The sequence below is a fragment of the Streptomyces globisporus genome, assembly GCF_003501885.1.
Taxonomy (GTDB): Bacteria; Actinomycetota; Actinomycetes; order Streptomycetales; family Streptomycetaceae; genus Streptomyces; species Streptomyces globisporus_D.
In genome coordinates this window covers 1-57,671 of sequence record NZ_QWFA01000002.1, presented here as the reverse complement: position 1 = coordinate 57,671, position 57,671 = coordinate 1, and the positions used below count along the sequence as shown (strand labels likewise).

At 72.1% G+C, this 57,671-nt stretch carries 45 protein-coding genes, 1 tRNA gene and 1 pseudogene (1 of these 47 running past the window's edge); 25 read left to right on the top strand and 22 right to left on the bottom strand.

Annotated features, from left to right (window positions below; genetic code table 11):
• A protein-coding gene (locus D3105_RS00755) for an APC family permease (RefSeq protein ID WP_118899068.1) crosses the window boundary here: on the top strand, positions 1-1,027 show its 3' portion. The gene continues 560 nt to the left of window position 1, outside the view; the window shows 1,027 of its 1,587 coding nt (coding positions 561-1,587); its start codon lies beyond the left edge, outside the window; it ends in the stop codon at positions 1,025-1,027.
• Positions 1,028-1,097: 70 nt separating this feature from the next.
• Here D3105_RS00755 and D3105_RS00750 read toward each other — a convergent pair whose 3' ends face one another.
• A complete protein-coding gene (locus D3105_RS00750; protein WP_118899115.1) occupies positions 1,098-1,826 on the bottom strand; it encodes a siderophore-interacting protein in 729 nt (242 codons plus the stop codon).
• A 126-nt stretch (positions 1,827-1,952) separates the two neighbouring features.
• On the opposite strand from D3105_RS00750, the gene D3105_RS00745 reads away from it, so the two are divergent.
• A complete protein-coding gene (locus tag D3105_RS00745; protein WP_118899114.1) occupies positions 1,953-4,835 on the top strand; it encodes a GNAT family N-acetyltransferase in 2,883 nt (960 codons plus the stop codon).
• A gap of 48 nt (positions 4,836-4,883) precedes the next feature.
• On the opposite strand, the gene D3105_RS00740 is transcribed toward D3105_RS00745, so the two are convergent.
• Positions 4,884-5,348 (bottom strand): sel1 repeat family protein, encoded by a 465-nt coding sequence (locus tag D3105_RS00740; protein ID WP_118899067.1) that lies wholly within the window; start codon positions 5,346-5,348, stop codon positions 4,884-4,886.
• 68 nt (positions 5,349-5,416) lie between these two features.
• Entirely contained in the window at positions 5,417-6,961 is a 1,545-nt protein-coding gene (locus D3105_RS00735) for a CehA/McbA family metallohydrolase (protein WP_118899113.1), read from the bottom strand.
• A 123-nt stretch (positions 6,962-7,084) separates the two neighbouring features.
• On the opposite strand from D3105_RS00735, the gene D3105_RS00730 reads away from it, so the two are divergent.
• A complete protein-coding gene (locus D3105_RS00730) occupies positions 7,085-7,930 on the top strand; it encodes an LLM class F420-dependent oxidoreductase (protein ID WP_118899066.1) in 846 nt (281 codons plus the stop codon).
• 108 nt (positions 7,931-8,038) lie between these two features.
• The gene (locus D3105_RS00725; RefSeq protein WP_118899065.1) at positions 8,039-9,523 is read left to right on the top strand and encodes a peptidoglycan D,D-transpeptidase FtsI family protein; all 1,485 of its coding nucleotides are present in this window, start codon (positions 8,039-8,041) and stop codon (positions 9,521-9,523) included.
• A 100-nt stretch (positions 9,524-9,623) separates the two neighbouring features.
• Here D3105_RS00725 and D3105_RS00720 read toward each other — a convergent pair whose 3' ends face one another.
• Entirely contained in the window at positions 9,624-10,223 is a 600-nt protein-coding gene (locus D3105_RS00720) for a TetR/AcrR family transcriptional regulator (RefSeq protein ID WP_118899064.1), read from the bottom strand.
• A gap of 69 nt (positions 10,224-10,292) precedes the next feature.
• On the opposite strand from D3105_RS00720, the gene D3105_RS00715 reads away from it, so the two are divergent.
• Both D3105_RS00715 and D3105_RS00710 read left to right on the top strand, forming a co-directional pair.
• Complete coding sequence (locus D3105_RS00715) at positions 10,293-11,516, top strand: FAD-dependent monooxygenase (protein ID WP_118899063.1); 1,224 nt, start codon at positions 10,293-10,295, stop codon at positions 11,514-11,516.
• A complete protein-coding gene (locus D3105_RS00710) occupies positions 11,516-11,977 on the top strand; it encodes an LIC_13387 family protein (protein WP_118899062.1) in 462 nt (153 codons plus the stop codon). The genes D3105_RS00715 and D3105_RS00710 overlap by 1 nt, the downstream gene beginning before the upstream one ends.
• Before the next feature lie 329 nt (positions 11,978-12,306).
• Here D3105_RS00710 and D3105_RS00700 read toward each other — a convergent pair whose 3' ends face one another.
• A complete protein-coding gene (locus D3105_RS00700) occupies positions 12,307-13,032 on the bottom strand; it encodes an HAD family hydrolase (RefSeq protein ID WP_118899061.1) in 726 nt (241 codons plus the stop codon).
• A gap of 150 nt (positions 13,033-13,182) precedes the next feature.
• Here D3105_RS00700 and D3105_RS00695 point away from each other — a divergent pair, with 150 nt between their 5' ends.
• The 3 genes from D3105_RS00695 to D3105_RS00685 all read left to right on the top strand — a co-directional run bounded on the left by D3105_RS00695 (position 13,183) and on the right by D3105_RS00685 (position 20,676).
• Positions 13,183-15,771 carry a bifunctional FO biosynthesis protein CofGH gene (locus tag D3105_RS00695; protein WP_118899060.1) on the top strand — a complete coding sequence of 863 codons (2,589 nt, stop codon included), beginning with the start codon at positions 13,183-13,185 and terminating at the stop codon, positions 15,769-15,771.
• A gap of 72 nt (positions 15,772-15,843) precedes the next feature.
• Positions 15,844-16,218, top strand: a complete 375-nt coding sequence (locus tag D3105_RS00690) for a CU044_2847 family protein (protein ID WP_118899059.1) — start codon at positions 15,844-15,846, stop codon at positions 16,216-16,218.
• Positions 16,219-16,257: 39 nt separating this feature from the next.
• Positions 16,258-20,676: a S1 family peptidase gene (locus tag D3105_RS00685; RefSeq protein WP_118899058.1), complete on the top strand. Its 4,419-nt coding sequence runs from the start codon at positions 16,258-16,260 to the stop codon at positions 20,674-20,676.
• Positions 20,677-20,698: 22 nt separating this feature from the next.
• Here the strand turns inward: D3105_RS00685 and D3105_RS00680 are convergent, their stop codons facing one another.
• Positions 20,699-21,214: a hypothetical protein gene (locus D3105_RS00680; protein WP_118899057.1), complete on the bottom strand. Its 516-nt coding sequence runs from the start codon at positions 21,212-21,214 to the stop codon at positions 20,699-20,701.
• On the bottom strand, positions 21,211-21,591 hold the full coding sequence (locus D3105_RS35110) for a hypothetical protein (protein WP_240646759.1): 381 nt from the start codon (positions 21,589-21,591) through the stop codon (positions 21,211-21,213). Before D3105_RS35110 ends, D3105_RS00680 begins: the two co-directional genes overlap by 4 nt.
• A gap of 217 nt (positions 21,592-21,808) precedes the next feature.
• Here D3105_RS35110 and D3105_RS00670 point away from each other — a divergent pair, with 217 nt between their 5' ends.
• Positions 21,809-22,480, top strand: a complete 672-nt coding sequence (locus D3105_RS00670) for a class I SAM-dependent methyltransferase (protein WP_118899056.1) — start codon at positions 21,809-21,811, stop codon at positions 22,478-22,480.
• Positions 22,481-22,510: 30 nt separating this feature from the next.
• Here the strand turns inward: D3105_RS00670 and D3105_RS00665 are convergent, their stop codons facing one another.
• Entirely contained in the window at positions 22,511-23,560 is a 1,050-nt protein-coding gene (locus D3105_RS00665; RefSeq protein WP_118899055.1) for an aldo/keto reductase, read from the bottom strand.
• Positions 23,561-23,804: 244 nt separating this feature from the next.
• Here D3105_RS00665 and D3105_RS00660 point away from each other — a divergent pair, with 244 nt between their 5' ends.
• Positions 23,805-24,632, top strand: coding sequence for an NPP1 family protein (locus D3105_RS00660; protein WP_118899112.1), 828 nt, complete (start codon positions 23,805-23,807; stop codon positions 24,630-24,632).
• Positions 24,633-24,646: 14 nt separating this feature from the next.
• Here the strand turns inward: D3105_RS00660 and D3105_RS00655 are convergent, their stop codons facing one another.
• Positions 24,647-25,564 (bottom strand): TetR/AcrR family transcriptional regulator, encoded by a 918-nt coding sequence (locus D3105_RS00655; protein WP_118899054.1) that lies wholly within the window; start codon positions 25,562-25,564, stop codon positions 24,647-24,649.
• Positions 25,565-25,637: 73 nt separating this feature from the next.
• Here D3105_RS00655 and D3105_RS00650 point away from each other — a divergent pair, with 73 nt between their 5' ends.
• Positions 25,638-26,054: a hypothetical protein gene (locus D3105_RS00650; protein ID WP_118899053.1), complete on the top strand. Its 417-nt coding sequence runs from the start codon at positions 25,638-25,640 to the stop codon at positions 26,052-26,054.
• On the opposite strand, the gene D3105_RS00645 is transcribed toward D3105_RS00650, so the two are convergent.
• On the bottom strand, positions 26,041-26,337 hold the full coding sequence (locus D3105_RS00645) for a hypothetical protein (protein WP_240646758.1): 297 nt from the start codon (positions 26,335-26,337) through the stop codon (positions 26,041-26,043). The two genes, D3105_RS00650 and D3105_RS00645, sit on opposite strands and share 14 nt — an antisense overlap.
• 43 nt (positions 26,338-26,380) lie before the next feature.
• A pseudogene (locus D3105_RS35105) lies at positions 26,381-26,509 on the bottom strand (DUF397 domain-containing protein); the annotation flags it as partial.
• Between the two features lie 200 nt (positions 26,510-26,709).
• On the opposite strand from D3105_RS35105, the gene D3105_RS00635 reads away from it, so the two are divergent.
• Positions 26,710-29,193: a tetratricopeptide repeat protein gene (locus tag D3105_RS00635; RefSeq protein ID WP_240646757.1), complete on the top strand. Its 2,484-nt coding sequence runs from the start codon at positions 26,710-26,712 to the stop codon at positions 29,191-29,193.
• A 196-nt stretch (positions 29,194-29,389) separates the two neighbouring features.
• Positions 29,390-30,505, top strand: coding sequence for an ADP-ribosylglycohydrolase family protein (locus D3105_RS00630; protein WP_118899051.1), 1,116 nt, complete (start codon positions 29,390-29,392; stop codon positions 30,503-30,505).
• A gap of 47 nt (positions 30,506-30,552) precedes the next feature.
• On the opposite strand, the gene D3105_RS00625 is transcribed toward D3105_RS00630, so the two are convergent.
• Together D3105_RS00625 and D3105_RS00620 are read right to left on the bottom strand one after the other, a co-directional pair.
• Positions 30,553-32,136: a sodium:solute symporter family protein gene (locus tag D3105_RS00625; protein WP_118899050.1), complete on the bottom strand. Its 1,584-nt coding sequence runs from the start codon at positions 32,134-32,136 to the stop codon at positions 30,553-30,555.
• Positions 32,137-32,512: 376 nt separating this feature from the next.
• Complete coding sequence (locus tag D3105_RS00620; protein WP_118899111.1) at positions 32,513-33,295, bottom strand: SDR family oxidoreductase; 783 nt, start codon at positions 33,293-33,295, stop codon at positions 32,513-32,515.
• A gap of 85 nt (positions 33,296-33,380) precedes the next feature.
• Here D3105_RS00620 and D3105_RS00615 point away from each other — a divergent pair, with 85 nt between their 5' ends.
• Positions 33,381-34,247 carry a hypothetical protein gene (locus tag D3105_RS00615; RefSeq protein WP_118899049.1) on the top strand — a complete coding sequence of 289 codons (867 nt, stop codon included), beginning with the start codon at positions 33,381-33,383 and terminating at the stop codon, positions 34,245-34,247.
• Positions 34,248-34,386: 139 nt separating this feature from the next.
• Here the strand turns inward: D3105_RS00615 and D3105_RS00610 are convergent, their stop codons facing one another.
• From D3105_RS00610 to D3105_RS00600, 3 genes are all read right to left on the bottom strand, one after another.
• Entirely contained in the window at positions 34,387-34,593 is a 207-nt protein-coding gene (locus tag D3105_RS00610) for a DUF397 domain-containing protein (RefSeq protein WP_006125325.1), read from the bottom strand.
• A 189-nt stretch (positions 34,594-34,782) separates the two neighbouring features.
• Positions 34,783-35,640, bottom strand: a complete 858-nt coding sequence (locus tag D3105_RS00605; RefSeq protein WP_010064569.1) for a helix-turn-helix domain-containing protein — start codon at positions 35,638-35,640, stop codon at positions 34,783-34,785.
• Positions 35,641-35,927: 287 nt separating this feature from the next.
• Positions 35,928-36,647: a GOLPH3/VPS74 family protein gene (locus D3105_RS00600; RefSeq protein ID WP_006125323.1), complete on the bottom strand. Its 720-nt coding sequence runs from the start codon at positions 36,645-36,647 to the stop codon at positions 35,928-35,930.
• A gap of 192 nt (positions 36,648-36,839) precedes the next feature.
• On the opposite strand from D3105_RS00600, the gene D3105_RS00595 reads away from it, so the two are divergent.
• From D3105_RS00595 to D3105_RS00585, 3 genes are all read left to right on the top strand, one after another.
• On the top strand, positions 36,840-39,395 hold the full coding sequence (locus tag D3105_RS00595) for a serine hydrolase (protein WP_118899048.1): 2,556 nt from the start codon (positions 36,840-36,842) through the stop codon (positions 39,393-39,395).
• 191 nt (positions 39,396-39,586) lie between these two features.
• Positions 39,587-41,464 (top strand): MFS transporter, encoded by a 1,878-nt coding sequence (locus D3105_RS00590; protein ID WP_118899047.1) that lies wholly within the window; start codon positions 39,587-39,589, stop codon positions 41,462-41,464.
• A gap of 153 nt (positions 41,465-41,617) precedes the next feature.
• Positions 41,618-42,481, top strand: a complete 864-nt coding sequence (locus D3105_RS00585) for an adhesin (protein ID WP_118899046.1) — start codon at positions 41,618-41,620, stop codon at positions 42,479-42,481.
• Positions 42,482-42,486: 5 nt separating this feature from the next.
• On the opposite strand, the gene D3105_RS00580 is transcribed toward D3105_RS00585, so the two are convergent.
• Positions 42,487-43,284 carry an ATP-grasp domain-containing protein gene (locus D3105_RS00580; RefSeq protein WP_118899045.1) on the bottom strand — a complete coding sequence of 266 codons (798 nt, stop codon included), beginning with the start codon at positions 43,282-43,284 and terminating at the stop codon, positions 42,487-42,489.
• A 148-nt stretch (positions 43,285-43,432) separates the two neighbouring features.
• Here D3105_RS00580 and D3105_RS00575 point away from each other — a divergent pair, with 148 nt between their 5' ends.
• Positions 43,433-44,329 (top strand): aminoglycoside phosphotransferase family protein, encoded by an 897-nt coding sequence (locus tag D3105_RS00575; protein ID WP_118899044.1) that lies wholly within the window; start codon positions 43,433-43,435, stop codon positions 44,327-44,329.
• Positions 44,330-44,760: 431 nt separating this feature from the next.
• On the opposite strand, the gene D3105_RS00565 is transcribed toward D3105_RS00575, so the two are convergent.
• Together D3105_RS00565 and D3105_RS00560 are read right to left on the bottom strand one after the other, a co-directional pair.
• Positions 44,761-44,833, bottom strand: a tRNA-Arg gene (locus D3105_RS00565).
• 319 nt (positions 44,834-45,152) lie between these two features.
• The gene (locus tag D3105_RS00560; protein WP_118899042.1) at positions 45,153-46,601 is read right to left on the bottom strand and encodes an alanine/glycine:cation symporter family protein; all 1,449 of its coding nucleotides are present in this window, start codon (positions 46,599-46,601) and stop codon (positions 45,153-45,155) included.
• Between the two features lie 391 nt (positions 46,602-46,992).
• Here D3105_RS00560 and D3105_RS00555 point away from each other — a divergent pair, with 391 nt between their 5' ends.
• On the top strand, positions 46,993-47,202 hold the full coding sequence (locus tag D3105_RS00555) for a hypothetical protein (protein ID WP_425315718.1): 210 nt from the start codon (positions 46,993-46,995) through the stop codon (positions 47,200-47,202).
• 106 nt (positions 47,203-47,308) lie between these two features.
• Positions 47,309-49,135, top strand: a complete 1,827-nt coding sequence (locus tag D3105_RS00550; protein ID WP_118899041.1) for a class I adenylate-forming enzyme family protein — start codon at positions 47,309-47,311, stop codon at positions 49,133-49,135.
• Here the strand turns inward: D3105_RS00550 and D3105_RS00545 are convergent.
• A complete protein-coding gene (locus D3105_RS00545) occupies positions 49,122-50,399 on the bottom strand; it encodes a M6 family metalloprotease domain-containing protein (protein WP_118899040.1) in 1,278 nt (425 codons plus the stop codon). The genes D3105_RS00550 and D3105_RS00545 overlap by 14 nt on opposite strands.
• Before the next feature lie 386 nt (positions 50,400-50,785).
• Between D3105_RS00545 and D3105_RS00540 the strand changes: the two genes are divergently transcribed.
• Together D3105_RS00540 and D3105_RS00535 are read left to right on the top strand one after the other, a co-directional pair.
• Positions 50,786-51,472 carry a TetR/AcrR family transcriptional regulator gene (locus D3105_RS00540; RefSeq protein ID WP_118899110.1) on the top strand — a complete coding sequence of 229 codons (687 nt, stop codon included), beginning with the start codon at positions 50,786-50,788 and terminating at the stop codon, positions 51,470-51,472.
• A 210-nt stretch (positions 51,473-51,682) separates the two neighbouring features.
• A complete protein-coding gene (locus tag D3105_RS00535; protein WP_240646756.1) occupies positions 51,683-53,224 on the top strand; it encodes an MFS transporter in 1,542 nt (513 codons plus the stop codon).
• 77 nt (positions 53,225-53,301) lie between these two features.
• Here the strand turns inward: D3105_RS00535 and D3105_RS00530 are convergent, their stop codons facing one another.
• Positions 53,302-53,814 carry a MarR family winged helix-turn-helix transcriptional regulator gene (locus tag D3105_RS00530; protein ID WP_206272600.1) on the bottom strand — a complete coding sequence of 171 codons (513 nt, stop codon included), beginning with the start codon at positions 53,812-53,814 and terminating at the stop codon, positions 53,302-53,304.
• 266 nt (positions 53,815-54,080) lie between these two features.
• On the opposite strand from D3105_RS00530, the gene D3105_RS00525 reads away from it, so the two are divergent.
• Positions 54,081-54,863, top strand: a complete 783-nt coding sequence (locus D3105_RS00525) for a dioxygenase family protein (RefSeq protein ID WP_118899039.1) — start codon at positions 54,081-54,083, stop codon at positions 54,861-54,863.
• 18 nt (positions 54,864-54,881) lie between these two features.
• Here D3105_RS00525 and D3105_RS00520 read toward each other — a convergent pair whose 3' ends face one another.
• Positions 54,882-56,012: a questin oxidase family protein gene (locus D3105_RS00520; RefSeq protein ID WP_118899038.1), complete on the bottom strand. Its 1,131-nt coding sequence runs from the start codon at positions 56,010-56,012 to the stop codon at positions 54,882-54,884.
• A gap of 495 nt (positions 56,013-56,507) precedes the next feature.
• Between D3105_RS00520 and D3105_RS00515 the strand changes: the two genes are divergently transcribed.
• Positions 56,508-57,509: a sigma-70 family RNA polymerase sigma factor gene (locus tag D3105_RS00515; protein WP_032766835.1), complete on the top strand. Its 1,002-nt coding sequence runs from the start codon at positions 56,508-56,510 to the stop codon at positions 57,507-57,509.
• Positions 57,510-57,671 lie beyond the last annotated feature (162 nt).

The following is a 57,671-nucleotide window of genomic DNA, read 5'->3' as shown; positions in this document are numbered from 1 at the left end:
CACCAAGGGCATCCAGTACGCCCTGGTCGGGCTCCAGCTGGTCGTCCTCGCCCTGTTCGTGACGATGGCGCTCAGCAAGGCCGGCAGCGGCGGCCCGGACTTCGCGTCCTCGCTCGACTTCTCCTGGTCCTGGCTGAACCCCTTCGCCGTCCAGTCCTTCGCCGCCTTCACGGCGGGCCTCTCCCTCTCCATCTTCATGTTCTGGGGCTGGGACGCCTGTCTGACCGCCAACGAGGAGACCACCGGCAGCGAGAAGACCCCCGGCCGCGCGGCCCTCATCGCGATGGTCGTCCTGGTCGGCTCCTACCTCGCCACTGGCATCGCCGCGCAGATGGCCGTCGGCTCCGGTGAGTCCGGGCTCGGCCTCGCCAACCCGGACACCTCCGACAACGTCTTCGCCGCCCTCGCCGGACCCGTGATGGGCCCCGGCCTCGGCGTCCTGCTCTTCCTCGCGGTCCTCGCCTCGGCCGCCGCCAGCCTTCAGACCACGTTCATCCCGGTCGCCCGCACGGTGCTCGCGATGTCCGCGTACGAGGCGATGCCGGCCTCGTACGCCAAGGTCCACCCCCGCTTCAGGACGCCCGGCCGGGCGACGGTGACGGCGGGCATCGGCACCGGCGTCTTCTACACCGTGATGACCCTGGTCAGCGAGCACGTCCTGGTCGACACCATCTACGCGCTCGGCCTCATGATCTGCTTCTACTACGCGCTGACCGCCTTCGCCTGCGCCTGGTACTTCCGGGCCGAACTGACCCGCTCCGCCCGGGACCTGGTCTTCAAGGGCCTCTTCCCGCTGCTCGGCGGCATCCTGCTCGCCGCCGTCTTCGCCAAGACCCTCTACGACATGTGGGACCCGGCGTACGGCTCCGGCTCCTCGGTGTTCGGCGTCGGCTCGGTGTTCGTCATCGGGGTGGGGCTGCTGCTCCTCGGCGTGGTGCTGATGGTCGCGATGGAGCGCCGCAGCCCGGCGTTCTTCCGGGGCGAGGTCCTCACGAAGGAGACCCCGGCCCTGGTGGTCGAGGACTGAGGTCCGGGCAACGCGTGAAGGCCCCGGCGTACTTCTCGCCGGGGCCCTTCGTGGTGGCCTTCTCGGGTGTTTACGGCCGCCAGTAACCCAGCGCGTTCACCCGGTCCTTGGGCAGGCCCAGCTCCTTGCGGAGGTACGTCGACAGGGTCCGGGTCGTCGCCGTGTCGCAGGCGACCCAGACGTACGCGTCCGAGTGGTCGGCGCCCAGCAGTTCCGGCAGGGCCGCCTTCACTTCGGCGACCAGGTGCGCGCCCGCCTCGCGGCGCTCCACGTGGTGCAGGGTGTGGTGGGCCTCGTCGAGGCGGAACGGCAGTTTCCGGTCCGCCTCGTGCGCGGTCTCGAACCAGATGGTCGCCGGGGTCGCCGGGACCGCGTCCAGCAGGGAGTTGATCGCGGGCAGCGCCGCCGCGTCACCGATCACGAAGAGCCGCTTCGGCGCCGGGTCGGGCAGCGTGAAACCGGTGCCCTGGAGCGTCGCGTCGACCGTGTCGCCCGGCGCGGCCGCTTTCGCCCAGTCGCAGGCAGGGCCCTCATGGAGAGCGAATTCCAGACTGAAGGTCCCGGCCTCGGGGTCCGGGTCGACCAGGGTGAAGGCGCGCTGATGCGGTTTGCCGTCCTTCTCGAACCAGAGCCGCACCCACATCGTGGGGTGCGCCCCGCCGGTCGCGGCGAGCAGCCCGCCGTCGGTCAGGTGCACCCGGCGGAAGCGGTCGGTGACCTGCTCGGCGCCGGTCACGGTGAACGTGAAATCCCGTCCCCGGAACAGTTTGAGAACGACGCCTTCCCAGCCATGCCCCACGGTGCTCCCCACCCTCTCCTGCCGCCCGGGCCCACTGCCCAAAGGGTTGCTTTAGGTTAGGCTAACCTAAATCTCGGGGGCTGGGGAGTGGCTGAAAACCACCGGGAGCAGGGGATGGGCATTGCGATGACCGCTGACGTCGACAGCGAGAGACCTGGCGCGAGGCCGGCCGAGGGTCCGGGCGAACAGCCCGGCGCGAGACGGGGCCGGGTGTCTGGGGAGAGTTCCGGGGGCTACGAAGTCTTCCGGGACGACTGGGGGATACCTCACCTGCGGGCCGCCGACGCCCTCGCGCTGGCCCGCTCCCAGGGCCACGCCACCGCCCTCGACCGGGCCTGGCAGCTGGAGACCGAACGGCACCGGGTGCTCGGCACCAGCGCCTCCCACCTCGGCGCGGAAGCCGTCGACTGGGACCGGTTCGTCCGGCGGGCCCGGATCGCCGACACCGCCCGCCGCTGCTTCGACCGCCTCGCGCCGGAGACCGCCGCCTGGGTGACGGCGTACGTCGACGGCGTCAACGCGGGTCTCGCCGAAGGGGCCGAGCAGGCACCCGAGTTCGCCGCCGTGGGCCTCGCGCCCGGCCGCTGGGAGCCCTGGACCCCGCTCGGCGTCTGGCTCTCCACGCACATCCTCTTCGCGGGGTTCCCGACCAAACTCTGGCGCGAAGAGGTGGCCCGCCGGCTCGGCGAGGACCGGATGACCCTCTTCGCCACCGACGGGCCCGGCACGGCGGGCAGCAACGGCTGGTTGCTCACCGGCGCCCGCACCGCCACCGGAGCGCCGATCGTCGCGGGCGACCCGCACCGCTTCATCGAGGACCCCGGGGTCTACCAGCAGATCCGGCTGGCCTGCCCCGAGTTCGACGTCGTCGGCCTCGCGGTCCCCGGCATCCCCGGCATCGCCCACTTCGGGCACACCGGCCATGTCGCCTGGGCGATCACCAACGCCATGGCCGACTACCAGGACCTCTACCGGGAGCGGTTGCGCCGCACCCCGGACGGCGGGGTGGAGGCGCTCGGCCCGGACGGCTGGTACCGGGCCCACGCCCACACCGAGACGATCGAGGTGGCGGGGGCGGAGCCGGAGCGGGTCGAGGTGATCGAGACGGACCGGGGCCCGGTGATCATCGGGGACGTGTCCGGCGGCGAGGTGGCCGACGTGGCCGAGGCGCCCGACGTGGCCCCGGCCGCCGACGGCACCTTCATCAGCCTGCGCTACCCGCCCCGCGTCACCGGCGATCTGGGCTTCCACGTGCTGCCCGCGCTGCTCCGGGCCCGTACGGTCGCCGACGTCGACACCGCCCTCGACCGCTGGGTCGAACCCGTCAACGTGGTGCTCGCCGCCGACACCGCCGGGGCCACCCTGCACCGGGTCGCCGGACACGTCCCGGTGCGCCCGTACGCCAACCGGCTGCGGGTCGTTCCCGCCGAGGACCCGGCGTACGCCTGGCGCGAGGGCGAGACCGTCCCCCTGCCCCGTACCGAGGTCGACGGCTCCGGCGGGATCGCGGTGATGGCCAACGAGCGCGGCCTCGCCGCCCCGCTCGGCGTCGAGTTCGCACCCCCGCACCGGGCCCGGCGGATACGGGAGCTGCTCTGCGCGGGCGCCGACTGGACCCCCGACGCCCAGGCCGCCGTCCACACCGACACCCGCCTCGCCTCCTCCCGCCCACTGCTGTCCCTGCTGGCCTGGGCCCCCGAGCTCGGCCCCGCCGCCGAACGCCTCCGGGACCGGCTGCTGCGCTGGGACCGCCACATGGACGCGGACAGCACCGACGCGACCCTCTACGCCCGCCTGCGCACCGATGTCGTCCACCGGTTGGCCGGCCACCCCGCGCTGCGGCGCGTCACGGGCGAGAACGACCCCTGGCGCTCGCCCGCCTACCCCGTCCTCTTCCGCCCCTGGCTCGCCGCCGTCCCCCGGATCGGCTACGCCCTGGAGAGCCTGCTCACCGTCGGACTCCTGCCGTACGAGGACCGGTTGGCGCTCGTCGCGGCCTCGGCCGAGGCCGTCGCGGCGGCGGCCGAGGAGACCCCGCCCGCCCCGTGGGGCGAGCTGCACCGGCTCTCCCCCTGGCAGGCCCTGCCGGACCTCGCACCCGACAGCTCCGACGCGGAGGCGATCCGGCCGGGGGTCGCGGGCGACCACGACTGCGTGCTGTCCACCTCCAGCGTCCCCGGCGTCACCGACCTGTTCGCCCGGGGCCCGGCCGCCCGCTACGTCTGGGACCTGGCCCGCCGCGAGGACAGCCGGTGGGCGGTCCCCTTCGGCGCGTCCGGAATCCCCGGATCCGCCCACCACCGCGACCAGACGCCCCTGTGGGTACGGGGCGGGCTCGCCCCGGTCGTCACGGACTGGAACCTGCTGCACCGCACGACGCCCCACCGCACGACGCACCGCCCCGAGGAGACCCCCGCCATGACCGTCGCCGAACCCGTCGCGCCCGCCCTCCGCCCGGCCGTCCACGAGCAGAAGGTCGAGGGCTTCGGCACCGTCCGTCTCGTCCCGGTCGACCCGGCGGCCGACGCCGAGCTGCTGCACGGCTGGGTCACCGAGGAGCGGGCCCGCTTCTGGGGCATGGCCGACCACACCCGTGAACAGGTGCGCGAGATCTACGAGTTCGTGGACTCGCTCCCCACGCACCACGCCTTCCTCGCACTGCGCGACGGGGTCCCGGCTGCGCTCTTCCAGACGTACGAGCCGGACGCCGACCCGGTCGGCGAGTGCTACGACGTCCAGCCCGGGGACTTCGGCGTCCACCTGCTGATCGCGCCCGCCGAGGGCGAAGGCGCGGTGCGGGGGTACACGGAGGCCCTGCTCACCGTGTTCATCGCCTACGTCTTCAGCGACCCGGCCCACCTGCGGGTCATCGTGGAGCCCGACGCCCGTAACGAGAAGGCGATCGCCCGGATGGTCCGGATCGGGTTCGAGCTGGGTCCGGAGATCCGGAAGCCGGAGAAGACGGCCCGGCTGGCGTTCCTGACGAGGTCGGCGCTGGGACTGGCGTAACGGAAACCGCTCGCGCGGGCGCGGACCCCACAGCCCGAGGCGGTGTCCTCACGGAGCCGGGTCCGCCCCGTCCGGGTGCAGTGCGCCGCCGGGGCGGAACAGCCGCTTGGCCACCGCGTGCCCGCGCTCCGCCGCCATCCGGAACCACGGCTCCGCCGCCGCCAGCCCCTCGCGCTGCTCGACCAGGCGGCCCAGCTCCCACATCGACTCCACGTCACCGGCCTTCACCGCCTGCCGCAGCAGCCGCTCGGCCGTGTCGGGACGCCCCTCGGCCCGCGCGGTGAGGGCGAGCGTCCGCAGCCCCCGTACCGCCCGCGCGTCCCCGGCGGCGGCCGCGACCGCCAGCGCGCGCGGATCGGCGGGGCGGCGGTACCGGTTGCCCAGGATCAGCAGGATCCCGAGCACCCACATGATCCAGCTCAGGCTGATCAGCGTGCCGTTGCCGGTGATCACCCCGGTCAGGCTCAGCGCGCCGCCCGCCGGCAGCAGGAAGTACCCCAGCCCCGGTCCCATGCCCGCTCCTCTCCGCCCGGCTTTTCGCCCGGCCTTTCCGCCGAGCGTGCTTCGTCCCTTCCCGCTTCTCAGCCCGACGTACCGGCCTCCGCGTCGAGGAAGACCGGGTTGGTGAGCGCCGCGAACGCGCCCGGCAGTCCGGGAACGGCCGGTGCGTGCCGGACCTCGGCCCGCACGTACGCGGCGTGGGCGGGAGTCGTACGCCACTCCACCACGCCCGCGCCCGCCGAGGGCAGCGGGGTGGTCAGCAGGACCCCCTGGTCGGTGACCAGGCGCACCGTGCAGTCTGCGGCCGCACCCGACACCTCCAGCCGTAGGGTCACGGGGGCGTCGGCCGCCGCCCGCAGCCGCTCGCCGATGCCCGCGTGCCGGCCGCGCCCGTCCGTCGCTGCGAAGGAGAGGGTCAGGGCGGCGGACTCGGCGAGGTAGGAGCGGCCCGCCCGGATGCCCGCGAGGACGGCCCGCCGCGACAGCGACTCGGCCAGGACGACGGTCTGCGGGTGGCCCAACCGGTCCGGCTCGCGGTGGGCGTCGCTGTTGCCCATCGCGGGAAGCCAGCGCCCCGGCCCGTCGTCCGCGTTCCGTACGGAGGCCACCAGCGCGTTGTCCCACTCGGCGAGGGCGACCTCGTCGTCCGGGGTCCAGGGCCCGTTCCACACCTCGACCGCGTCCGCCTCCGCGAGGCCGAACTTCCAGTTGCAGCCGATGCAGGTGGCGTGCGGATGGGCGGGCACGACGAGCCCGCCGGCCCGGCGGACCTGGTGCGCGTACCGGCCGAAGCGGTGATCGCGGGCCCGGTAGCGCCAGTCGACGAAGACGCCCGGGTCGGTGCCGACGGCCAGGACGTGCCCGTTGCGGGTGGTGATCTCCTCGCCGGTCAGGATCAGCAGGTCGTCGCCCCACAGCCCTTCCCACGCGGCGTGCGCGGAGCTGGTGTTGTGCTCGCTGCTGTTGATGAAGTCGAGCCCGGCGGCCCGCGCGGCGGCGGCCACCTCGGCCGGGGTGCGCCGCCCGTCGGAGTGGACGGAGTGGACGTGGCAGTCGCCCCGGTACCAGGCCCGGCCGCGCCCCTTGGTCCGCTCGGGCGGGTACACCGGCGCGGGAGCCGGGGCCGCCTCGCCGAAGCGGAGGGTGACGGTCACCTCGTACGGGAGGCCTTCGGGGGCCACGGTGTAGGGGGCCAGGGCGATGTGCCAGGTGCCGGGGCGTACGGGGCCGGGGAGGTAGCCGGGGGTCGCGGCGTCGGACCGGACCAAGAACGAGGTGCGCGCCCCGCCGGACCAGCCCCGGAAGCCGCGCCCGCCCAGGTCCGTACCGCGTTCGTCGAAGAGGCCGATGTCGAGCGCGTTGCCCTGGGCGCCGGGCGGGACAGGCGGTTTCCCGTACGTGTAGGAGACGGCGAATTCGGCCACCCCGCGCGGGACTTCGACCGGGAGGTACACGTAGTCGGGCGATCCGACGGGCAGGGTCCCGCGCACGGTCCGGGTGCGGTGGGGGCCGTCGGGTGCGGGCCCGGGGCGGTCCTCGGCTCGGGCGAAGTTCACGGGGGCCAACGTCAGGCCGGTGGCGGCGGTCGCGGCGAGGAGGCCGCGCCGGTTCAGGGCGGTGTTCATGGCCGTCACGGTCTCGGATTTCGCCGACATACGGCTTACGTTGGCGCTTCGCACGGACGACGTACAGAAGGACGACGTAACAAGACGCCCTACGGAACGACGACGACCACGGAGGTGGCTTCGATGCGGATTTCCACCACGATCTTCCTCACCGACGAGACGGTGACCCCGGTCGGGCTCGCCCGCGAGCTGGAGCAGCGGGGGTTCGGCGGGCTGTATCTGCCCGAGCACACGCACATTCCGGTCAGCCGCCGCACGCCGTACCCGATGGGCGGCGAGCTGCCCCGCGAGTACGGCCGGATTCTGGACCCGTTCGTCGCCCTCGGCCAGGCAGCCGCCGTCACCGAGCGCCTGACCCTGGGCACCGGCATCACGCTGGTCGCCCAGCACGACCCGATCGACCTGGCCAAGCAGGCGGCCACCCTGGACCACCTGTCCGGCGGCCGGTTCACGCTCGGCGTCGGCTACGGCTGGAACGTCGAGGAGGCCGCCGACCACGGGGTGGAGTGGCCGACGCGCCGGGACCGGGTCCGGGACCGGATGGCGCTGATGCGGGCCCTGTGGGCGGACGAGCCGACCGGGTACGAGGGCGCCTTCGGGTCGGTGCAGGCGAGCGAGGCGCACCCGAAGCCGTTCCGGCGGCCCCGCGGCCCGGTCAACGGCCCGCGCACGCTGATCGGCGGCGGGGCGGGCCCGAAGCTGTTCGCGCACATCGCGGAGTACGCGGACGGCTGGCTGCCCATCGGCGGCGGGGGGCTCACCGACTCCCTGCCGAAGCTGCGGGCGGCCTGGGAGGAGGCCGGGCGCGACCCGAAGGACCTCCAGGTGGTGCCGTACGCGGTGCGGCCGAGCCCCGGGAAGCTCGCCCACTACGCGGAGCTGGGCATCGAGGAGGTCGTGCTCCAGCTGCCCCCGGCGGACGAACCGGAGGTGCTGCGGACCCTGGACGCGTACGCCGCGTACCTGTGAGGAGGAGCCCTCCGGGGCCGCCGGTGCAACCGTGCCCGCGTACAGGGCATCCTTATTCACCGGGGATCGCTATACGCGGGCCGGAGGCCCGCCCGGGTGGGGAGTGGAATGAACAGGCCGTTGCGGCACATAGCCATCTTCTGCGGGCTGCTGGTGCTGGCCCTGCTGCTGCGGGCGAACTGGCTCCAGCACGTCGACCGCCAGGAGCTGGCCCAGAACGAGCACAACGCCCGGGTCCGGTTCGAGCGGTTCTCCACCCCGCGCGGCGACATCATCGTCGGCGGCAAGGCGATCACCGGCTCGAAGGAGACCGACAGCCGGGACTACGCGTTCCGCCGGACCAACAAGGACGGGGCGATGTACGCGCCCGTCACCGGGTACGCCTCGCAGTCCCGGGGCACCTCGCTGCTGGAGCGGACCTACGACAGCGTCCTCAGCGGCCAGGACGACCGGTTCGCCTTCCGGCACGCCAAGGACGTCTTGACCGGCCAGCCCCGGCGCGGCGGCGACGTGATCACCACGATCGACGCCAAGGCGCAGAAGGCCGGCTACAAGGGGCTGACCGACCTGGGCGCCCGGGGTGCGGTCGTCGCCCTGGACCCGAGCACCGGCAAGGTTCTGGCCCTGGTCTCCACCCCCTCGTACGACCCTGAGGTCTTCGCCGGCATCTCGTTCAAGGAGAGCGACCGCTTCACCGCGCTGGAGAAGAAGAAGGACAAGCCGCTGGCCAACCGCCCGCTGCGCGAGACCTACCCGCCCGGCTCCACCTTCAAGATCCTCACGGCCGCGGCGGCGCTGGAGCACGGCGTGGTCACCGACGTGGACGCCCGGACGGACGCCGTATCGCCGTACCCGCTGCCGCTCTCCACGAACAGGATCGGCAGTGAGGCGGGTGACGCCGTGTGCAGCAAGGCGTCGATGAAGACCGCCATGCAGTACTCCTGCAACAACGTCTTCCTCGACGCGGCCGCCGAGCTGGGCGAGGACCGGATGCGGGAGACGGCGGAGAAGTTCGGCTTCAACGAGGACGTGTACGCGGAGGAGTTCGGCGACATGCTCGCCACGAAGAGCCTCTACCCGCCGAAGCTCGACAAGCCCGGCACGGCCCTCACCGGCATGGGCCAGGGCAGCCTGACCAGCACCCCGATGCAGATGGCGATGGTCACGGCGGCCCTCGCCAACGACGGCAAGCTGATGCAGCCGTTCATCGTCGACGAGCTGCGCGGCCCGGACCTCTCCACGCTGGAGAAGAACGAGCCGACGGAGATGAGCCAGGCCGTCTCGCCGGAGACGGCGAAGAAGGTCCAGGAGATGATGGAGCACACCGCGAAGGAGGGCAGCGCCCAGCGCGCCCTGATCGACGGTGTGACGGTCGGCGGCAAGACGGGCACCGCCCAGCGCGGTGTGAACGTCCGCGACGAGGTCCCGTACGGCTGGTTCGTCAGCTACGGCAAGAAGGACGACGGCCGCTCGGTCGCGGTCGCCGTGTTCATCGACCCGACGGACATGGACATCTCCCGCTCGGACATCTCGGGCGGCCGCCTGGGCGCTCCGATCGCGAAGAGCGTGATGCAGGCGGTGCTGGGGGACTAGGGAGCACCAACCTCAGCCCGTCCGGCGTGCCACCCAGCCCGTCCGGCGTGGGCCCACCCCGCCTGCGCGGGTGACCACCCCGGCCCGCGTTCTTGTGCCCTCAGGGGGCGAGCAGAGCGGTGAGCATCCGCTGTACGACCAGCGTCAGTTCGGCCGGGTCCGGTGCCGGGCGGCTCGCGGCCGGGGCGCCGGCGATGCGGTCGTACAGCAGGCCGTCGGTCCAGGCGACGAGCAGGTCCGCCGCCTGATCCGGATCGGGGGCGCCGAGCGACGCCAGCAGCGTGGCGGCCCTGGCGCGTGCGGCGCGGCCGGCGGTTTCCAGGTCGGCGCGGAGTTCCGGGCGGCGGGTCGCCTCCAGGCTGAGCTCGAAGCGGGCCAGTTGGCGGTCACGTCCCGTGGTCAGCCAGTGGTGCAGCAGCGCGGCCAGGGCCTCGGCGGCGGAGTCCGGGTCCGGGATGCCGTGCCGAGCCTCCCAGCGGTCCACGTCGGTGACCGTCAGTGTGGCCAGGCGGAGGTAGCAGGCGCTGATCAGGGCGGATCGCGTGCGGAAGTAGTACGACGTACTGCCGGCGGGCAGCCCCGCCGCCGTGTCGACCGCGCGGTGGGTCAGGCCGCGCAGACCCGCGGCGGCCACCGTGGCGATGGCGGTGTCGGCGATCAGGTCCCGGCGGTCGGGTTGGGGAGCAGGCATGGTCCGCACTCTATAGGTGTAGAGTGCGGACCATGACTCTCTACAGGTGTAGAGGGTGTGCGTGGGGAGGTGATCCTTATGGGTGTTCGTCATGCTGTCGTGGCCGGAGGCGGGATCGGCGGCCTGACCGCCGCGGTGGCGCTGAGCCGTCGCGGATGGCGGGTGACCGTGTGCGAACGGGCCTCCGCACTCACGGGGATCGGTGCGGGCATCGTGCTCGCCCCGAACGCCCTGCGTGCCCTGGAGTCGATCGGCCTGGGGCCTGCGGTGTCGGTGGGCGAGCCCCTGGCCGGTGTGCTCGGACTCCGTACCCCCGACGGGGCGTGGCTGAGCCGGACCGGCGCCACGGCCGCCCGCTACGGGCCTCCCGCCCGCGCCGTCCACCGCGGCTTCCTGATCGACGCCCTCGCCGCCGCCCTGCCTCCCGGCGCGCTGCGCCTCGGCGTCTCGGTGGGCGGGGCGGACGAGGCCGCCGAGGGTGCGGTGGTGGTGCGTACGTCGGCGGGGGAGCTGCGGGCCGATGCCGTCGTGGCGGCCGACGGACTGCGCAGCGCGCTCCGGGGGCAGCTCTTTCCCCGGCACCCCGGTCCGCGCTACGCCGGTGAGACCGGCTGGCGGGCGGTGCTGTCCGGTGCCGGCCTGCCCGCGCTCCCGGCCGCCGAGACCTGGGGGAGAGGGGAGCGGTTCGGGATCGTCCCCCTCGCCGACGGCCGGGTCTACGTGTACGCGACCGCTGTCACCGGCCCCGGTACGCGGCCGGCCGACCACCGTGCGGAGCTGATCCGCCGCTTCGGCGCCTGGCACGATCCGATCCCGGCACTGCTGGAGCGGCTGGACCGGCGCGAGCCCGACCCCGTGACCGTCCTCCACCACGACCTCTACGAACTCGCCGCGCCCCTGCCCCGGTTCCACTCCGGCCGGGTTGCCCTGCTCGGTGACGCCGCCCATGCGATGACACCCAACCTGGGTCAGGGCGGCTGCCAGGCCATCGAGGACGCGGTCGTCCTGGCGCACCTCCTCGCGGGCGACACCGGCGTACCGGCCGCGCTCGCCGCCTACACGGAGGCCCGGCACGGGCGCACGACGCGGATCAGCCGCCGTTCCCGGCGTATGGGGGACCTGGCCCGGCTCTCCCGTCCCCTGGCGGTATCCGTCCGCAACTTCGCCGTCCGTGCCACGCCGTCGGCAGTCACGACACGAGGACTGGACACGCTCCTCGGCTGGCAGCCCCCGCCCGGCCCGGTCCCTGGTTCGGCCCAGGCCCCACGCCAGTCCGTCGGCATCGAGGAGGAGCAGCAGTGATGAACACCGCGGTCCCCGCCCGGACTTCCACCGGAGCGGATCCCGTACGGCCCTTCAGAATCGGCGCGTACGGATTCGTCGTCCTCGGGGTCGGGCACCTCGCCTTCGTCGCCGCGACGGCCTCGGCCACCCCGACCCCCGAGCAACGTACGGCCGACACGGCGATGCGGGAATCCACCTTCACCCTGCTCGGCCTCGAACGCACCACCCTCGACGTCACCCACGGCATGAGCATCGCCATGGCTCTCTTCGTCATCGCCTGCGGTCTGCTGATGCTCGCCGCCGTCCGCCATGCCCCGGACCTCGTCCGGCGGCGTACCGCCTTCGGCTGGGTGTCCCTGGTGGCCTCCCTGGCCGCCCTCGGGCTCGCGCTGCTCCTGCTGCCCGCCCCGCCGATCGTCATCCTGCCCGTCACCAGCTACGCGTTCGCCCTGTCGCTGCGGAGAGGAGCCGCGGACTGACGTACGGGTGGGGGTCCTGCCTGATCCTGGGCCGGCTGTTCCAGGGCCCGATCGCGGCCCTGCTGCCGCTGGAGATCGCCTTCGTACGGGACCGGCTCCCCGTCGCCGACGCGCGCCGGGCGATCACCCGCCTGGTCGGGGCGCTCACGCTCGGCGCGATGGCCGGGGGCGTGGTGATGGGGCTCGTCGACTCCGCGTTCGGGGATCTGCGGCTCACGCTTCTGGTCCCGGCGGTGCTCGCGGTGGTCTGCGTGCCGGTCTCCTTCATCGCCGTACCGGAGTCCGAGGGCCGCGCCGGCGACCGGGTCGACCGGGCGCGCTGGGGGCGGTCACCGAACCGACCTCAACGCGCCCCGGCGCACCACCTTCGGCTCCTCGTCCGCCGACGCGCCCGGAGCCGCCGCCCCGCCCGGGTCCGCCGACCCCACCAACCCCACCAGTTCCGTCAACGCGTCGATGCGGAAGTCCGCCGTCTCCACCACGTCCGGGTGGTCCGCCCACCAGTGCCCGTACGGCCCCCGCCGCAGATGCGCCGTCCGCATCCCCGCCGCCGCTGCCGGGAACAGGTCGTCGGCCGGATGATCGCCCACGTACAGCGTCGCCTCCGGGGCCGCGCCCGACGCCTCGGCCACCCGCGCGAAGAACTCCGGGTCGGGCTTCCGTACGCCCCATTCGCCCGAGGTGACCACCAGATCCGCGGGCAGGTCCAGCGCCCGCAGCAGCTCCCCGGCCCGGACCGTCCCGTCCCCCGCCACCACGACCCGCACGCCCGCGGCCCGCAGTTCGCCCAGCGCGGGCCGGACGTCCTGGTAGAGGTCCGACTCGTCGAGGTGCTCCCCGCGCCCGGCGGCGGCCCGCGCGCGGTAGGCCTCCTCGACGTCCATGTCGGGCCGCAGGATCCGCAGCGCGTCCGTGGCCTCGCGGCCCTGGGCGACGGCAGCGCCCACCAGAGCGCCGAGCGTGTGCGGGGGTACGCCGAGCCAGTCGGCCCAGGACGCCCAGTGCCGGTCGTCGCGTACGAGGGTTTCGCCGATGTCGAGGACGATCGTTTCCATCACCGTTCCGACACTAGGCGCGAGGGCGCCGCCGACGGGGCATCATCCGGGTGAGTCGGCCCGCACGAGTGACCAGGAGCACCCCGCGGCCTGCGCATACAGGTCCCGGGCCCTGCTCCGGCACCCGCGCCTCGCTCGTATGCTCGGTTCATGACCGATCCCGATCCTCAGAGCGGACGTCCCACCTCCAACGCCATGCGGCGCGCGCTCAAACGTGCCCGCGACGGTGTCGCCCTCGATGTGACCGAGGCCGCCGTTCTGCTCCAGGCGCGTGGCGACGACCTGAAGGATCTGGCCGCGTCCGCCGCCCGCGTCCGGAACGCGGGCCTGGAGTCGGTGGGCCGGCCGGGCGTGATCACGTACTCCCGCAAGGTCTTCATCCCGCTCACCCGCCTCTGCCGCGACCGGTGCCACTACTGCACCTTCGTCACCGTTCCCGGAAAGCTGCGCCGCGCGGGCCACGGGATGTTCCTGTCGCCCGACGAGGTGCTGAAGATCGCCCGCGAGGGGGCGGCGATGGGCTGCAAGGAAGCGCTGTTCACGCTCGGCGACCGCCCCGAGGACCGGTGGCCGGAGGCGCGGGAGTGGCTGGAGGCGGAGGGGTACGACGACACCCTCGCGTACGTGCGAGCCATGGCGATCCGGGTCCTGGAGGAGACGGGCCTGCTGCCCCACCTCAACCCGGGCGTGATGACCTGGACCGACCTCCAGCGGCTGAAGCCGGTCGCCCCCTCGATGGGGATGATGCTGGAGACGACGGCGACCCGCCTGTGGTCCGAGCCGGGTGGCCCGCACCACGGCTCCCCGGACAAGGAACCGGCCGTACGGCTGCGGGTCCTGGAGGACGCGGGGCGTTCCAACGTGCCCTTCACCACCGGCATCCTGATCGGGATCGGCGAGTCGTACGAGGAGCGCGCCGACTCCCTCTTCGAGCTGCGAAAGACGGCCCGCGCCTACCACGGCATGCAGGAAGTCATCGTGCAGAACTTCCGTGCCAAGCCGGACACGGCGATGCGCGGGATGCCCGACGCCGAGCTGGAGGAGCTGGCCGCCACCATCGCGGTGGCCCGGCACATCCTCGGCCCCTCGGCCCGGATCCAGGCCCCGCCGAACCTGGTGGACGCGGAGTACGCGCTCCTCATCGGCGCGGGCATCGACGACTGGGGCGGGGTCTCGCCGCTGACCCCCGACCACGTGAACCCGGAACGCCCCTGGCCGCACATTGACGAACTGGCCGCGCGTACCGCCGAGTCGGGCTTCACGCTCCGCGAACGCCTCACCATCTACCCCGAGTTCATCCAGCGCGGCGAGCCCTGGCTCGACCCCCGTCTCCTCCCGCACGTCCGCGCCCTCGCCGACCCGGAGACGGGCCTCGCCCGCGAGGACGCACTCCCCGTCGGCCTGCCCTGGCAGGAGCCGGACGAGGGCTTCACCTCCTCCGGCCGCACCGACCTGCACGCCACCATCGACACCGAGGGCCGTACCGGCGACCGCCGCAACGACTTCGACGAGGTGTACGGGGACTGGGAGGCGCTCCGCGAGGCGGCGGCCCCCGGTATGGTCCCCTCCCGCATCGACGCCGACGTACGCCAGGCCCTGAGCCAGGCGGCCGACGACCCGACGAAGCTCACCGACGACCAGGCTCTCGCCCTGCTCCACGCGGACGGCCCGGCGCTGGACGAACTGTGCCGGATCGCGGACGCGCTGCGCCGGGACGTGGTCGGCGACGACGTCACATACATCGTCACGCGGAACATCAACTTCACCAACGTCTGCTACACGGGCTGCCGCTTCTGCGCCTTCGCCCAGCGCCGCACCGACGCCGACGCGTACACCCTCTCGCTCGACCAGGTCGCGGACCGGGCGGCGCAGGCGTGGGACGTCGGCGCGGTCGAGGTCTGCATGCAGGGCGGGATCCACCCGGACCTGCCCGGCACGGCGTACTTCGACATCGCGCGGGCGGTGAAGGAACGCGTCCCCGGCATGCACGTCCACGCGTTCTCGCCCATGGAGGTCGTCAACGGGGCCACCCGCACCGGAATGTCGATCCGCGACTGGCTGACCGCCGCCAAGGAGGCCGGGCTCGACTCGATCCCCGGTACGGCGGCGGAGATCCTGGACGACGAGGTCCGCTGGGTCCTCACCAAGGGCAAACTGCCCACGGCCACCTGGCTGGAGGTCATCAAAACCGCGCACGAGGTGGGCCTGCGCTCGTCCTCGACGATGATGTACGGGCATGTCGACCAGCCCCGCCACTGGCTCGGCCACTTCCGCACGCTGGCCCGACTCCAGCAGGAGACGGGCGGGTTGACGGAGTTCGTCACCCTCCCCTTCATCCACACCAACGCCCCGGTCTACCTTGCGGGCATCGCCCGCCCGGGGCCGACGGACCGCGACAACCGGGCGGTGACCGCGATGGCGCGGCTCCTCCTCCACCCGCACATCACCAACATCCAGACGAGCTGGGTGAAGCTCGGCACGGAGGGTGCGGCGGAGATGCTCCGCTCGGGCGCGAACGACCTGGGCGGCACGCTGATGGAGGAGACCATCTCCCGGATGGCGGGGTCGAGTTACGGCTCGTACCGCTCCATCCAGGACCTGAAGGCCATCGCCGACCTGGCGGGCCGCCCGTCCCGTCCCCGTACGACGCTCTACGGCGAGGTCCCCGCCGAACGCGTCGCGGCGGCCACGGCGTCGGACGGTCATCTGCCGGACCTGCTGCCGGTGCTGCCGAGCTGAGAAGGACAACGTCCGCGACCGTGCGCACGGTTGGCTTCGTTATGATCGCTCCTCCCTACGCTGGAGGTCGAGTTGAGCGAAAGCCCTGTCCGCACGGTCGAGGTTCCGTTGGAGGACGGCAGCGACGAGACGATCCGTGTGCAGATCCGTGAGGTGGACGAATCCCTGGTGCGGGTCGGGCGCGGAGACCGCTCCGTAGCCCGTGCGGGGCGGTCCTTCGGGCAGATGCTGGACACGGTGCGGCCGGTCGCGGAGAGCTTCGTCGGCAGGTTCCGGGGGATGGCCAACGCCCCGGACGAGGTCACGCTGGAGTTCGGTGTGTCGCTGTCGGCCGAGGCGGACGTGGTCATCGCCAGCACCGCGACCGCGGCCAACTTCTCGGTGAGCCTGACGTGGCACAAAAGCGATGCCGCTGATGCGAACGAGCCCGCGCAGGAAGTACGTTGACCTGACCGGCTGACGGGGGACGCGGGGGTCACGGGGGTCATGGTGTCGGGGGAAGAGGCGCTGAGCGCCGACGAGGCGTTGAACGCGGCGGTCGTCCGGGTCAGGGGAAGTGACGGGTCGATCGCCGGAGGCGGCTTCCTCGTCACCTCGGACCGGGTACTGACCTGCGCCCATGTCGTGTCCGACGCGCTGGCCAGGAGACGGGATCTCGACGTCGCCGCCGGCGTCGAGGTGCTGATCGACTTCCCGCTCGCCGACGGGCCCGGTGAGCAGCGCTTCGTCGCCGAGGTAGAGCAGTGGATACCGGAGAAGCCCAAGTACAGCGGGGACGTGGCGGTACTGCGGTTGCGCGACGCGGTTCCCGGCACGCGCCCGCTGCCGTTGGCCGCTTCCGTCGCGGTGTCGCACCGGCCGGTGAGACTCGTGGGGTTCCCGGACGACGAACTGGGCGTGGTCTGGCACCGGGGACAGCTCAGCGGCAAGTCGTCGGGCGACTGGATCCAGCTCTCCCGCGCCGACAGCCGGACGACCCACATCACCGGGGGCTACAGCGGCAGCCCTGTCTGGGACGAGCAGCGCGGTGCGGCGGTCGGCATCGTCGTCGCGACCCAGCGGAAGCGCGACGACACCCAGCAGTCCTTCGCGATCAGTGTGAAAGCGGCGCTCGGCAAGCTGCCCGATCTCGAACGCGAGCTGGCCGCGGAGCCGTTCCGGGGCATCGACACCTTTCAGGAGCGCCACGAGGACATCTTCTTCGGCCGCGACAGCGACATCGAGGCCGTGGTCGAAGCGCTGGAAACGCACGGGGCCGTCACGCTCTTCGGACCGTCGGGCTGCGGAAAGTCCTCGCTGGCGCTGGCCGGCGTGGTTCCCCGGATACGGCGTGGGAGCGGCGAGGAGGACGACGGCCGGCCGGGCTACGACGCGATCGTGGTGAACGCCGGCACCGACGGTTCCTTGCTCTCCGGACTGGCCGTCGACCTCTACGAAGCCGTCCGCACCGGACGGTACGGGGATCCGCGCGCGCAGAGCGTCGGGGAGGTGCGGGAGTCGCTGGTGAGCGAGGGCCTGGTGGAGACGCTGAACATGTTGCGCGGCGCTTCGGGCGGCAGGTATCTCGTCGTTGTCGACCAGGCCGAGGCTCTCCTGAAACTCGGCGACGCGGAGATCAAGAAGGTCGCCGGGCTGCTCTCTCCGGTCGGCCGCCCCGGATCCGGATCCCGGCTGCTTGTCACGCTCCGGTCCGACTTCATGGACGCGGCGCTCAGACACCCCCGCCTCGGCTCCCTGGTGGGCGGCAGCGAACTGTTTCCCCTGACGCCGATGTCACGGGGCCAACTCCAGGCCGTGATCAACAGGCCGGTGGAGAAGGCTCCGGCGGTGGATTACGACCCGGGCCTGGCCGACCGCATTCTGGAGGACGCGTGCCGGGAGCCGGAGAATCTGCCGCTCCTGGGCTTCCTGCTGAAGCAGCTGTGGGACAACCGGTCCGCCGGCCGGCTGCGCACATCGACGTACGAGGCGCTGAACGGGGTCGAGGGCGCGCTGGAGAAGCACTGCGAGCAGGCCTGGAAGCAGTACGTCGGCGAGAGCGAGCGGATCGCCGCCGCCAGGCTGCTCAGAGGCCTGGTGAGAGTGCTGCCCGGGAGCGGGAAGCCGCTGCGCCGCAGGCTCACGCCGGATGAGGCGGGCGAGGACGGATGGGAGCTCGCCAAGTCGTTCGGTGCTCAGCCGCTGCGGCTGCTCGTGCTGCGCGGTGGGCGCGGAGAACCGGAGACCGCCGAGCTGGCCCACGAGAAGCTGATCGAGGTGTGGCCCGCGCTGAGAGATCAGGTGCGGAAGGACGAGCGGTTCCTGACGGGCCGCGCGGAGCTGAACCATGACCGCGACCGCTGGACGAAGCAGGGCAGGCCGTCCGCCCTGCTGCCGGCTGAGGTGCAACTGGCTTATATCCAGTCATGGTTGGGGGACCGGGAGCAAGAACTCGACGCACCGGAGCGTGACTTCCTGGAGCGGGCGCGTCAGCACCGACGCCTGCGCCGGGCACGCGGCCGTGCGGCCTGGACCGCGGCGGCCGTGGTGTTGGCGCTGATCGTCGGACTCGGCACCTTCCTCGTCTACCAGCAGCGCGTCAGTACACAGCGCGAGGAGGACGGCCGGTCGCGGCTGCTGGCCACCTACTCCGCCGAGGCCGCCAAGCAGGATCCGGGACAGGGCGCGCTGATCGCCATGGGCGCGTACGCGATCTCGCCCACGGCCGAGGCCCGCAACGCCGTGCTCCGCCGGTACGACCAGTTCAAGAACGCCGCCTGGGTCCTGACCGGGACCGAGGGGAGCATCCGGGACGTCGCGATGAGCGTCGACGGCTCGGTGACGCTCGCGACGACCGAGAACGGGCGCGCCACGCTCTTCGTACGCCAGGCCGGAGGACGCATTCAGCGCCTCCAGCTCGACCTGGACGAGATGGCTTTCCACCCGCTGGTCAGCCGGGACGGCCGACGGATCGCCCATGTGTCGGCGTCGGGCACGCTGGCCCGGTACGAGGTCGACCTGGCCGCCGACCGTCCGGAGGACCTTCTCCGCCCGCAACTCCCATTGAGGGGGAAGGAGTTCGAAAGGATCGCCGACACCATGGGCTGGGTGGGCACGGAGAAGAGCCTGATGGCTCTCTCGCCGGACGCCGGAAGCGTGGTCACGCTGGTGGAGGGCCGGCTGACGCTGTGGGACCTGGCGACGGGACGCCGCGAGGACGTGCCGGGCCGGCTGCCCGTGGCGAGCGAATCCGTGTGGTTCGGGCCCGACGGCAACACGCTCGTGGTTGGCCGGGACGACACCGGCGGCGACGGCATCGTGATGGAAGCGGTGGACGTCGGCACGGGAAAGGTCCGTGAGCTGGCGGACGACGTCGACGACGGGGCGATGTACGGCTCGGGCACGGCGCTGTCCGGTGACGGAGGTGTGCTGGTCTTCTGCCGTCGGGTGGAGAAGGGCGACAACAAGGTCGCCGTCTACCGTGCCCTGCGCGTGAAGGACGGACGACCGCTGAACAGCTACACCTACGACACCGGGTACAACAGCGATTGCGGAAGTATCGCCGTCGACGAGAAGGGCGACCGCTTCACGGCCAATCACCATGAGATGTGGATAACCGTTGGCACGCGACGCGGCAGCAGCGTGACGCAGGCCGACGCGCCCTCGCCGGACCTGGTCATCGGCCGTCTCCTCGGAGACGGCCGGCACACGGTCCTTCCCATGGTCGCCTACGGTGACAACCACGTGACGGCCCAGCCGCTGGCCCGCCGCGACGTCGACGGTTCCGAGATCGTCCTCGGTTCGCCCCGCCTGGTCGACGGCGGAAAGTCCCTGCTGGCCCACCTCGTGGACTACGAGAAGCCCGACAAGGGCGAGACGTTGGCGCTCGTCGACGCGGCGTCCGGCCGGATCACCACCGAGGTGAAATGGGCCGACCGGGCCGCGCAGAACGACCAGGGGCTGGAACGCAACCTGCAGGTGAACGATGCCGGGACGCTCGTGGCGGACGTGGTCGACCGCGACCGGATCCAGATCCGGGAGATGCCGTCGCTGCGCCAGGTGGCGGAGCTCACCACGCACGAACCCCCGGCCGACCGGAGCGGCAGCCCGGAAGCGCTCACGTTCACCTTCCTCCGGGGCGGCGACGAACTCGTGACCCTCTCCGGCAGCCGGATCGAGCACTGGGACGCCCGGACCGGCCGCCGCCTGTCTCCCGCCATCGACGCCCGCGCACTGGGCCTGACGAAGAAGAACCCGCCTCGCTTCGGCGAGGGCCGGCCGGCGGCCGTCGACTCGGGCTTCGCGGTGAACAGGCACGTCGAGAAGGGCTATGTGCAGATCATGGTCGCCCGCGAACCGGTCCTGTACGCCGTTCACCTGCGTACCGGCAAGGAGAACAAGGATCTGCGCGTCAGCCTCGGTCCGAACATCGAGCGGGCGAGGCAGGACGGCAGCGGTCGCTATGCCGCCGCCAAGTCGCCCGGCGGAATGCTGGAGTTGTGGTCGACGCCGAGGGGAGAACGGCCGGCCAGACTCGTCGGACCGCTCGGCCCGCTGGGCTCCGACGAACGCTTCACCGGCGACGGGTACGTCTTCAGCTTCACCGGAACCGACGGCGAGTTCTTCGTCGCGAACGGCGGCGCGGTGCGCTTCCAGCAGCTCTCGGACTCCGACGCCCTCGAGACGTACGACTTCGCGGCGCACCAGCACTTCCTGGCCGCGTCCCCGGACGGCAGAACCCTGCTGCGTACGCTCTCCGGAGGCAGCTTCGGCGGAGGCAACGGAGACCGCGGCCGATTGGACCTGCTCCACCTCGACCCCGAGCTCTGGAAGCGCCACCTGTGCACCGTCGTCGGCCGAGACCTCACGGCGGACGAACGCGGCGGCCTGCCGTCGGGCTTGCCGGAAGGGATCTGCCCGGCCTGAACGGAACGGGAGTGGCCCCCGCTCAGCAGCCCATGGCGGCGAGCCCGGTCGGCAGGTACGCCCTGACGAACCGCTCGATGTCGTCGCTGTGGTCGCCCTCGGTGTTCGGCAGCTCCAGGTCGAGGATGTAGTTCCTTCCGCCCTTCGGGCACGGGGCCATCACCACGGACCGGGTGTGGGAGACCACGGCGTTGTCGCTGACGTCCGAGACTCTGAGCTGGTCGAAGCTCCCGAGCCTCCCGCTCTTGGCGTACGCCGACACGTCGAACTTCCGTTGGCCGGAGTGCTCGGTGAAGGCGAATTGCATGAGGTCATCGACGTAGATCTGGCAGGAGAACGAGGTGTCGGACGTCGACGGCTTTTCGCGCAGCTCCGCACCGCTGGGCAAGAGGGCTCCCAGTTCGTCCTTGCTGACGTCCCGGCCACAGGCCTTGCTCGGGACGGTGTACTCCTCCGCACCCCCGCATGCCGAGACGCCGGCGAGGAGGAGGACGGCGAGGGAAAGGCGAACGGCGGAGGCCCGAAGCTTCCCGGTCATGACGAGCCCACCGTTCCATTGGCGGTCTTGTTTCCGTTGAGGGCGGCGAGCGAGATGTCCATCTGCCGCAGGTATTCGTCTCCGGTCGCCGAGAGCTTGTGGTCGGGGTTGACGCGGCTCCACTCCTCGCCGAGGGCGGTGAGATACGCCTGCCGGCTCTTGAAGTTCTCACTCTTGTCGATGGCGAGCTTGTCGTCGATGCGCGCCTGCTCCTCCACCTGCCAGGCGTAGGCCCCGGCATCCACCCCGCGCTGCAGCGCGTCTCCCACCACCGGGATGAAGTTCACCGCGCCGCCCGCGCCGTGGTACGCCCACTTGGCCGGCCAGGACGGATCGCCCTTGTCCGTGTCCAGGGCGTGGTAGCGCGCCGACTCCAATCGAGCTGCATGGGGGCCGAGGCCCGCTGCGCCGCGTCGCTCTTGAGCTGTTCCCACTCGTCCCGTGCCATGAACCGAACCGTCCCCCGTGCTGGGCCGATGCTGGACCTCGCCCTGCACGTTAGCAACTGCGTGGAGTGTGAACCCTTCGGAGGTGGATCAGCACAACTCGGTCACACCTGTAGGCGCTCGCCTCGGGGTGGCATAGCGTCACGGGGTGATCGAATCCGCGCACCTGGACGCGACCCGGCAGTCGTACGACACCGTCGCCGCCGACTACGCCCGCTCCGTGAAGGACCCCGGCGCGCTGGATCCGGTGTCGCGCGCCGTCCTGTCGGCCTTCGCCGAGCTCGTCACGTCGTCCGGTCTCGGCCCGACGGCGGACGTGGGCTGCGGCCCCGGCAAGGTGACCGCGTACCTGACCGAACTCGGCGTCGCCGCGTTCGGGGTCGACCTGTCACCGAAGATGGTCGAACTGGCCCGCGCAGCCCACCCGGTCCTGCGCTTCGCCGTCGGCCCGATGTCCGCACTGGCGGCCGGCGACGGCGAACTCGGCGGCATCCTGGCCTTCTACTCCACCCACCACCTGCCTCCGGCGGAACTGCCGCAGGTGTACGGGGAGTTCTACCGAGCCCTGGCGCCCGGCGGGCACCTCCTCCTCGTCACCCGGGTCGGCGAGGAGGAGCACCAGCGCCGTTCGTACGGCTACGGCGACGGCGACCCCGCCCCCTTCGACAGCTACCGGCTGCCCGCGGACCGGATCGCCGGGCTGCTGGAGCGGGCGGGCTTCGCGATCACGGCGCAGACGCTGCAAGCACCGGAGGGGGGCGCGAAGCGGCCGGTGGTCAGCTTCCTGGCGAGAAAGCCGACCACCGCCGAGGCGCCGTAGACGTCCCGCTGCTCGGAACTCTGTCCGGGCTTACGCCGCCGCGCGTTCGCCCACGGGCCGCCTGCGCAGGCCGACATCGGTGAGGGAGGGCGGGGTCCACACCCCGTCCGGCGGGTAGACGTCGGTGCCCGGCGCGACGATCGCGTCGATCCGGTCGAGCGTCTCGTCGTCCAGCGTGAGCGAGGCGCCCTTCAGCAGCCCCTCCAGCTGCTCCATCGTGCGCGGGCCGATGATCACCGAGGTGACCGCGGGATGGGCCAGGGGGAAGGCGACCGCCAGCTCGGGCAGGGTGGTCCCGATGCTGTCGGCCACGGCGACGAGCTGCTCGACGACCTCCAGCTTGGCGGCGGTGAGCGGGGCCTCGGGGTCGAACCGGTGCGGGTGCAGCGCCGCCCGCCCGCTGGTCAGGTCGATGGCCCCGCCCTTGCGGTACTTTCCGGTCAGGAAGCCGGAGGCCAGCGGGGACCAGGTCAGCACGCCCATCCCGTACCGCCGGCAGGTCGGCAGGACGGCCCGCTCGATGCCCCGCGCGAGGATCGAGTACGGCGGCTGCTCGGTCCGGAACCTCCCGAGGCCGCGCCGCTCGGCGACGACGTGCGACTCCACGATCTCCTCGGCCGGGAACGTCGAGCAGCCGAAGGCGCGGATCTTCCCCGCCCGCACGAGGTCGGTCAGCGCGGAGAGGGTCTCCTCGATGTCCGTGGTGTGGTCGGGGCGGTGGACCTGGTAGAGGTCGATCCAGTCGGTGCCGAGACGGCGCAGGCTCTCCTCGACCTCCTTGACGATCCAACGCCGGGAGTTCCCACCCCGGTTGGGCCCTTGACCCATCGGAAAGTGCACCTTGGTGGCGAGGACGACGTCGTCGCGCCGCCCCTTCAGCGCCTTGCCGACGATGGTCTCGGACTCACCGGCGGAGTACATGTCCGCGGTGTCGACGAAGTTGATGCCCGCGTCGAGGGCTGCGTGGATGACGCGTACGGACTCGGCGTGATCGGGGTTGCCGACCGAGCCGAACATCATCGTGCCGAGACAGTGCGCGCTGACCTCGATGCCGGTGCCGCCGAGCGTGCGGTAGAGCATGGTCGAGCTCCCTGTGGGTGGGGGTGGCTGGGACCGGATCCGGATCCGTGCGCGCACTGTAGGACTTCGAGTGGACTCGATGGCAAGCGCGCCGCCCGCCTCGGCCCCACCGGCTCGGGCGGGTCACCGCGACGGTGGAGCCCACGCCGTTTCGCTCTGTCATGCTCCGGGCAAGTCATGCGCGACGTCCCCCCACCGTCCCGTGCCGACGAGTCAGGAGCGCAAACCCGTGCGAAAGCAGCTGATACCGGAATCCCTCCCGAGGGGCCAGGGCGGGAGCCCGGGGGCCACCGCCACTCGCAAGCGCGCCATCCGCACCGCCACCACCCTCGCCGCCGCAGGCATCCTCGTGCTGGGTACCGCATCCGCGGCCCACGCCGACCCGCCGGGCAGTCTCCCCCAGAGCGCGGGCGGTTACGAGCAGGCCTTCTCGCCCGCCTACGACTACGACGGCGACGGCTGCTACGCCACCCCCGCCATCGGCCCGGACGGCACCCTCGCCCCCGGGCTCAAGACGACCGGCGCGATCAACGGCAGTTGCCGGGACCAGTGGGACCTGGACAACTCCCAGACGTACGCCCGCTCCACGTGCAACAACGGCTGGTGCGGCATCGTCTACGCCAGCTACTTCGAGAAGGACCAGGCCGTCCATGGCAGTGGTCTCGGCGGGCACCGGCACGACTTCGAGCACGTCATCTCGTGGGTCAACCAGGCGTCGAACCAGGTGGATTACGTCTCGACCACCCAGCACAGCACGGTCAAGACCTACCCGCGCTCGCAGGTGCGGTTCGACGGTTCGCACCCCAAGGCCGTCTACCACAAGGACGGTCCTGGCACGCACTTCTTCCGTCTCGCCAACGGCAACGACGAGCCGCCGGAGAACCACTACGGCACCTGGCGCTACCCCCCGATCGTCGACTGGAACGGCTTCCCCAGCACGGAGTTGCGCGACAGGCTCATGAACGCCGACTTCGGGTCCGCGACCATCAAGGTCACCGACAAGGACGACCGCTTCCGCAACCTTCTCAACAACTCCAAGCCCGCCGGGATCCCCTTCGATCCCTGGGGCTGAAGGTCACTGAGGCGTCAGAAGAACTCCTCGATCAGGTAGTCCAGGTGCTCGACGTCTGCCGCTCGCACGGATGCGCGCGGCAGGCGGCGCAGGGCGGCGATGTCCGCGGCGTCGAAGAGACCCGTGGCCGAGAGCTCGCCCAGTGCGTTCAGTTCGCTCTCCAGGCAGTCCGCGTCCGGCTCCAGGACGGCGGCCGAGGCGAGGAGAGAGGCGAGTGTCCGGACCTCGCTCCGGTCGAAGGACCGCACCCAGTCGCAGATCGTCTCGCACGCCCGCTCCCGGGCCTTCGCCGATTCCGACGTGAGCTGCCGGGTGAGGGCGAGCAGGTGCTCGTCGCCGACGGAGCGGGAGTCGGCCGCCTCCGCCTGCCGGTACGGACGCTGGCCCCCGTCCTGCTGGAGCAGACCGCGCAGCAGCGTGCCGAGGTAGCGGCCGAACGGCGGCTCCGCCGGGGCGCTGCCCGCGGCGGCCAGCCACCGGACGACGCCGTGGCCGAAGACGGTCCAGTTCTGCTCGGCCTGCTGTGCGTCGGCGCCGCCCGCGCGGAACGCGGCGATTGCTCTGCCGCGCAGCCGCCCGAAGGACTGGGGGTGGTGGCGGTGCGGCCGGGCCACATGCGCGGCGTACCCCGGCACCGCCAGGAACTCGTCGTGCATCGCCCACGCCAGCCGCGTCAGCCAGTCGCGCCAGTTCTCGCCATCGGGCTCGTCCTCGGGCAGCACCCGCTCGACCATGACCTCGCTGACGAGATCCAGCACGCCGTCGCGATCGGGCACCCACCGGTACAGCGACGAGTGCGAGACCCCGAGCCTCGTCGCGAGCTCCCGCATGGTGAGCGTCGCGACGTCCCCTTGCAGGGCGGCCTCGGCGATCCGCTCCCGGCTCAGCCGCGCCGGCCGTCCGGGCCGCCCGTTCCCTCCGGTGCTGTTCATCGGGGTCAGCGTACGCAGGGAAGGCCCGCGCCCATTAGTGACCAGTGGTCGCTAATTCTGTTACGGTCGCCCGATGAACGGACAGCGAGCCATACACGACCCACGGGAGATCGACGCCTCGGGGCTGCCCATGGAACACGCCCAGGCGGCGATCCTCGACGCGTTGCGCGCCCTCACGGAACGCGCCGAACCGTTCGCGGCGATCCTCCTGATGCCCGCGCCACCGGAGGGGCGCACCTCGACGGCACCGGGCGACGCGCCCTCCGCCGCCGACCGCATCCGGACCCTCAAGCTGATCCGGCCCGGCCTCACGGCGCTCTGCCGCGGGCTCGCCTTCGTGGCGCCGGCGGACATTCCGGCGGAGCGCGCGGAAGCCATCCACAGCGGTGAGCACCTCTGGGGCTGCCCGACGACGGCCACGCAGGACGTGACGGCCGCCCGCGCCTGGGCAGAGGCGCGCATCAGGGCTTGCGGGCTCAGCCCGGAGTGAGCCGGAAGTATGCCGTCTCTCGGTGGCCGGGGTGCGGAGGGGTGACCTCCAGTGGGACCGGGGCGCCCTTGCGGTCAGGCTTCAGACGGACCGGGACGGTGCGCTCCTCGCCCTCGGGGAGCTGCGGCACGGGGGCGGTGGTGGCCTCGTCCGGGTTCAGCCGGTCCCCGTCCTCGCCGGAGGCGTAGTCCTGGCCGGACTCGCCGGGCTCGATGTCGAGCGTGTCGGAGAACGCCTCATCGCCGAGGCGCAGTTCTTCATCCGTGCCGTTCTCGAACGTCACGGTGAGGACGTGGGCGCGGGCCCTGCGGTGTACGGGTGTGGGGTCAGCGCTCGGCCGCGAACTCCACGAAGGCCGTCCAGGCGGGGGCGGCGATGAGTGGTGCGGGCCCGGAAGGGTCCTTGCTGTCGCGTACGGGGACGACGCCGGGGTGGCCGTCGGTGACCTCGATGCAGTACTCGAAGGCGTGCGGGAAGTGCTGCGGACCGGGCGGCCGGTGAGGTCGCCGTACGGCTCGCGCTGACGCAGGCCGTGTTGTCCCTGCGGGACGTGCTGCTCGTCGCGTAGAGCCGGGGCTGCGGCTGCCGGACACCGGTGATCGATGACCGACGGCGGCGGCTCCCGTGGGGCGGCGGCCGCTGACAGACTGGCCCCATGCCTCCGTCCAGCCCCCGCCGCCTCTCCCTCCAGCAGATAGTCGAAAGCCGCCGCCGTGCCGCCTTCGTCGGGAGGGAGGCCGAACTCGCGATGTTCCGGACCAACTTCACGCTGCCGCCCGAGGATCCCCGGCACCGGTTCGTCTTTCATGTGCGGGGCAACGCCGGGGTCGGCAAAACCTCGCTGCTACGGGAATGGCGGCAGGCGGCAGGGGAGTTCGGGGCGCTGACCGCTGCGGCCGACGAGAGCGCCGACTCCGTGCCGGACGTACTCGCCGCGTTCGCCGCGCAGTTCGCCGAGCAGGGGCGCCCCCTCAAGGCGCTCGACCGGCTGCTCACCAACCACCGGCGGGCGCTGCACGAGGCGGCGGGCCGGCTCGCGGCGGACAACGAGAGCGCGGGGCCTTCGCCGGGGGCGCTCGCCGCAGCGCAGGCCGGGCTGCTCGCCGCCGGGGCGATACCGGTCGTCGGGGCGCTGGCCGGAGGCATCGACCCGGCGGTCGTGGCGCGGGGCGCGGGCGGGCTGCGGGCGGTGTTCGGCGGGCGGGCCCGGCAGTTGGAGGAGGCCCGGCTGCTGGCTGAGCCGGTCCAGGTCCTCACCCCCGTGTTCGTCGCCGAGCTCGACCGGGTCGCGGACGCCGTGCCGTGGGTCGCCCTGTTCCTGGACACCTACGAGCGCACCGCACCCCAGCTGGACCGGTGGCTGGCCGACCTGCTGACCCCCGGCCGGTACGGCGAACTGCCCGCCAACCTCGTCCTGACCCTGGCCGGCCAGCGCCGCCTCGATCCCGCGCACTGGGGCGACCGGGGCCGGCTGGTCGCCGACGTGCCGCTGCGGCCGTTCACGGAGGAGGAGGCGCGCCAACTCCTGCACGAACGCGGGGTGGTGGCCGAGCCCGTCGTACGGGAAGTGCTGCGGCTCTCCGGCGGGCTGCCGGTCCTCGTGTCGACGCTCGCCGCCAACCCCGGCGCGGCGGGTGAGGCCAACGCGACCGCCGTCGAACGCTTCCTGGCCGGGGAGAGCGACCCGGCCCGCCGTGCGGCCGCGCTCGCCTGCGCCCTGCCCCGCCGGTTCGACGAGGACCTGGTCGCCGTCGCCGTACCGCAGGACGGGCCGCACACCCTGCCCGGGCTCTACGACTGGCTGCACGAACTGCCCTTCGTCGCCGAGCCGTACAGCGGGCGCTCCCGCTATCACGCCGTCGTCCGGGCCCCCATGCTCCGCCTCCAGCGCACCGGTTCCCCCCAGCGGTGGAAGGCGGCGCACGACCGGCTGGCCGAAGCCTTCGCCGCCCGTCGGGACGCGGCGGCCGAGGGCATCGACCCGGAACGGCTCTGGGCCGAGCAGCCCTGGCGCCGGGCGGCCCTGGACGTGCTCTACCACCGGTTGTGCGCCCGCCCCCGCACCGCGCTGCCCGAGGCGCTGCGCGCCGGGATCGAGATCCTCGCCCAGCGGCCGTCCCGCGCCCGGCACTGGGCCCGGACCCTGGTGGACGCGGGCGAGGACGCCGACAACGCCGTACTGCGGGAGTGGGGCCGGGACCTCCTCGCCGCCATATCCGACCACGGGCCCCGTCCCACCGCTGCCCTCGGGCTCCTGCTGACCCGGGCCGAGCTGACCGACCGGGACCGGGCGGCCGCCCTCGTGGCGCGGGCCTGGGACCGGTTCCGGGCCGGGGAGCTGGAGGCCGCGCTCTCCGACCACGGGCGGGCCATCGCCGTGGACCCGCGCAGCGAACGCGCCCATCAGGGCCGGGCGGTGATCCTCCGCTCGCTCGGCCGCTACGAGGAGGCCCTCGCCGACCTGGACCGGGCCGAGGAGATCGCCCCCGCCTGGGCCTGGGCGGTGCGGGAGCGGGGCGAGACATACCGGCGGATGGGCCGCCTGGAGGAGGCCCTGACCGTCCTGGACCGGGCGCACGCCCTGGACCCGTCCGACGCCGTGCCGCTGGGCAGCCGGGGCCTGGTCCGCCATGTGCTGGGCCGCCCCGAGGAGGCGCTCGACGACTTCGACCGGGCGATCGCCCTGTGGCCGGAGTACGCCTGGGCGCTGGTGCGGCGCTCCCGGGTCCGCACGGTTCTGGGCGACCCGGTGGGCGCCCTCGCCGACCTGGACCGGGCGGAGGAGCTGAACCCCGGGCGGGCCGGGACGGAGGGGGAGCGGGGCGAGGTGTACCGGGCGACGGGCCGGTACGAGGAGGCCGTCGCCTGCTACGACCGGGCCCTCGCCCTGGACCCCGACTACGCCTGGGCCCACGGCAGCAGGGCCGCCGCCCTGGAGTCCCTCGGCCGCATCCCGGAGGCCCGCGCGGACCTTGACCGGGCCCTGGAGCTGGACCCGGGGTACGCGTGGGCCCGGGAGCGGCGGGCGCGGCTGGGGCCGGGGGGCGGTCCCTCGACGAGTGGTCCTCCGGCGGGCGCTCCCCCGACCGACGGCCCCTCGGCGAGTACCCCTTCGCCCGGCGTTCCTTCGGCGGACTGATCGGGGCCGCTGTGCCGGCGCCCCGCCCACCGGCCCAAAACCGACCTCAAGGACGTCCGTCGACATACCCGTACGTACCCCGGTCGCCCCCTCTACCGCCCGTTCCCGTTCGATTACAGTGCTTGCGCGGTCGCCCGCAGCGGCCCGCGCGCAGGTGGGCACGTGATGCCGGGAGCGGTGACGGGAAGGGGGCGGGGTGAGCACAGGGACCACGGCGGTCTGGGGCCGGGCCGAGCAGCAGGACTTCCGCAGCCGGGTCCGCGGGGCCCTGCTCGGCGGGGCCGTCGGGGACGCGCTCGGGGCCGGGGTCAGCGGGCTCGTGCTGGAGGAGATCCGCGCCGCCCACGGGGTCGAGGGGGTCGCCGACTACGTTCCCGCGCACGGCAGACGCGGCGCCGTCACCGCCCTCACCCAGCTCACCCTGTTCACCGTCGACGGTCTGATCCGCGCCCAGGTCCGCCGCGACACCGGCGCCTGGCACCCGCCCACCGATGTGCACCGGGCCCATCTGCGCTGGGCCGCCACCCAGCACGACTGGGGGCCCGACGAGCGGCGCGAGGACAACGGCTGGCTGGCCGCCGAGGAGTGGCTCTACACCCGCCGCGATCCCGCCCGGGAATGCCTGGCCGGCTTCGGTGACACCGTCATGGGCACCCTTGACCGGCCGAAGAACCCCACCGCCCGGGACGCCGGCGCGCTCACCCGGTCCGCGCCCTTCGGGCTGCTCGTGGGCTGGGAGCCGGGGCTCGTGCTCCAGCTGGCCGTCGAGTGCGCGGCCCAGTCCCACGGCCACCCCTCCGCCCAGCTGTCCGCCGGCGCCTTCGCCCTACTGGTGCACGGTCTCGCGCGCGGCGAGAGCCTGGACGGGGCGGTGCAGAACACGCTGGCCCTCCTTGCCGAACGCCCCGGCCACGAGCCGGTGACCGAGGCCCTGCGCCAGGCCCTCGGCTCGGTGCGGCAGGGCATCCCGGGCCCCGCCCTGATCGAGGCGCTGGGCGCGAGCGACGCCGCCGAGGAGGTCCTCGCGGTCGCCGTGTACTGCGCGCTGGTCAGCGAGGACGTCCGGCACGGGCTGCGGCTCGCGGTGAACCACAGCGGGCCCTCCCGCGCCACCGGGTCGGTCTGCGGGGCGCTGCTGGGCGCCCTGCACGGGGAGACCGCGCTGCCGCCGGCCTGGCTCGCGGAGCTGGAGGGGCGGGCCACCCTCCTCGAACTGGCCGACGACTTCGCGATGGAGATGACCCAGGGACCCGCCCTGCACAGCCCGGCCGCCGTCGCCCCCGGCTGGCTGGCCCGCTACCCGCGCGGCTGAGGAGCCCGAGCCGCTGAAGCCCGCCTGACCACGCGGACGTTCGCCCGCTACCCGCGCGGCTGAGGAGCGGAGGTCGGGCCGCCGTCCTGGGCGGGGATGCTCGCGGCCGTCCCCGTACCGTCGCCGTGCCCCCCGTCCCCGTCGCCCTCGTTGATCCGCGCCAGGACCGCGTCGCGCTCCGGGGTGTCCTCCGGCTTCACGAAGCCGATCAGGATGTACAGCACGAGTGAGACCGCCAGCGGTACGGACACCTGGTACTGGAGCGGCACCCCGCCCTCGACCGCCCAGTTGACCGGATAGTTGACCAGCCAGAACGCGATCAGCCCCGCCGCCCAGCTGACCAGCGCCGCCGTCGGGCCGGACTTCCGGAACGGGCGCAGCAGGCCCAGCATGAACGGGATCGCGATCGGGCCCATCAGCCCGGCGACCCACTTGATCACGACGGTGATGATGTCCTTGAACGCGGGCGAGTTGACCTGGGTCGCGATGGCCATGGAGAGAGCAAGGAAGGCTACCGTGGTCCAGCGGGCCGCGATCAGCCCGGCCCGCTCGCTCCAGCCGCGTGCCGCCTTCGAGAGGGTCGGGGCGATGTCCCGGGTGAAGACGGCGGCGATGGCGTTGGCGTCCGATGAGCACATGGCCATCGTGTGGGAGAAGAAGCCGACGATGACCAGGCCCAACAGGCCGTGCGGCAGCAGTTGTTCGGTCATCAGGGCATAGCTGTCGGAGGCGTCCGGCTTCTGCGCGTCGACCAGCAGCGGCGCGCACCACATCGGGAAGAACAGCACGAGCGGCCAGACGAACCACAGCACCGCCGAGAGTCGCGCCGAACGGGTCGCGGAGGCAGCCGAGCCGGTCGCCATGTACCGCTGGGCCTGGTTCCACATGCCGCCGTTGTACTCGAAGGTCTTGATGAACAGGAACGCCAGCAGGAACGTCACCGTGTACGGTCCGGCGGTCGGCTCCGCGTGCCCGTCGGGGAGCTTGTCCCAGACCGTCCACAGGGTGGAGAAGCCGTCGAGCTCGCTCATCACCGCGAAGAGCATCGCCAGTCCGGCGAACAACTGGATGATGAACTGGCCCAGTTCGGTGAGCGCGTCCGCCCACAGACCGCCGACGGTGCAGTAGATGCCGGTGACGACCCCGGTGATCAGGATGCCCTGGGAGATCGAGAGACCGGTGAACACGGACAACAGGGTGGCGATGGCCGCCCACTTGGCGCCGACGTCCACGATCTTCAGCAGCAGCCCCGACCAGGCGAGCGCCTGCTGCGTCTGCAGGTTGTAGCGGTTCTTGAGGTACTCCAGCGGTGAGGCGACATGGAGCCGCGAGCGCAGCCGGTTCAGCCGGGGCGCGAAGAGCTTCGCGCCGATGAAGATGCCGATGGCGATCGGCAGCGACCAGGTCACGAAGGACGTGACCCCGTACTGGTACGCGATGCCGGCGTACCCGGTGAACATCACCGCGCTGTAGCCGGACATGTGGTGCGAGATGCCCGACAGCCACCACGGCATCCTGCCGCCGGCCGTGAAGAAGTCACTGACGTTGTCCACGCGTTTGTGCGACCAGAGTCCGATCGCGACCATCACGCCGAAGTAGCCGATGAGCACAGCCCAGTCGAGACTGTTCATGTCCCCCTCCAGGGGTCCGCCTTGTGAACGGGAACGCACTTCGTCGGTACGGCCGTTCAGCGGTGTCCCCGTGCGGGAGCGGGGGCTTCGGGGATTGAACCCCTTCCTGGGGGGCTCGGTCAAGGCTCCCGATGGTCATGGATGTGAACACAGGTCAACAAGGCGAACGATTTTACGTGTTCTTGACCTTGTGGGGCGTTGTCGCCGACGTGACCGCGGCCACACGATGGGCGGGCACTTCGTCAGGCTGTGCAGAGAAGTCCGGAGAAGTCGGGGAGCGCGCGACGACGCGCGAAGGCCGCACGGGATGCGGGTCCCGTGCGGCCGAGAAGTCGAGAGGGAGGGTGTCGCGTGTACGTGTACGGGCGCGGGTCCGTCAGCGCATCAGTTCGCCCGCGTTGACCAGCAGCGACTGGCCGGTGATCGCCCGGGCCCGGTCGGAGGCCAGGAAGGCGACGGTCTCCGCCACGTCCCCGTCCGTGGCCGGCTCGGGCAGCGCCATCCGCTCGGTGAGCCGGGCCAGAACCTCGGACTCCGGTACGCCCTCGGAGTCCGCGGTGAGCCGGACGTACGCCTGCACCGGCGGCCCCCACATCCAGCCCGGCAGCACCGTGTTGACCCGGATCCGGTCCGGGCCCAGCTCCCGCGCCAGCGAGTACATCGCCGAGGTGAGCGCCCCCTTGGACGCCGCGTACGCCGCCTGCCGCACCTGGGACGGCGCGGCCACCGCGGACTGTGTGCCGATCACCACCACCGAGCCGCCCCGCTCCTTGAGCGCGGACAGGCAGGCCCGGGTCATCCGCAGCGTCCCCAGGAGATTCACGTCGATGACCGACTGCCAGGTGGCGAAGTCCGCGTCCTGGAGTCCGCCGAAGTAGCTGTCCCGGGCGGCGACGTGGACCACCGCGTCGATCCTCCCGAACCGCTCCACCGCCAGTGCGGCCAGCGCCTCGCACTGCGCCTCGTCCGTGATGTCGGTGGGCAGGAAGGCCGTGCGGCCGCCGTCCGGATCGATCCCGGCCGCCGACTTGACCAGATTCGCCTCCGTGCGCGCGCCGAGCACCGCGTACCCGCCGTCCCGGACGACGGTCTCCGCGACCCGGTGCCCGAGCCCCGGCCCGACGCCCGAGACGATGACTGTCTTCCCCGTGAGCAACATCGGCGCCTCCCCGCTCTGGCAGTGCATCTGACGATCCGTCAGGGTAGAGGGGGCCGGGATCCGATGGAAGGGGAAGGGAGACCTGATGAGCCAAGACGCCGGAACGGGTGGCGAAGACGTCGGAGCGGGAAGCGAGCGGTATGCGGAGCTGGCGGGGGAGGGGCCGTACGGGGTCCGCCCCGGGCACGCGCTGATCACCATGGTCGAACCGCATCCGGGCCATGAGTACGCGTACAACCGCTGGTACGAGGACGACCACTACTACGCGGGCGCCACAGCCATGCCGTGGATCTTCGCCGGGCGCCGCTGGGTGGCCACGAAGGACCTCCAGGAGCTGCGCTATCCGGAGAAGTCGGCGGTCGCCCAGCCCGTGGGCGTGGGGTGCTATCTGTCGACGTACTGGGTGACCGAGGGGCGCTACGACGACCACATGAAGTGGACCGTCGCGATCAACAAGCGGCTGAACCGGGACGGCCGCGTCTACCAGGACCGGACCCACGTCTTCACGGCGTTCCAGGACCACGAGGCCACCGTCTACCGCGACGGGGCCGCCGGCCCCCGGGACTTCCACGCCCTCGACCACCCGTACGCGGGCCTCGTCCTCCAGGTCGTCGACGCCGAAGGCCCCGAGCAGCGAGCGGAGTTGCTGGAATGGCTGCGTTCGCGCCATCTCCCGAAGCGGCTGAAGGGGTCGCCCGCGGCCATGGTCACGGTGTTCCGGCCGACGCCTCTGCCCGGCGACCGGATGACGTACGTGAAGCAGGTCGAGGGGGTCGACACCCGGCTGACGCTGCTGTGGTTCCTCCAGGAGGACCCGCGGAGCTGCTGGGCGGAGCGCTTCACCGGCCTCGACGCGGCGGTCGCGGAGGCCGGCCTCGGGCGGGTCGAGCTGGTCGCCCCGTTCGTGCCGACCGTGCCGGGGACGAACCGTCACGTCGACCGGCTGCGGTGACACCGGATCGTCCGGATCGTGCCGAGCCCCCTCGGCCAGGACGGCGAACCGGTCGAGAGGGCTCCATCAGGTGGTGCTGTGTGGTGCTGGGTGGCGCTGTGCGTGCTACGAAAGGCGATACGTGAACGCTTCCGGCCGATCAGGCGTTGATCGAGCCCGTGGCGACATCGCGCACGAACGCGTTCCACGCACCGGGGACGAAGGTGAGCGAGGGGCCCTCGGGGGCCTTCGAGTCACGCACGGCGATGGACAGCGCGACCGGGGACTTGACCTCGACGCACGCGCCGTTGCCCCCGGAGTACGACGACTTCGTCCACTGGTCCGTAGCACCCTGAAGAATTGCCATGTTCACTCCGGTTCAGAGAGTTGGGGGAGTCGCACCAACCTGATTCCGATTGGCGTGATCGACGCTACTCGCCAAGCCCCGTCCATGAGATGGCCGTTCACTCGACCGGATGGTCTTTCCCTGGTAGGTCTTCTGCTGTGCGTGCGCGGCGGTGTACCATCCCGCCGCCGCTCGCTCCACTGTCCGGATTCAGCTGGTGTACGACTTGGCGATCTTGCTGATGAACTCCCGCGTCTGCTCCACGTTCAGCGCCTGCGCCCGCAGGTGCTCGTACATCACGCTGTAGCGCTGCACGTCGTTCGCCTTCTCCAGATAGAGGTCGCTCGTGACGCCCTCGATGTAGACGACGCTGGAGTCCGCGGCGTCCGGGAACTCCAGGATCGCGTACTGGCCGTTGATGCCCGGGTGTGCGCCCATGTCGAACGGCAGGACCTGCACGGTGACATGCGGCAGGTGCGACTGCTCGACGAGGTGTTCCAGCTGGTCGATCATCACCTGCTTGTCGCCGACCACCCGGCGCAGCGCCGACTCGTCGATCACGGCCCACAGCCGCAGCGGATTCTCCGGCGCGTTGACCCGGTCCTGCCGCCGCGACCGTACGTTGACGCGCTTCTCGATGTCCGACGGCGGGGCCTCGGGCAGCGCACCGCTGATCAGCGCCTCGGCGTACGCCCGGGTCTGGAGCAGCCCCGGAACCATCTGGGGTTCGTACACGCGCAGCGACTCCGCGTCGGTCTCCAGGCCGATGTAGACGCTGTACGGGATGTCGCCGAAGGCGTGCCACCAGCCCTGCTGGCGCGAGTCCTTGGCCATCTGCATCAGGGAGTCGACGATGCGGTGGTCCTCGACCTCGTACACCCCGCAGAGGTCACGCACATCGCGCTGGCTGATGGAGCGGCGGCCGTTCTCCAGGCGGCTGATCTTCGACTGCGAGACCAGCAGGCGCTCCGCCACTTCCTCGGCCGTCATGCCTTTGAGTTCGCGCAGGCGGCGCAATTCCTGGCCCAACCTGCGTCGCCTGACAGTGGGATTGACGTTGGACGGCACGGGAACGGCACCTCCGGCTATGTAGCTGTGCGTATCTACTGCTCAGCAGATTGCCACCCCTGGCCCCGGCCGCGCTGGGAAATGGCCACACGCGGAGCACGGGGGCGCACGCATCGGGGCGCGGGGCGGCGCGCAAGCGCACGGGGCAGCCGGTGATGGTGACTACCGGCTGCCCCGTGCGTGGTGCGGCTCCCGGACCGGGTCTGTGAAACCGACGACGGTACGGCGGTGTGCTGGTCTCGCGGTGCGTTTCTCTCGCGGCGCGCTGGTGCGCCAGGTCCGTGCGGTCAGCTCGCGGCGGTGTGCGCCATGCTCCCGCGACGGGCCTGTGCTTGCGGCTGCAACGGAACGCCCGCTGCCTGCTGCGAACGGCGTGGCTGGACCGCCACTCCGTTCTGGACGTCCATCACGGCGTGCGCCACGAGTCCGCCCATCGGGTCGTGCCTGATCAGGTCCCGGAGCCGGGAGCGCGACGAGCGCCCCTCGTTCCCGGGGTACAGGTGCTTGCCGAGTCCGACCGCGTGGGCCAGTGCGGCGAGCGCCGCGGTCCGCGGGTCCGGCGGTACGCCGGTGCGGATCGCACTGTCCAGCCGGTTCCTGATGTCCCGGCTGATCGCCGTCTCCGTCGCCTGGTAGCGCGTCGTCGGCAGCACCCCGCACATCTGGCCCGCCACGGCATGAACCATGCCGCACCGCTCCAGATGAGCGAGATAGATCTGACGAAGCCCCAGCCGGGGCCCGCCGATCCAGTGGACCGCCCGGACCGGGCTGCCACGACGGCGCAGCAGCTCCAGTGCGGAGTCCAGAGTCGGATCTCCTGTCGGCCGTGGCATCACCACGGCGATACGATCCCCGTCAGGGGCTATCCGTCCTGCCAGAGCCAGCTCCACTAGCTGTGCCCCGGCCAGGCCGAGGTCGAGCGACTGCGGCTGCGCTGTGGTACCCGTGGTCGGGTCCAGAGCGAGCAACAGAAGCTCCTCCGGGATTGTTCTGCGGCTCCTGCCCATCCATGCCTCCCCGCGTGGATGTCTGACAGGGTGACCCCTCTCACATTCATCTGTCGAGAGCGCCTGGTCGCTTTGTACGGGAACCAGTAGGTATGTCGTTCTCGTCTAGCAGCTCGGCCAGGGGTTCACACAGGACACTGGTAGATGGTTCGGACAGCGCGGGGTGGCCCCGCAGCGCATGAGGAGGCATCGGTGGCGGGCGAGTCCCCCGACAAAACGGAGCAGCGGAAGTCGTCGGGGACGGCTGCGGAGGAACGCGACCCGCGCTTCGCCGTGTTCCGTGACCCCGGCGCGGACACGGATGCGGACGCGGACGCCGCTACGGATGCCCGTACGGGTACGGGTGCGGACTCGGGAGCCATGTCCGACACGGCGACCGCGGTGTTCCGTCCCCGGCTGCCGGAGGACGCTGCCCGGCGTGAGCCCGAGAGCGATGTCGAGCCCGAGGCCGCGCCTGAGGCCGAGACCCAGGCCGCGCCTGAGCCCGAGACCGCACCCGAGCCCGAGAGCGCTCCTGTGACGGCCTCTGCGGCCTCTGGAGACACCGACGCGCCGTCGAAGGGCGCGGGAGCCGCTGAGGGCCACACAGGCGCGGACACGGACGTGGAGACGCCCGAGGCCGAGGAGGCGGACGGGGAGACGCCCGCCGAGGCGTCGGCCGAGACTCCTGCGGTCGAGCCGACGGCCGGGAAGCCGGAGACCGTCGACGAAGAGGGCGGGGACGGCCGGCTGCGTGCTGCCGTGGCCGCCTGGGTCGATGCCGCGGCCGAGGACAAGCCGAAGGCGGAGAAGGCGGAGGACGCCGAGCCTGAGCCCGAGCCCGCCACGAAGGCGAAGGTGGAGCCGGACCCCGAGCCCGAGCCGGACGAGGCGCCGGACGCGGAGGCGAAGTCCGAGCCGAAGGCCGACGAGGAGCCGAAGCCTGAGCCGAAGGCCGAGCGGGACGCCGAGCCGGACAAGGCCCCCGACGCCGACTCCGATGCCAAGCCCGAGTCCGCAACGGATGCCGACGCCGAGCCGGACAAGGCCCCCGACGCCGAGACCGAACCCGAGTCCGCCCCCGACGACCCCTCCGACCTGCGAGGAATCGATCAGCCCACCGCCATCTTCAAGGCGGTCAAGCCGGCCGACCGGGTCGACCAGGCGACGACCGCGCTGAAGCTCCCGCCCCGCGAGGACAAGGCCGAGGACAAGCCCAAGAGCAAGCCGGAAGGCGAGCGCAAGGGCGGCGCCGAGACCAAGCCCGAGGCCGACGCCGAGCGCACCAGCACCTTCGTGCCGCTGCGCTCCGACGACGTACGGGCCGCCCCCGCGCCCCGGGAGCCGGAGCCCGCGACCGGGTCGGCGGCCGGGCCCGAGGCGCCCGCGCGCACCCCGGAAGCCGGCTCTCCGGCCTCCCCGGCGGCCGCCGCGCCGTCCTGGGCGGCGGCCGAGCGGACCCGGCAGCAGCCGCTGCCGCCGAAGCCGCCGCTCGATCTGCTCGCCGAGCTGACGAACACCCCGCCGCCCCCGGAGACCCCGGTCCGGACCGCCGTGCGACGGGTCAAGATCTGGACGCCGCTGGTGCTCCTCCTGCTGATCGTCTTTGCGATCGTGCAGGTGATGCGCCCGCTCCCGGAGCCCTCGCTGGAGCTCACGGCGAAGCCGACGTACACCTTCGACGGCGGCGGGACGGATCTGTCCTGGCCGGGCCAGGGGCAGTCGGCCGTGATGGTGGACGGCGTCGGGTCGCTCGGTTCCGAGGGCGCACAGAAGCCGGCCCCGATCGCCAGCGTCGCGAAGGTCATGACCGCCTACGTGATCCTCCAGGGGCACCCCCTCAAGGGTGACGAGGAGGGCGAGAAGATCACCGTCGACCAGAAGGCGGAGGACGAGTCCAAGCGGCCCGACGAGTCGACGGCCCCGCTGACCGAGGGACAGGAGCTCACCCAGCGCCAGCTGCTCCAGCTGCTGATGATCCCCTCGGGGAACAACGCGGCGCGGCTGCTCGCCCGCTGGGACGCCGGTTCCGAGGACAAGTTCATCGAGAAGATGAACGACGCGGCCGAGGACCTCGGCATGACCGGTTCGACGTACACGGATCCGAGCGGGCTGGAGAAGACCACCGTCTCCACCGCCACCGACCAGCTGAAGCTGGCGCAGGCGGTCATGCGCAACGACGTCTTCCGGAAGATCGTGGACATGCCCGAGGTCGAGATCGAGGGCATAGACGGCAAGATCTACAACAACAACAATCTCCTGCTGCAGCCGGGCGTGAGCGGCATCAAGACCGGGTCCTCCACCCCGGCGGGCGGCAATCTGCTCTGGTCCGCGAACACCAAGGTCGACGGCAAGGTGCTGTGGATCTACGGAGCGGTGATGGGCCAGCAGGCGGGGACCGGCCGGGTCTACGACAGCCTGGAGCTGTCGCTCCAGAACAGCCTGAAGCTGATCAAGGACGCGCAGGAGGCGGCCACCTCCGCGACGGTGGTGAAGAAGGGCGACGTCGTCGGGTACGTGGACAACGGATTCGGCGGACAGGCCCCCGTGGTCGCCACCAAGAACCTCAAGGCGGTCGGCTGGTCCGGCCTGAAGGTCGAGCTCAAAGTCACGGACAACGGCCAGGGCATCGACCAGGCCGCGAAGGCCGGGACGGAGGTCGGCTCGGTGGCCGTGGGCACCGGCACCGGCAAGGTCACGGCGCCGGTGGTGCTGCAGAGCGATCTGCCCGAGGCGGCCTTCGGCGACAAGATGACCAGGATCGGCTGACAGCCGGGCCACCGGAGCGGTGGGAGCGGGCCCCGCCCTCCACCGCTCCAGTGGCCGTATATGACGGAGAAGCGTGCCCGAGGTACGTGTTAGCGTCCCCGGACAACTCAAGGATGCCGGGACGCGTCCTTGAGGACGTATCAAGAGGTACGCACAGGCACGGGGGCCGGCGGAGGACGGGGAGAGCCGTAGTGACCACCGCGGAGCCGAAGCCCGGCCGCGAGGCGGACGGGACCACCGGTGCCGGGGGCGACGCCCTGCACGTGCGCGTGCCGTCGCCCCGCGTTCCGGAGCCGCCCGCCGCAGCCTCGTCCGAGCCCGAGTGCCCCGCCGGGGCCGCCGAGACTCCGCGAGCCCGGGCCCGCCGACTGCTGCGCCACCCCGTCACCGTCGCGACGGCGGCCGCGGCCGTGCTCCACCTCCTCTGGTTCTTCTTCTTCGCCAACACCGGCGGTGACATCGCCGCACAGGACGCCTGGGCCGAGTTCGTGGGCCGGCACCCCGGCACCGCGTACAACCTCGCCTGGTACGGGGGCATGCACCCCGTCTCGTACAGCGTGGTCTCGCCCTACCTGATGTCGCTGCTCGGCGTCCGGACGACGATGATGATCGTCGGTACGGTCTCCTCCGGGCTGACCGCGCTGATCCTGGTGCGGGTCCCGGCCGTCCGCAATCCGTTGGCCTGCTCGCTCGCCGGGGTCTTCGCGTTCCTGTGCAACGCGCTGTCGGGCCGGGTGACGTTCGGGCTCGGCATGATGTTCGCCGTCGGCGCGGTGGCCGCGGTGTTCTGCTGGCCCTACCGGTGGCGGTACAAGCGGTGGGCCAAGGCCGCCGTCGCCGCCCCGCTCGCCGCCCTCGCGACCGCGTCCAGCCCGGTCGCCGGGCTCTTCCTGGGCGTCGTCGCGGCGGCGCTGTTCCTGCACAAACGGCGCCCCGGCGCGTACGCCATCGGCCTCGCCCCGGTCGCCGTGGTGGGGCTCTCCGCCTGGCTGTTCCCGTTCTCGGGTACGCAGCCGATGTCGCTCGGGACGCTGTCGCTGCCGTTCATCTTCTCGGTGCTGGTCTTCGTCCTCGTACCGCGCGACTGGAGCACGGTCCGCACCGCCGCCGCCGTCTACGGGCTCGGCACGCTCCTCACGTACGTCATCGACTCGCAGATCGGGTCGAACATCACGCGCATGGCGATGCTGTTCGCCGGGGTGGCGCTGCTCGCCGCCCTGCCGTACACCGCGCCGCGCAGCCGCCGCTGGTACGCCCTGGTCCTGGCCTTCGTGGGCCTCAACTTCTGGATCGGCTTCAAGGGCGTCGACGACATCGTCCGGACCGCGCCCGAAGCGTCCTGGAACCGCGAACTGGCCCCACTGATCAACCAGCTCCAGCAGGTGGAGGCGGAGCGCGGCCGGGTCGAGGTGGTGCCCGCGAGCAGTCACCGGGAATCATCGGCGCTCGCCCCGTACGTCAACCTGGCACGCGGCTGGAACCGCCAGGCGGACATGAAGCGCAACCCGCTCTTCTACGACGACACGCTCGACCCGGTGAACTACCGGGAGTGGCTGGACCGCTGGGCCGTGCACTACGTGGTGCTGCCCAAGGACCGGCCGGACAACGGGGCGGTCCAGGAGGCCGAGCTGGTCGAGCAGGGGCAGCCGTACCTGCGCCAGATCTGGGGCGACGCGAACTGGAAGCTCTTCCAGGTGCTGGACCCGGTGCCGCTCGCCGACCCGCCGGCGACGGTGGAGCGGGCGGGCGCGGACGAGCTGACGATCACGGTGAAGTCGGCGGGCCGGGTGCTGATCCGGATCCCGTACACCCGCTGGCTCGCGCTCGTCGACGAGGACGGCAAGAGCGTGGAACGCCCCGTGGAGACCGAGGAGTCGAAGGAGCGGTCGCAGCTGGACGACACCGCGCCGAAGACGTATCTCAACACCCACGGCTGCCTCAACAGGGTCGAGGAGGGCCCGTACGGTGACGAGTGGACCGAGCTGCTCGCGCCGCGACCGGGAACGTACCGGCTGGCGGCCCCGTACCAGCTCCAGCCGGGCACACCCTGCCCGGAGGAACTGAGCTGACGGGCCCTCGCCCCACCCGTTCCTGGCCGTCCCGTGTACGGGCCATCGGGTGCGGGATCTCCCTCTGCGGGCGCCGCACTGGCAAGGTGTTCTGCCATGAAGCCCACGAGGTGCCAATACTGCGGCGGCGGACGCCGGGGACCGCTGCCCGGAATGGTCTGCCCCGGCTGCGGGGCTGGGGCATCCCGCACGGCGGGCGTGGACGGTTCCTGGGTCGCGCGCGAGACGCTGGCGGGCCGCCTCTCCACACTGCCCCGCCGGCGCAAGGCCCTGCTCGCGGCCGGCGTCGTGGTGGCGGCCGGAGGCCTGGTCACCGTCGCCTCGCTGCTGCTCTCGGGCGGCGGGAGCGTGGGCGCAGGCAGCAGCCGTACGGACGCGGCGGGCCGGGCCGGCGCGGTCCCCGACCGGATCGGCGGCGCGGCCCCCACGAGGATCGTGCCCGGCCCGGGGACGGATACGGAGGCCCCGGAGACCCCGCCCCCCTCGTCGGAGCCCCCGGCGGAGGGCAGCCGCTTCACGGAGTGGGCGGGCCCCGGCTGTGCGACGGGTACGTACGAGGAGCGCGGCCGTTTCGAGAGCGGGGACGCCGGCTGGTACACGGTCGAGAACGGCGGCTTCGACGGCGACGGGTGCGACGGCCGGTTCAGCGCCGTCCCGATGTCGGGCAGCCCCACCGAGGACCGGGGCTCCACGGCCATCTGGTCCTGGCACCTGGGCCGGGGTTTCAGCGAGTGCGCGCTGACCGTCTTCGTCCCCGACAGCGGCCGCCCGCGCGACGCGGCGGGGGAGCCGACCGTCTACCGGGTGCTCTCCGACCCGGGGGACGCGGACTCCGCGTACACGGGTTTCGCGGTGCTCCAGACGGAACACCGGGGGACCGCGGTGCCGGTGCGCAGCTACCCGGTCAAGGGGGACGTCTTCGCGGTCCAGCTCATCGACCGGGGCCGGGACTGGGGCGATGCGCGACGGGTCGGCGCGCATCACGCGGCGGCGCAGATGAGGGCGTCCTGCAGCTGAGCCGGTCACCGTATGAAGGCACGGTCGTGCGGCGACAGGTCCGTGGCGGGTCCTGCGGCGCGGAGGACGGTGTCGAGGGCGCGGCCCGGGTCGACGTCGTAACACCCGCTGGCCCAGGCTGCGTTGGCCTCGATCACGGCCCACCGGCCCTCGTCGTCCCGGCCGATGTCGACGACGACCGCCGAGGGCAGGCCGTCCCCGGCGGCCGCGAGGACCTCGCGCCCGAAGGCGAGCGCGGCGAGGCCCGGCGGCCCCAGTCGGAGGCGGCCGGCCTCGGCGTACTGCCCGGCCGTGTGGACGGCCCCGTCGAGGAGGAACAGCCGGTACTCGACGGCGAAGGTCATCACGTCGCTCACCAGCACCACGGTGGCCGGATCCACGGCGTCCGGCCCGGGCAGCCGGGACCCGTCCGCGTACACGAGAGCCGGAATGCCCTTGTCGTTGGGTGACTTGACGAAGGCGGGGCGGCGCAGCCGGTACGCCTCGCCGATGGGCATCGCCCGGATCTCCCGCTGGGTGAGCGCCCGGGGGAGCCGGGCGAGCCAGTCGGCGGGAGCCTCCAGGAGGGCGATCCCGAGCGCGGGGGCCACGACATCGGCGAAGGAGGGCCCCGCATGCAGATGCACGGGGTGCGCCTTGTCCCGGGGGCTCGCCGCCGGCTCCGGTCTCCCCAGCCCTCCCGATACGGCGGAGGCCGTCGCCTCCACGACCCGCAGCCCGCGCCGCAGCGCGGTGGTGCGTAACGTCCGTGCGGATGCGGTGAGTTGGGGCGGGAGCAGCAGGGTGCGCAATGGATACGTCATGGCCGCCGATCCTCTCGTACGGACACGTGGAACCGCACCGATTTTCGGACGGGGCGTGGCGTCCCACGGAGAGGCGGCGAGCAGGCGCCGGGGCAGAGCCCGGGCCGAGACGTTGTGCGGCCCCGGGACCACCTGGTTCGATCGCGGCATGATCATTGAACCGTCGCTCGTACGCGGCCTGATCGCCGCCCAGTTCCCGCACTGGGCGGACCTGCCCGTGGAGGCGGTCGACGCCAGCGGGACGGCGAACGCGATCTACCGCCTGGGCGCCGACAAGGCCGTGCGGCTGCCCCGTACCGAGGGCAGTGCGGCGGACGTGGCGACGGAGCACCGCTGGCTGCCGCACCTTGCCGAACAACTGCCGTTCCCGGTACCGCTCCCGCTCGCCGAGGGGGCCCCGGACCAGGCGTTCCCGCGTCCCTGGTCGGTCTGCACCTGGCTCGACGGCACGAACCCGCGCCCCGGCGACGCCTCTTCGTCCTCGGACCTCCTGGCGGCGGACCTGGCGGAATTCGTGCTGGCACTCCGCCGGATCGCCCCGGAGGACGCCCCGCCCGCGTACCGCAGCGAGCCCCTGTCCTCCCGCGACGCGACGACCCGCGAGGCGCTGGCGACCCTGGCCGGAATCGTGGACACGGAGGCCGTCACCGAGGCCTGGACGGAGTCCCTGTCCGCCCCGCCCTTCACGGCCGCCCCCGTCTGGGTCCACGGCGACCTCCAGCCCGGCAACGTCCTGGTCGCGGAGGGCCGCCTCACCGCGGTCATCGACTTCGGCTGCACGGGCCTGGCCGACCCGGCCGTCGACCTGATCGCGGCCTGGTACCTGCTGACGGCGGATGCCAGGCAGACGTTCCACGAGGCGATCGCGGCCGACGACGCCACGTGGACGCGGGGGAGGGGCTGGGCGCTGTCCATCGCCTTGTTGGAGCTGGCCCATTACCGGGAGTCGAACCCGGTGATGGCACGGATCGCGGCACATGTGATCGAGGAGATCCTGGACGAGGCCGCGAAGCCGAAGGGCCGGGTGCACGGCGACGCGCGCTGAGGGAGTGCCTCGCGGGCCGGCACGGGAGCGCTCCTACTCCTGCGGTGGCACGAGGGTCCCCTCTCGCCGGTGAGGCAAGCCGCGATAGACCACCCAGAGACTGATGAGTACCAGAACGGCTCCCCCTGTCGGCCAGGCTATGGACGCGCCCTCGCGGTAGTCCGTGATGCCGATCCAGAAGAGCATCGAGGACGGGATGAGCCCTGCCCAGTCGAGCGCTCTGCTGATTCTCGAGGAGGTCGAAGTCTTGGTCACAGCCGGATCCTGACAGGCGCTGGTGCCTTCCGCCGGAACAGGAGAGGACTACCGAAGGTCCCGCCCAAGAAGATCAAGCCCCCGTACTGGCCCGGTGCGTGCCGCACGAGTGTGCCGCACGCCGGAAGCCCTCCCGCCCTGATGGGCAGAAGGGCTCCTGACCTGCTGCTTTACTGTGCCCCCGGCAGGATTCGAACCTGCGACACCCGCTTTAGGAGAGCGGTGCTCTATCCCCTGAGCTACGAAGGCGGGGGCTTGCCGAAAACCGTGCCGGAAACCCCATGGGGATGCCGGGCGGAATGAGGCAAACGCCCTGGTCAGGTTTCCGCCGGGGCGATGTCCGGAGGGACACTTCCCGAGCAGACACACCGGAGGTCGACTGACCGCTGACAGCCTAGCGGATGGGGATTGCGGTGGTCGCCCCCGTTACCGCCGTGGGCCGCAACACCTTCGCGCCTCGGCTCGACCCGCTCCCCGGGATTCGGGCCCGGCCCCGAAACGCCCGAGGTCGGCAGCCCTCCCGGGGTGCCGACCTTCGACGCGTACGGTCCGCGGGAACGTGTCCGTGTCAGGGCGAGCCGACCGACATCCGCTCCTGCGGTGTGGCGTCCCGGTCCGACGTGCCCCAGCACTCCACCTCGCCGCGCAGGCCCGGAACCTGGTCCTTGCGGAAGACCGGGTCGAGGCCCTGGCGGCGCTGGGCCAGGTAGTCGTCGAGGAGGCGGAAGGCCACCGCGCTGAGGGGGATGATCGCGATCAGGTTGACCAGGGCCATCGCGCCCATCGTGACGTCCGCGAGGCTCCAGACCAGCGGGACGGAGCCGATCGCGCCGAGGACGGCGCAGGCGACGACCATCGCACGGTACGTGCTCATCACGCCCTTGCTGCGGGTGATGAACTGGATGTTGGACTCGCCGTAGTAGTAGTTACCGATCATGGAGCTGAAGGCGACCATGAAGACCACCAGGGTCAGCAGGTGACCGGCCCAGTCGCCGAGCGCGCTGGTGAAGGCGGCCTGCGTGACGTCCGCGCCGCCGCGCTCACCGAGGGCCGGGTTGGCGGAGAGGATCACGAGAGCGGTCATCGTGCAGATGACCAAGGTGTCGAAGTAGACGCCGAGGGTCTGGACCAGGCCCTGCTTGACCGGGTGCGTGGTCTCCGCGGCCGCGGCGGCGTTCGGGGCCGAACCCATGCCCGCCTCGTTGGAGAACATGCCGCGCCGTACGCCCTGCAGGATCGCCGTGCCCACGGCGCCGCCCGCGACCTCGCGGAAGCCGAAGGCGCCGCCGATGATGTCGCCGAGTATGCCCGGCACGTTGCCGAGGTTGAGGAACACGATGACCAGGCCGGCCAGCAGGTAGACCGCGGCCATCACCGGGATGATGACCTTGGTCACGGCAGTCAGGCGCTTCACGCCGAAGAACACCGCGAGCGCGAGCAGTACGGCAAGCGCGACGCCGAGGACGGGATTGAACCAGGAGGCGTCCGAGCCGAAGGAGCCCTTCGTGGCCACCGTGATCGTGTTGGACTGCACCGCGGTAAGCACGAAACCGAACGTCAGCGTGATCAGAACGGCGAAGACCACGCCGAGCCAGCGCATTCCGAGCGCCTTCTGCATGTAGTAGGCCGGGCCGCCTCGGTACGTACCGGGCTCGGTGTCGCGCACCTTGTACAGCTGGGCCAGGACCGACTCGACGAACGCCGAGGCACCGCCGACCAGGGCCATCATCCACATCCAGAAGACGGCTCCGGGGCCGCCCATGGTGATTGCGGTGGCCACACCTGCGATGTTGCCGGTGCCGATCCGCGCGGCGGCGGAGATGGTGAAGGCGCCGAAGGGGCTGACGCCGGACTGCGGCTTGTCCCTGAAGACCCGGAACATTTCCGGGATCAGGCGGATCTGCACGCCCTTGGAGCGCAGCGTGAACCAGACGCCGGCGAGGGCGACCAGCGGAATCAGCAGATATGTCCAGAAGACGTCGTTGAGCTCGACGACCCAGGTTTCCAACGTGCCCATGCGGATGTTCCCGGTTCCTTGTGAGTCGGGGAATCGGCCCGGTCTCCGCGTGCGCGTACAGGTCGTGTACGGAGTGGAGGGTGGGGCCGGACGGCGCGGAGCCGAATACTCCGCAAACGACAGGACTGTAGGCCGGGGTGACCGCCCCTGCCTACAACTCCCGAAAGTGGCCTATCTCATATAGGTGCGATATGTGCGGGAAATCCCCGGCCGCGGCCGCTGTGGCACGGCGGCGTTGGGCGGTCCGACGCAGAACGGCACGGCCCTCGTCGGCCCACCCGCGGATCGGCGCGCTGGGAACGAGGCGATGAGCGGAGCTGGACCGTCGAGCGGATTCCCGATCAGAGCAAGCGCGTCTTCGTCGTCACCGGGGCCAACAGCGGTGTGGGCGGTGCGGGACGAGGACAAGGGACGTCGCGCGACCGCCCCGGACGCTGAGAGCGCGCACTTCATCGGACCCGGCGGCATGGGCGAGCTGCGCGGCGCGCCGAAGCGGGACGACCTGGCCCCCCGCGACGCCGACCCCACGACGGGCAACCGGCTCCGGGAGCTGTCTGAGGAGCTGACCTCCGTGCGGTTCGGGCTCCCCGCCACCGCGTGAGCGACCCGCAGGTCATGGACGTACCTCCGGGCGGCCTTGGAGCTCCGGCCCCGCCCGCATAGCGTCTCGTGCAGCACCCAGCGTCAGCGTGAGAGAGAGGCCGTCCGTGCCGCAGCACACCCACGCGTCCCCGCCCCCGGCCGAGGACGCCGCAGCCCGAGCGGAACGCGCCCGGCGCGCCGCGCGCATCGAGGGCTCCCTCACCGCGCCCGGCGCCCCCTTCGCCGTGGTCCGGGGCGAGCAGGGGGCGCTGGAGTACGCCGACGGGCCCCGCACGCTCCGGGAGTTCGTCGAGACCACCTGGGCCTACGGGGACACTCCGTTCCTGATCGCGGGTGAACGCCGCTACTCGTACGGGGAGTTCTTCGCCGCCGCGTCCGCCCTGGCCGTCCGGCTGAGCGAGCGGTACGGCCTGCGTCCCGGCGACCGGGCCGTGGTCGCGATGCGGAACCACCCCGAGTGGCAGATCGCCTTCTGGGCCGTCCAGCTGGCCGGGCTCATCGCCGTACCGCTCAACGCCTGGTGGACCGAGGACGAGTTCACGTACGCCCTCGACGACTGCGAGCCCGGTGTGCTGCTCGTGGACGGGGAGCGGATGGACCGGGTCGCGGGGTGGGCGCGGCGGTCCGGGGCGCGCGTGGTCCTTTTCCAGGGGCGGCACGGGGAGGGCCGCCTTCCGGACGGCCTCCGTGGGGAGGCGCGGCTTCCGGACGGTGTTCGTGTCGAGCGGTACGAGGACCTTCCCGCGCCCGACCCCCTGGCCGCACCCCCCGACGTGGAGCCCCGGCCCGAGGACGACGCCACGATCATCTACACCTCGGGCACCACCGGCCGGCCCAAGGGTGCGGTGGCTACCCATCTCGCCCAGGCCGGGGCCGCGCTCAACCCCCGGTACCAGGCGGCCGCCTCCGCGCTGGGGCGGGGGGCCGTTCCGGGGATGGGGCCCGCCCCGGTCTCCCTGATGACGTTCCCGTTCTTCCACGTCGCCGCGTTCACCAGCTTCTACGGGGTGATGGCGGCGGGCGGCGCCCTCGTCCTGATGGACAAGTTGAACGCGGACGAGGCCCTCCGGCTCATCCGCGCCCATGGCGTCACGCACTTCGCGGGGGTGCCGACGACCGCCCTCCAGCTGCTGGACGCCGCCGAGCGCACGGGGGACGGGCTGGCGAGCCTCACCCTGTTCAGCACCGGTGGGGCCGCGGCCCCGCCCGGCCTGGTGGCCCGCCTCACCGCCCGGTACGGCGAACGCATCGAGCCCCGTAACGGCTACGGTCTCACCGAGACCGGCGGGGGCGTCCTCGCGAACGTCGGCGCCGACTACCGGGCCCACCCCGGTGCCGTCGGCCGTCCGACCCCCGTGACCGAGGTCAGGATCGCGGCAGCGGCGGGTGAGGCGTTGCCCGAGGGAGAGGTGGGGGAGCTGTGGCTGCGCGGGCAGTCGCTGTTCCGCGGCTACTGGCGGGACGCGGCCGCGACCGCGGAGGCGTTCCGGGACGGCTGGTTCCGTACGGGGGACCTCGCCGTGGAGCGTGCGGGGCGGGTCGCGGTCGTCGACCGGATCACGGACATGGTGATCCGGGGCGGCGAGAACGTGTACTGCGTCGAGGTCGAGGGCGTCCTGCACGACCATCCCGACGTATCCGACGCCGCCGTCCTCGGCATCCCGCATCCGGTGCTGGGGGAGGAGGTCGTGGCCGTCGTCCGGCTGCGCGCCGGGGCGACGGTCACCGCCGGGGCGCTGCGGGACCACGTCGGCGGGAGGCTCGCAGCCTTCAAGGTGCCCGCCCGGGTGCTGTTCACCGACGAGCCGCTCCCGCGCAACGCCACCGGCAAGCTGCTCAAGCCTCGGCTCCGGACCCTGGCGGAGGCGGCCGAGCCCCTCACGGGCTCACGGTCCGGGCCGCCGCCGGCCCACCCCCTCACGGGCGCGTGACCCGTACCCGGTAGTTGCCGTCGTCGTCCTCGTCCAGCACGGATATCCGTACGCCGTTGGCCCGGTCGGTGAAGGTCTGGCCGGGCCGGAACGGGGCGTCGGACAGTTCCGCGTGCACGTTGGGGCGCCGGGTGCAGCCGCCGCTGTCCTCGGTCGCGTCGGCGACGGAGACCGGGCCCTGGCCGGTGTCCACGTCGGAGCTGACCTTGTAGATCAGCACCCCCGGACGGCAGACCGCGTCGTCGTTGCCGGCCGCCGTGCGGACCTCCACGGCGTAGCCGGACTGGGCGCTCAGCGGGACGAAGGCGAGTTTGGTGCCGCCCTCGGTGGCCAGCGGGCCGAGCGTGTGCTCGCTGACGCCGGGCTGCGACGCGCAGCTGATCTGCTCGTTGTCGAGCCAGCCGAGCTTCCACTTGTGCCAGGCCAGGAAGTCGTTGTTGGCGCCCCAGTCCTCGGACATGATGTCCCAGTGCCCGACCGAGCCGCCGCCCTCCATCGTGTAGAGGTCGGGCAGCCCGAAGACATGGCCGTTCTCGTGCGGCAGGACGCGGTAGCCGGTCTCGGCGTACGACCCCGATCCGTCGTCCTGGCGGCTGTAGACGAACGAGGTGTTGGCGAGCGGTACGCCGTCCGCCTCCGGGGCCTCGTCGTTGCCGGAGAAGGTCACCGAGAGCACGGTGTCCAGCGCGGAGGGGCCGGCGTTCGGGCTGACCAGGATGTTGACCAGGTCGTACTCCGAGAAGTCGACCCGGGGGTCGGCGGCCGCGACGATGTCCTTCATCAGCTGGCGGTAGCCCGGCTCGAACGGTGAGCCGCGCTCTATCCCGTACTCCGTGAACGCCATCGGCATCCGCAGCCAGTCCTTGAGGGGGGCCTCGGGCCGGTAGACGAGCCGGCTGTAGGAGCTGGTCCGGAACCACTCGGAGGTCTGCGGGAAGAACTCCGCGAACCGGTCCGTCGCGGGTCCCGTCCCCTCCGCGTCCGGGAAGTCGATCATCAGGTTGAGCGCCCTGATCTCGCCGGTCGACCGGGCGTAGCCGGGCGGGGTCGGCAGGCCCTCGGACATCTGTACGCCCATGGCCGCGGAGATCCGGCACGGGGCGAGCGCGGAGTCCAGGGCGGTGGAAGCCGGGCCCGCCGAGGCGCGGCCGGCGGAGGGGAGGGTCGTGCTTGCGGAGGCCATGGCCGCTATGACCAGCGCGGTCGCTCCGGCCAGGGCGATCGGGCGGCGGTGTCTGCGTATCCGGTGGCGGGGCTGCTGCATAGAGGCGCCTTCGGGGTCCGCGGCAGCCGGCCGACCCCTGACTGCGCTCTGGCGATCAGCCTGTGCCGGGTGGTCCGGAGCCGCTCGCTGGGTGCGCCGATCGGTGGGTTTCCGCCCCGAAGGTGTGTGATGCAGGTCACATGGGAGGCGGGAAATAAGCGGGGAGCCTCTCCCCGTTTGCATACGTGTCCCCGCTAAACGGGGAAGCGGTCCCCGGTTACGGAAGGGGCCCGACCGGCTACGCAGGGGAAGGGGAGGTGAGGGTCGCAGTGAAGACCGTCGCCAAGGGTGCCGCGCAGGCCGCCGTCACCGGCAACACCGCGCAGTCCGACACCGGAAGCGTCACAGAGTCCGGCGCTGACAGCGGCACCGGTACCGGCAGCGTCATCCGCACCGGCACCGGACGCGCCGCGGAGGCCGTCGCCGGGAAGGGCGCCGCGCCGACGGCGTCGTGCCGCGCCCCCCGACCGCGGGCCGACGCGCTGCGCAACCGTGAGCGGATCGTCTCGGCCGCGCGCGAGCTGTTCGTCGAGTTCGGGCCCGACGTGGCGCTGGACGACGTCGCCCGCCGCGCGGGCGTCGGCAACGCCACGCTCTACCGGAACTTCCCCGACCGCGCCGCCCTCACCCATGAGGTCGTCCTCGCGGTCACCTCCCGCACCACCCTGAGGGCCGAGGAGGCCGTCGCCGCGGAGTCCGACCCGTTCGCCGCGCTCAGCCGCTTCGTGCACGCGGCCGCCGACGAACGGATCGGCGCCCTGTGCCCGATGATCTCCGGCGTCTTCGACAAGGACCACCCCGATCTGCTCGCCGAGCGCGACCGCCTCGAAGAGGCCGTCGCGGGTCTCGTGTCGCGCGCCCAGTCCGCGGGGCGGCTGCGCACCGACATCGCCGTCGGTGACGTACTCGTCGCCCTCTCCCAGCTCACCCGGCCGCTCCCCGGCATCGCCTGCCAGGGCATCGACCGGTTCACCCACCGTCATCTGCAGCTGTTCCTGGACGGCCTGGAGACCCCGGCCCGCTCCGAACTGCCCGGATCGGCGGCGACCTTGGAGGACCTGCGGCGCTCCTGACGGCCGCACCGACCTGAACCTTCCCGGGCCCGCCGACTCCATCGGCCCCACCGTCCCGCCTCACCCGAACACCGGCCCGTACGCCCCTGTCACGCACGGGGTCCCGCACGGGCGGCCCACGTAACCGTCGCGCGTACGCCAGAGCACGTACCGCCGACGCCCACTTCGCGACGCCTCGGCGCCCTCGCACGTCCTTAGGTGGCTACACCCATGTCAAAAATGGCCGGCCTGTCCCGAACGGCTGACACCGCCCTTCCCGATCCGAGTCGCTGGAAGGCCCTCGCCTTCATCGCGCTCGCCCAGCTGATGGTCGTCCTCGACGCGACCATCGTGAACATCGCGCTGCCCTCCGCCCAGACCGACCTGGGCATCTCCGACGGCAACAAGCAGTGGGTCATCACCGCCTACGCCCTCGCCTTCGGTGGTCTCCTCCTCTTCGGCGGCCGGATCGCCGACCTCTGGGGCCGTAAGCGCACCTTCGTCGTCGGCCTGATCGGCTTCGCGCTGGCCTCCGCGCTCGGCGGGGCCGCCCAGAACGAGGCGATGATGTTCGGGTCCCGGGCCCTCCAGGGTGTCTTCGGCGCCCTGCTCGCCCCGGCCGCGCTCTCCCTGCTCGCCGTGATGTTCACCGACGCCAAGGAGCGCGCCAAGGCGTTCGGTATCTACGGGGCCATCGCCGGTGGCGGTGGTGCGGTCGGGCTGATCCTCGGCGGCTTCCTCACCGAGTACCTGAACTGGCGCTGGACGTTCTTCGTCAACATCCCGTTCGCCGTCGTCGCCGCCGTGGGCGCGTACTTCGTGATCCGTGAGCCCTCCGGCACCCGCAACCGCGCACCGCTGGACATCCCCGGCGTCGTGCTCTCCACCCTTGGTCTGGTCGCCCTGGTCTACGGTTTCACCCGCGCCGAGTCGGCCGGCTGGTCGGACGCCCTGACCGTCTCGATGTTCGTCGCCGCCGCCGTGCTGCTGCTGGCCTTCGTCGTGACCGAGGCGCGCGTGAAGTCGCCGCTGCTGCCGCTGCGCGTCCTCACCGAGCGCAACCGCGGCGGGGTCTACCTCTCGCTGGGCCTCGCCATCATCGCGATGTTCGGGCTGTTCCTCTTCCTGACCTACTACCTCCAGGTCGTGAAGGGCTACTCCCCGGTCAAGACCGGCTTCGCGTTCCTCCCGATGATCGCGGGCATGATCACCGGCTCCACCCAGATCGGCACCCGGCTGATGACCCGGGTCCCGCCGCGCCTGCTGATGGGCCCGGGCTTCCTGGTTGCCGCGGTCGGCATGCTGCTGCTGACCCAGCTGGACCTCAACACCAGCTACGCGGCCGTCATCCTGCCCGGCATGCTGCTGCTCGGCCTCGGCATGGGTACGGCGTTCATGCCGGCGATGTCCCTGGCCACGCACGGCATCGAGCCGCGTGACGCGGGTGTGGCCTCCGCGATGGTCAACACCTCGCAGCAGGTCGGCGGCGCCATCGGCACCGCTCTGCTGAACACCATCGCCGCGAGCGCCACCACCGCGTACGTCGCCGATCACGCGGCCCGCGCCACGGACCCGAAGCTCCTGGAGCTCCAGGCCATGGTCAGCGGTTTCGCCTCCGCGATCTGGTGGGCGGTCGGCATCCTCGTCGCCGCGGCCGCCATCGCGATCGCCCTCATCAACACCGGGCGGCCCGGAACGGGGTCGGACGGCACGGAAAGCGCGTCCGAGGCGGGCGCCGAGGAGGAGTTCAAGATTCCGGTGGTAGCCCACTGACGACGCCGGTCGCCGGCAGTCCTTCGACGGCGACCGGCCCCCGACGAGGACCGGCCTCTGATCTGCCCTGGTTCCGCTCAGCGGAGCCAGGGCAGATCCGCGTCCGTGCCCTCCGGTTCCAGACCGGTGGCGAGCGTCCGCATGATCTCCCCGAGGCTTCTCACCTGCTCGTCCGTGAGCCGGTCGAACATCGCCTGCCGTACGGCCTCGACATGGCCCGGCGCCGAGCGGCGCAGCATGGCGAGGCCGTCGTCGGTGAGCACCGCGTTCTGGCCGCGCTTGTCGGAGGGGCAGTCCTCGCGGCGGACCCAGCCGTTCTTCTCCAGCCGGGCGATGGCGTGCGAGAGCCGGGAGCGGGTGATCTTCGCGTTCCGGGCCAGCTCCGTCATCCGCATCCGGCGACGGGGGGCCTGCGAGAGCTGGACGAGCAGCCCGTAATAGGTGTGCGGCATACCGGCATCGCGCTGCAACTGGCGGTCGAAGTGATCCTCCAGCAGCGTGGTGGCATGCAGATAGGCGCGCCAGACGCGCTGCTCCTCGTCGGTGAGCCAACGCGGTGCGCTGGTGGATGCCGTGGTCATGGACTCCACTGTACGACCTTTTCTTGAAAGTTGAACTAGATAGAGCTAAGGTCTCCACAGGTAGGACCTTGAAGTTTCAAGAAGCCCTCCCGGGAGGTCCCCGCAGGGGACCCGACGGGTCTCCCGCGGAATTCCGCAGGGCCCCTGCACAACGATCCCTCGGATGACCTCGGGGAACTACCGCTCTGACGAACTCGTGACCGGATCCGGTGACCCGGACGCCCTGCGCGGCGCCCGGCCGCCCGGGATCCGGCGCCCAGTGGATGGGGAGTGCCATGACAGCCACCGCGGAGCGCATGCCCGCCCTCTACCTCTCGCACGGCGCGCCGCCCCTGGCCGACGATCCCGTCTGGCCCGGCGAACTCGCCGCCTGGTCCGCGGGCCTGCCCCGCCCCCGCGCGATCCTGATGGTCTCGGCCCACTGGGAGGAGGCCCCGCTCGCCCTGGGGGCAACAGACACCGTGCCGCTCGTGTACGACTTCTGGGGCTTTCCCGACCACTACTACGGGGTGCGGTACGAGGCCCCCGGCGCGCCCGGGCTCGCCGACAGCGTCCGCAAACTGCTGCGCGGCGCCGGTACGCCGGTCCAGGACATCCCGGACCGGGGCCTCGACCACGGGGCGTACGTCCCGCTGGTGGAGATGTTCCCGGACGCCGACATCCCCGTACTCCAGATCTCCCTGCCCACCCTCGACCCGCAGAAGCTGATGGCCGTCGGGCGCAAACTCGCCCCTCTGCGCGACGAGGGCGTACTGATCGTCGGCAGCGGCTTCTTCACCCACAACCTGGCCGCCCTGCGCCACCAGGGCGGCGGGGTGCCCGGCTGGTCGGCGGAGTTCGACGACTGGGGCGACCGCGCGCTGCGCGCCCAGGACATCGACGCGCTGATCGACTTCGAGCGCACGTCCCCGGCCGGAAAGCTCGCCCACCCGCGCACCGAGCACTTCGCGCCGCTGTTCGTGACACTGGGCGCGGCCGAGGACGAGCTGGACCGGGGGCGGAGCGTCATCGACGGCTTCTGGATGGGGCTGGCGAAGCGCTCGGTGCAGTTCGGCTGACCCCGTACGTGTCGGGCCCTAGAACATCGGCGGGTTCAGCTCGATAGCGCGCCGGGCGGCGGAGAACGCGAGCGCGTCGCCCACGTCCAGTGCCGTGTCGGCGAACTTGATGGTGTGGTCGTCGCCGTGCGCCGCCGCCCGGGCGAACAGCTCCGAGGCGTCCGCCGCGCCGGTCGCCGCCGGGGTCGGGGCCGCGTCCCGGGGCGCGTAGGCGGCGGTGACCGCCGCGCTCGCCGCCCAGGAGGCCCGCAGGCTCGGCGCCCAGAGCTCGCCGGGCAGGGCGGGCAGGGTGCGCAGGACCGCGTTGGGTGCGGTCGCCGCGTGGACCAGCATGATCGGCGAGCCGTGCGCGTGGGTCGCGTACCGGTGCGTCGAGGCGCGCACCAGCTCCCGGAGCGCGTACCGGGCCGCCTCGGCGGAGGCGGTCTCCCGGGCCGGTGCGGAGGCGGAGCCCTGCCCCTGCCCCTGCCCCTGCCCTTGCTCGGGAAGCAGTCCCGGCTCTTGCCCGGGAAGCGGCCCCTGCCCTTCCCCAGGGAGCGGCCCCGGCCAGTCCGGGAAGGCGGTCAGCTGTGCGAACCGGTCCCGGATGCCGCCGCTCTGCTCGGGCACCAGTGGCACCCGGTCCAGCGCCGCCGCCGCGCTCGGGGCCGCGTCGAGCAGCGCCAGGGCAGGCAGCGGCTGGTGCCGGGCGGCCCAGTAGCCGAGGGCGTGGGCCAGCTCCCGGACGCGCGGGGCGGTCTCCTCGCCCGTCAGCAGGGTCCGTACGGAGTGGCCCACCCGGATCACCGGATGCGTGGCGCCCGCCGCGATGCCCGGCAGCAGCCGGGGCCACCACTCGACGAGCACGTCGCGCCAGGGGCGCCCGGCCGTCTCCCGCTCGAAGTGCTCCGTCCAGTCGGCGATGCGGCGCGGGTCGCCCAGCGCCTCGTGCCAGTTCCGCGCGGTCACGGGGGAGCCGGTGCCGTCCGGCATCTCCTCCAGCTTCGGGCCGTACCGGTCCAGCCAGCGGTGCACGGCCGACGCCTGGCCGTGCCGCACCAGAGCCTCCACGGCCATGGGTGCGTGATTGCTGAGCCAGCCGTCGCGCTCCGGCCCGGAGAGGTGGATGCGCTCCAGTGCTTCGTCGAGGGTGCCCGTGGTGTCGTCCATGCCGGTCACGCTAGGCAGGCGCGGGCCGCAGCGGATCGGGCTGCGGTCCCGGTCGGCCTCGGACCGGGGTCCCGGTACGACGGGTCGGCGGTTACGGGCCGGATCGGCCGACGGGCCTAGGGCCTGGCCCGACCGGCTCTTGCCGCGGCGGAACCACCTGAGCAACCCGAACGCCACCGCAGCCGTCTCCCGGGGTGGGAGCAGGGAGTTTCGGGCGGGAGCAGGGCGCTTCGGGTGGGCGCACCGATTCCGGGTACCCGGCCGGAGAGTCGGCAAGCGGGCCGACAAGGGGCCGGAACCCCTTCCGCACCGGCTCTGACCTGCGCGTCCGATGGGATCCGGAAGCGGTGTCCGGCGCTCGAAGCGGAACAGGGTACTGCATGATCACGAAAATGAATGTGCCGCATGGGAATTCTGTCCGGATTCCAGTCGTTGTTTCCATCGGATGCAGGGCACCCGGAAGGGTGTCGCGACCTACTCAGCAAGGGAGCACGCATGGCAACCCGTGCCGTCGCCCGTCGTACGTCCGCCGCCTCCGGTGAGACCGACCGGGCCAGCAGTGTTCGCGCCGTGGGCGGGGAGATCGCCGATCGCGACCTGGTCGGCATGTACCTGGACGAGATCGCCCGCACACCGCTGCTCGACGCCGCCAAGGAAGTCGACCTCTCCCAGACCATCGAGGCGGGCGTCTACGCCCAGCAGATCCTCGACGGCGAGGTGGAGAGCGATGCCGGTGACGCGAAGCGTGAGGAGCTGGAGGCGCTGGTCGCCGATGGCGAGCGCGCCAAGGACATCTTCATCCGTTCCAACCTCCGGCTCGTCGTCGCCGTGGCCCGCCGCTATCCGCGCGCGGGGCTCCCTCTGCTCGACCTGATCCAGGAGGGCAACGCCGGCCTGGTGCGGGCGGTCGAGAAGTTCGACTACGCCAAGGGCTTCAAGTTCTCCACGTACGCGACCTGGTGGATCCGCCAGGCCATCACCCGGTCCATCGCCGACCAGTCCCGCACGATCCGGCTCCCCGTCCACCTGGTGGAGGAGCTCGGCCGGATCCGCCGGGTCCAGCGCGAGTTCAACCGCGAGCACGGGCGCGACCCGGAGCACGCGGAGATCGCCGCCGAGCTCGACTCCAACGCCGAGCGCGTCGGCAACGTCCTGGACTGGGCCCGCGACCCGGTCAGCCTCAACATGTCCGTGGACGACGACGGCGACACCCAGTTCGGCGACCTGCTGGAGGACACCTCCGCCGTCTCGCCCGAGCAGTCGGTGATGACCCTGCTCCGCAGCGAGGAGCTGGAAGACCTCATCGGCAAGCTCGACAACAGGACCGCCTCGATCATCAAGATGCGGTACGGCATCGAGGACGGGCGCGAGCGGACCCTGACCGAAGTGGGCAAGCAGCACGGCCTCACGCGGGAGCGGATCCGGCAGATAGAGAAGCACGCACTGCTCGAATTGAAGCGAATGGCTCACGACACGGGCTTTGACGCTGCGGCGTGAGCCATTAACCCGTAATCTCCCCATCAAGCCGGTTCGCACCGGCCGACCGACCGGGTCATTCCGGTCACCCGACCGGTTTTCCACCGGTCCACGAGCTGAGCCCCGGCGCCCACCCCCCCCGGCGTCGGGGCTCATCCCTGTTCCGGTGGAAAACCGGTCGGG

Excerpts from the sequence above, each read along its gene's own strand:
- D3105_RS00745 (WP_118899114.1), top strand. The coding sequence starts at position 1,953 with ATGACCGCTGACGTCGACAGCGAGAGACCTGGCGCGAGGCCGGCCGAG.
- D3105_RS00740 (WP_118899067.1), bottom strand. The coding sequence starts at position 5,348 with ATGGGACCGGGGCTGGGGTACTTCCTGCTGCCGGCGGGCGGCGCGCTG.
- D3105_RS00735 (WP_118899113.1), bottom strand. The coding sequence starts at position 6,961 with ATGAACACCGCCCTGAACCGGCGCGGCCTCCTCGCCGCGACCGCCGCC.
- D3105_RS00730 (WP_118899066.1), top strand. The coding sequence starts at position 7,085 with ATGCGGATTTCCACCACGATCTTCCTCACCGACGAGACGGTGACCCCG.
- D3105_RS00725 (WP_118899065.1), top strand. The coding sequence starts at position 8,039 with ATGAACAGGCCGTTGCGGCACATAGCCATCTTCTGCGGGCTGCTGGTG.
- D3105_RS00715 (WP_118899063.1), top strand. The coding sequence starts at position 10,293 with ATGGGTGTTCGTCATGCTGTCGTGGCCGGAGGCGGGATCGGCGGCCTG.
- D3105_RS00710 (WP_118899062.1), top strand. The coding sequence starts at position 11,516 with ATGAACACCGCGGTCCCCGCCCGGACTTCCACCGGAGCGGATCCCGTA.
- D3105_RS00700 (WP_118899061.1), bottom strand. The coding sequence starts at position 13,032 with ATGGAAACGATCGTCCTCGACATCGGCGAAACCCTCGTACGCGACGAC.
- D3105_RS00695 (WP_118899060.1), top strand. The coding sequence starts at position 13,183 with ATGACCGATCCCGATCCTCAGAGCGGACGTCCCACCTCCAACGCCATG.
- D3105_RS00685 (WP_118899058.1), top strand. The coding sequence starts at position 16,258 with ATGGTGTCGGGGGAAGAGGCGCTGAGCGCCGACGAGGCGTTGAACGCG.
- D3105_RS00680 (WP_118899057.1), bottom strand. The coding sequence starts at position 21,214 with ATGACCGGGAAGCTTCGGGCCTCCGCCGTTCGCCTTTCCCTCGCCGTC.
- D3105_RS00665 (WP_118899055.1), bottom strand. The coding sequence starts at position 23,560 with ATGCTCTACCGCACGCTCGGCGGCACCGGCATCGAGGTCAGCGCGCAC.
- D3105_RS00655 (WP_118899054.1), bottom strand. The coding sequence starts at position 25,564 with ATGAACAGCACCGGAGGGAACGGGCGGCCCGGACGGCCGGCGCGGCTG.
- D3105_RS00650 (WP_118899053.1), top strand. The coding sequence starts at position 25,638 with ATGAACGGACAGCGAGCCATACACGACCCACGGGAGATCGACGCCTCG.
- D3105_RS00635 (WP_240646757.1), top strand. The coding sequence starts at position 26,710 with ATGCCTCCGTCCAGCCCCCGCCGCCTCTCCCTCCAGCAGATAGTCGAA.
- D3105_RS00625 (WP_118899050.1), bottom strand. The coding sequence starts at position 32,136 with ATGAACAGTCTCGACTGGGCTGTGCTCATCGGCTACTTCGGCGTGATG.
- D3105_RS00620 (WP_118899111.1), bottom strand. The coding sequence starts at position 33,295 with ATGTTGCTCACGGGGAAGACAGTCATCGTCTCGGGCGTCGGGCCGGGG.
- D3105_RS00615 (WP_118899049.1), top strand. The coding sequence starts at position 33,381 with ATGAGCCAAGACGCCGGAACGGGTGGCGAAGACGTCGGAGCGGGAAGC.
- D3105_RS00610 (WP_006125325.1), bottom strand. The coding sequence starts at position 34,593 with ATGGCAATTCTTCAGGGTGCTACGGACCAGTGGACGAAGTCGTCGTAC.
- D3105_RS00600 (WP_006125323.1), bottom strand. The coding sequence starts at position 36,647 with ATGGGCAGGAGCCGCAGAACAATCCCGGAGGAGCTTCTGTTGCTCGCT.
- D3105_RS00585 (WP_118899046.1), top strand. The coding sequence starts at position 41,618 with ATGGTCTGCCCCGGCTGCGGGGCTGGGGCATCCCGCACGGCGGGCGTG.
- D3105_RS00580 (WP_118899045.1), bottom strand. The coding sequence starts at position 43,284 with ATGACGTATCCATTGCGCACCCTGCTGCTCCCGCCCCAACTCACCGCA.
- D3105_RS00575 (WP_118899044.1), top strand. The coding sequence starts at position 43,433 with ATGATCATTGAACCGTCGCTCGTACGCGGCCTGATCGCCGCCCAGTTC.
- D3105_RS00560 (WP_118899042.1), bottom strand. The coding sequence starts at position 46,601 with ATGGGCACGTTGGAAACCTGGGTCGTCGAGCTCAACGACGTCTTCTGG.
- D3105_RS00545 (WP_118899040.1), bottom strand. The coding sequence starts at position 50,399 with ATGCAGCAGCCCCGCCACCGGATACGCAGACACCGCCGCCCGATCGCC.
- D3105_RS00535 (WP_240646756.1), top strand. The coding sequence starts at position 51,683 with ATGTCAAAAATGGCCGGCCTGTCCCGAACGGCTGACACCGCCCTTCCC.
- D3105_RS00525 (WP_118899039.1), top strand. The coding sequence starts at position 54,081 with ATGACAGCCACCGCGGAGCGCATGCCCGCCCTCTACCTCTCGCACGGC.
- D3105_RS00520 (WP_118899038.1), bottom strand. The coding sequence starts at position 56,012 with ATGGACGACACCACGGGCACCCTCGACGAAGCACTGGAGCGCATCCAC.
- D3105_RS00515 (WP_032766835.1), top strand. The coding sequence starts at position 56,508 with ATGGCAACCCGTGCCGTCGCCCGTCGTACGTCCGCCGCCTCCGGTGAG.